Origin of the sequence: Sandaracinobacteroides hominis, from assembly GCF_016464365.1 — a bacterium.
Taxonomy (GTDB): Bacteria; Pseudomonadota; Alphaproteobacteria; order Sphingomonadales; family Sphingomonadaceae; genus Sandaracinobacteroides; species Sandaracinobacteroides hominis.
Genome location: NZ_JADCUC010000005.1, coordinates 1 through 57,671, shown reverse-complemented (window position 1 = coordinate 57,671; position 57,671 = coordinate 1). Strand labels below are relative to the sequence as shown.

The 57,671-nt window shown below is 65.7% G+C and carries 46 protein-coding genes (1 of these 46 running past the window's edge); 18 read left to right on the top strand and 28 right to left on the bottom strand.

Annotated features, from left to right (window positions below):
- The 6 genes from IM784_RS11515 to IM784_RS11490 all read right to left on the bottom strand — a co-directional run.
- A protein-coding gene (locus IM784_RS11515; protein WP_199555491.1) for a hypothetical protein crosses the window boundary here: on the bottom strand, positions 1–388 show its 5' portion. It extends 122 nt beyond the left edge of the window; only the first 388 of its 510 coding nucleotides appear in the window; the start codon lies at positions 386–388; the stop codon falls past the left edge of the window.
- A 29-nt stretch (positions 389–417) separates the two neighbouring features.
- On the bottom strand, positions 418–1,515 hold the full coding sequence (locus tag IM784_RS11510) for a hypothetical protein (protein ID WP_199555490.1): 1,098 nt from the start codon (positions 1,513–1,515) through the stop codon (positions 418–420).
- 132 nt (positions 1,516–1,647) lie between these two features.
- Entirely contained in the window at positions 1,648–3,117 is a 1,470-nt protein-coding gene (locus tag IM784_RS11505) for an AMP nucleosidase (RefSeq protein ID WP_199555489.1), read from the bottom strand.
- Between the two features lie 82 nt (positions 3,118–3,199).
- Positions 3,200–3,535, bottom strand: coding sequence for a 2Fe-2S iron-sulfur cluster-binding protein (locus IM784_RS11500; protein ID WP_199555488.1), 336 nt, complete (start codon positions 3,533–3,535; stop codon positions 3,200–3,202).
- Complete coding sequence (locus IM784_RS11495) at positions 3,532–4,638, bottom strand: cysteine desulfurase family protein (RefSeq protein ID WP_199555487.1); 1,107 nt, start codon at positions 4,636–4,638, stop codon at positions 3,532–3,534. Before IM784_RS11495 ends, IM784_RS11500 begins: the two co-directional genes overlap by 4 nt.
- Complete coding sequence (locus tag IM784_RS11490) at positions 4,628–5,704, bottom strand: cysteine desulfurase family protein (RefSeq protein ID WP_199555486.1); 1,077 nt, start codon at positions 5,702–5,704, stop codon at positions 4,628–4,630. Before IM784_RS11490 ends, IM784_RS11495 begins: the two co-directional genes overlap by 11 nt.
- Positions 5,705–5,858: 154 nt before the next feature.
- On the opposite strand from IM784_RS11490, the gene IM784_RS11485 reads away from it, so the two are divergent.
- Together IM784_RS11485 and IM784_RS11480 are read left to right on the top strand one after the other, a co-directional pair.
- The gene (locus tag IM784_RS11485; protein WP_199555485.1) at positions 5,859–6,506 is read left to right on the top strand and encodes an alpha/beta hydrolase; all 648 of its coding nucleotides are present in this window, start codon (positions 5,859–5,861) and stop codon (positions 6,504–6,506) included.
- 113 nt (positions 6,507–6,619) lie between these two features.
- Positions 6,620–6,931 (top strand): UrcA family protein, encoded by a 312-nt coding sequence (locus IM784_RS11480; RefSeq protein ID WP_199555484.1) that lies wholly within the window; start codon positions 6,620–6,622, stop codon positions 6,929–6,931.
- A gap of 170 nt (positions 6,932–7,101) precedes the next feature.
- Here IM784_RS11480 and IM784_RS11475 read toward each other — a convergent pair whose 3' ends face one another.
- Together IM784_RS11475 and IM784_RS11470 are read right to left on the bottom strand one after the other, a co-directional pair.
- Positions 7,102–8,901: a tetratricopeptide repeat protein gene (locus tag IM784_RS11475; RefSeq protein WP_199555483.1), complete on the bottom strand. Its 1,800-nt coding sequence runs from the start codon at positions 8,899–8,901 to the stop codon at positions 7,102–7,104.
- Between the two features lie 170 nt (positions 8,902–9,071).
- Entirely contained in the window at positions 9,072–10,169 is a 1,098-nt protein-coding gene (locus IM784_RS11470) for an anhydro-N-acetylmuramic acid kinase (protein WP_199555482.1), read from the bottom strand.
- 25 nt (positions 10,170–10,194) lie between these two features.
- On the opposite strand from IM784_RS11470, the gene tyrS reads away from it, so the two are divergent.
- A complete protein-coding gene (tyrS, locus tag IM784_RS11465) occupies positions 10,195–11,409 on the top strand; it encodes a tyrosine--tRNA ligase (RefSeq protein WP_199555481.1) in 1,215 nt (404 codons plus the stop codon).
- A gap of 22 nt (positions 11,410–11,431) precedes the next feature.
- On the opposite strand, the gene IM784_RS11460 is transcribed toward tyrS, so the two are convergent.
- Positions 11,432–11,944, bottom strand: a complete 513-nt coding sequence (locus IM784_RS11460; protein ID WP_199555480.1) for a tetratricopeptide repeat protein — start codon at positions 11,942–11,944, stop codon at positions 11,432–11,434.
- Positions 11,945–12,061: 117 nt separating this feature from the next.
- Positions 12,062–14,134, bottom strand: a complete 2,073-nt coding sequence (gene recG, locus IM784_RS11455; protein ID WP_199555479.1) for an ATP-dependent DNA helicase RecG — start codon at positions 14,132–14,134, stop codon at positions 12,062–12,064.
- A 65-nt stretch (positions 14,135–14,199) separates the two neighbouring features.
- Between recG and IM784_RS11450 the strand changes: the two genes are divergently transcribed.
- From IM784_RS11450 to IM784_RS11440, 3 genes are read left to right on the top strand one after another with little or no spacing between them, the layout of a single operon-like run.
- Positions 14,200–14,487: an FAD assembly factor SdhE gene (locus IM784_RS11450; protein ID WP_199555478.1), complete on the top strand. Its 288-nt coding sequence runs from the start codon at positions 14,200–14,202 to the stop codon at positions 14,485–14,487.
- Complete coding sequence (gene mfd / locus IM784_RS11445; RefSeq protein WP_199555477.1) at positions 14,487–18,065, top strand: transcription-repair coupling factor; 3,579 nt, start codon at positions 14,487–14,489, stop codon at positions 18,063–18,065. The genes IM784_RS11450 and mfd overlap by 1 nt, the downstream gene beginning before the upstream one ends.
- A 47-nt stretch (positions 18,066–18,112) precedes the next feature.
- Positions 18,113–18,817 (top strand): hypothetical protein, encoded by a 705-nt coding sequence (locus IM784_RS11440; protein WP_199555476.1) that lies wholly within the window; start codon positions 18,113–18,115, stop codon positions 18,815–18,817.
- A 215-nt stretch (positions 18,818–19,032) separates the two neighbouring features.
- On the opposite strand, the gene IM784_RS11435 is transcribed toward IM784_RS11440, so the two are convergent.
- Positions 19,033–20,097: a patatin-like phospholipase family protein gene (locus IM784_RS11435; RefSeq protein ID WP_199555475.1), complete on the bottom strand. Its 1,065-nt coding sequence runs from the start codon at positions 20,095–20,097 to the stop codon at positions 19,033–19,035.
- Positions 20,098–20,147: 50 nt separating this feature from the next.
- Entirely contained in the window at positions 20,148–20,600 is a 453-nt protein-coding gene (locus IM784_RS11430; protein ID WP_199555474.1) for an Lrp/AsnC family transcriptional regulator, read from the bottom strand.
- A 90-nt stretch (positions 20,601–20,690) separates the two neighbouring features.
- On the opposite strand from IM784_RS11430, the gene IM784_RS11425 reads away from it, so the two are divergent.
- From IM784_RS11425 to IM784_RS11410, 4 genes are all read left to right on the top strand, one after another.
- A complete protein-coding gene (locus IM784_RS11425; RefSeq protein WP_199555473.1) occupies positions 20,691–21,704 on the top strand; it encodes an arginine N-succinyltransferase in 1,014 nt (337 codons plus the stop codon).
- Positions 21,691–23,112 carry a succinylglutamate-semialdehyde dehydrogenase gene (gene astD, locus IM784_RS11420; RefSeq protein ID WP_199555472.1) on the top strand — a complete coding sequence of 474 codons (1,422 nt, stop codon included), beginning with the start codon at positions 21,691–21,693 and terminating at the stop codon, positions 23,110–23,112. Before IM784_RS11425 ends, astD begins: the two co-directional genes overlap by 14 nt.
- Positions 23,105–24,394 (top strand): N-succinylarginine dihydrolase, encoded by a 1,290-nt coding sequence (locus IM784_RS11415; protein WP_199555471.1) that lies wholly within the window; start codon positions 23,105–23,107, stop codon positions 24,392–24,394. The genes astD and IM784_RS11415 overlap by 8 nt, the downstream gene beginning before the upstream one ends.
- A 93-nt stretch (positions 24,395–24,487) precedes the next feature.
- Entirely contained in the window at positions 24,488–25,222 is a 735-nt protein-coding gene (locus IM784_RS11410) for a class I SAM-dependent methyltransferase (protein ID WP_199555470.1), read from the top strand.
- Positions 25,223–25,251: 29 nt separating this feature from the next.
- On the opposite strand, the gene IM784_RS11405 is transcribed toward IM784_RS11410, so the two are convergent.
- Positions 25,252–26,271 (bottom strand): 2-hydroxyacid dehydrogenase, encoded by a 1,020-nt coding sequence (locus IM784_RS11405; RefSeq protein ID WP_199555690.1) that lies wholly within the window; start codon positions 26,269–26,271, stop codon positions 25,252–25,254.
- Positions 26,272–26,350: 79 nt separating this feature from the next.
- Between IM784_RS11405 and IM784_RS11400 the strand changes: the two genes are divergently transcribed.
- From IM784_RS11400 to IM784_RS11385, 4 genes are all read left to right on the top strand, one after another.
- Complete coding sequence (locus IM784_RS11400; protein WP_199555469.1) at positions 26,351–27,607, top strand: OprO/OprP family phosphate-selective porin; 1,257 nt, start codon at positions 26,351–26,353, stop codon at positions 27,605–27,607.
- 61 nt (positions 27,608–27,668) lie between these two features.
- Positions 27,669–29,498 carry a DUF885 domain-containing protein gene (locus IM784_RS11395; protein ID WP_199555468.1) on the top strand — a complete coding sequence of 610 codons (1,830 nt, stop codon included), beginning with the start codon at positions 27,669–27,671 and terminating at the stop codon, positions 29,496–29,498.
- 295 nt (positions 29,499–29,793) lie between these two features.
- Complete coding sequence (locus IM784_RS11390) at positions 29,794–31,671, top strand: hypothetical protein (RefSeq protein ID WP_199555467.1); 1,878 nt, start codon at positions 29,794–29,796, stop codon at positions 31,669–31,671.
- Positions 31,672–31,826: 155 nt separating this feature from the next.
- The gene (locus tag IM784_RS11385) at positions 31,827–32,450 is read left to right on the top strand and encodes a superoxide dismutase (protein ID WP_199555466.1); all 624 of its coding nucleotides are present in this window, start codon (positions 31,827–31,829) and stop codon (positions 32,448–32,450) included.
- Between the two features lie 57 nt (positions 32,451–32,507).
- Here the strand turns inward: IM784_RS11385 and IM784_RS11380 are convergent, their stop codons facing one another.
- Positions 32,508–35,336, bottom strand: coding sequence for a TonB-dependent receptor plug domain-containing protein (locus tag IM784_RS11380; protein ID WP_235977109.1), 2,829 nt, complete (start codon positions 35,334–35,336; stop codon positions 32,508–32,510).
- Between the two features lie 160 nt (positions 35,337–35,496).
- Between IM784_RS11380 and IM784_RS11375 the strand changes: the two genes are divergently transcribed.
- Positions 35,497–37,443 (top strand): isoaspartyl peptidase/L-asparaginase, encoded by a 1,947-nt coding sequence (locus IM784_RS11375; protein ID WP_235977107.1) that lies wholly within the window; start codon positions 35,497–35,499, stop codon positions 37,441–37,443.
- Complete coding sequence (locus IM784_RS11370; RefSeq protein ID WP_235977103.1) at positions 37,443–37,883, top strand: Lrp/AsnC family transcriptional regulator; 441 nt, start codon at positions 37,443–37,445, stop codon at positions 37,881–37,883. The genes IM784_RS11375 and IM784_RS11370 overlap by 1 nt, the downstream gene beginning before the upstream one ends.
- A 44-nt stretch (positions 37,884–37,927) precedes the next feature.
- On the opposite strand, the gene IM784_RS11365 is transcribed toward IM784_RS11370, so the two are convergent.
- The 5 genes from IM784_RS11365 to IM784_RS11345 all read right to left on the bottom strand — a co-directional run bounded on the left by IM784_RS11365 (position 37,928) and on the right by IM784_RS11345 (position 45,142).
- Entirely contained in the window at positions 37,928–39,337 is a 1,410-nt protein-coding gene (locus IM784_RS11365; protein ID WP_199555465.1) for an efflux transporter outer membrane subunit, read from the bottom strand.
- A gap of 12 nt (positions 39,338–39,349) precedes the next feature.
- Entirely contained in the window at positions 39,350–42,511 is a 3,162-nt protein-coding gene (locus IM784_RS11360; protein WP_199555464.1) for an efflux RND transporter permease subunit, read from the bottom strand.
- A gap of 28 nt (positions 42,512–42,539) precedes the next feature.
- Positions 42,540–43,802, bottom strand: a complete 1,263-nt coding sequence (locus IM784_RS11355) for an efflux RND transporter periplasmic adaptor subunit (RefSeq protein WP_199555463.1) — start codon at positions 43,800–43,802, stop codon at positions 42,540–42,542.
- Between the two features lie 12 nt (positions 43,803–43,814).
- Positions 43,815–44,159, bottom strand: coding sequence for a hypothetical protein (locus tag IM784_RS11350; RefSeq protein WP_199555462.1), 345 nt, complete (start codon positions 44,157–44,159; stop codon positions 43,815–43,817).
- Between the two features lie 371 nt (positions 44,160–44,530).
- The gene (locus tag IM784_RS11345; RefSeq protein WP_199555461.1) at positions 44,531–45,142 is read right to left on the bottom strand and encodes a TetR/AcrR family transcriptional regulator; all 612 of its coding nucleotides are present in this window, start codon (positions 45,140–45,142) and stop codon (positions 44,531–44,533) included.
- A 366-nt stretch (positions 45,143–45,508) separates the two neighbouring features.
- On the opposite strand from IM784_RS11345, the gene IM784_RS11340 reads away from it, so the two are divergent.
- Positions 45,509–49,747 carry an autotransporter domain-containing protein gene (locus tag IM784_RS11340; protein ID WP_207791748.1) on the top strand — a complete coding sequence of 1,413 codons (4,239 nt, stop codon included), beginning with the start codon at positions 45,509–45,511 and terminating at the stop codon, positions 49,745–49,747.
- A gap of 49 nt (positions 49,748–49,796) precedes the next feature.
- Here the strand turns inward: IM784_RS11340 and ada are convergent, their stop codons facing one another.
- The 3 genes from ada to IM784_RS11325 form a co-directional block, all read right to left on the bottom strand.
- Positions 49,797–50,876, bottom strand: a complete 1,080-nt coding sequence (gene ada / locus IM784_RS11335; RefSeq protein ID WP_199555459.1) for a bifunctional DNA-binding transcriptional regulator/O6-methylguanine-DNA methyltransferase Ada — start codon at positions 50,874–50,876, stop codon at positions 49,797–49,799.
- A gap of 96 nt (positions 50,877–50,972) precedes the next feature.
- The gene (locus IM784_RS11330) at positions 50,973–51,587 is read right to left on the bottom strand and encodes a 2-hydroxychromene-2-carboxylate isomerase (RefSeq protein ID WP_199555458.1); all 615 of its coding nucleotides are present in this window, start codon (positions 51,585–51,587) and stop codon (positions 50,973–50,975) included.
- Positions 51,584–52,282 (bottom strand): glutathione binding-like protein, encoded by a 699-nt coding sequence (locus IM784_RS11325; RefSeq protein ID WP_199555457.1) that lies wholly within the window; start codon positions 52,280–52,282, stop codon positions 51,584–51,586. The genes IM784_RS11330 and IM784_RS11325 overlap by 4 nt, the downstream gene beginning before the upstream one ends.
- A gap of 171 nt (positions 52,283–52,453) precedes the next feature.
- Here IM784_RS11325 and IM784_RS11320 point away from each other — a divergent pair, with 171 nt between their 5' ends.
- A complete protein-coding gene (locus tag IM784_RS11320; RefSeq protein ID WP_199555456.1) occupies positions 52,454–53,527 on the top strand; it encodes an LLM class flavin-dependent oxidoreductase in 1,074 nt (357 codons plus the stop codon).
- Between the two features lie 291 nt (positions 53,528–53,818).
- Here the strand turns inward: IM784_RS11320 and IM784_RS11315 are convergent.
- From IM784_RS11315 to IM784_RS17645, 6 genes are all read right to left on the bottom strand, one after another.
- Positions 53,819–54,968 (bottom strand): IS3 family transposase gene (locus tag IM784_RS11315; protein WP_408015293.1). Its coding sequence is split into 2 segments (ribosomal slippage): positions 53,819–54,716 and positions 54,715–54,968, totalling 1,152 coding nucleotides; the frame shifts between segments, so codons are not numbered across the junction.
- Between the two features lie 142 nt (positions 54,969–55,110).
- Positions 55,111–55,719 (bottom strand): JAB domain-containing protein, encoded by a 609-nt coding sequence (locus IM784_RS11310; RefSeq protein WP_199555454.1) that lies wholly within the window; start codon positions 55,717–55,719, stop codon positions 55,111–55,113.
- A gap of 74 nt (positions 55,720–55,793) precedes the next feature.
- Entirely contained in the window at positions 55,794–56,201 is a 408-nt protein-coding gene (locus IM784_RS11305) for a hypothetical protein (protein WP_199555453.1), read from the bottom strand.
- A 28-nt stretch (positions 56,202–56,229) separates the two neighbouring features.
- Complete coding sequence (locus IM784_RS11300) at positions 56,230–56,583, bottom strand: hypothetical protein (RefSeq protein ID WP_199555452.1); 354 nt, start codon at positions 56,581–56,583, stop codon at positions 56,230–56,232.
- A gap of 40 nt (positions 56,584–56,623) precedes the next feature.
- The gene (locus IM784_RS11295; protein ID WP_199555451.1) at positions 56,624–57,289 is read right to left on the bottom strand and encodes a helix-turn-helix transcriptional regulator; all 666 of its coding nucleotides are present in this window, start codon (positions 57,287–57,289) and stop codon (positions 56,624–56,626) included.
- A 67-nt stretch (positions 57,290–57,356) separates the two neighbouring features.
- On the bottom strand, positions 57,357–57,671 hold a 315-nt coding region (locus IM784_RS17645; RefSeq protein WP_207791747.1), incomplete at its 5' end, for a hypothetical protein.

The window sequence follows — 57,671 nt, the reverse complement described above, 5'->3', positions numbered from 1 at the left end:
AACGTAATATTCCTAGCGCTCGCTGGTAATTATCAATCTGCCGGTCTTCCAATATACCCTTAAGCTGCGCAGACGCAGCAGCGTGAGTCGTGATAGCCTGCCTAACTTCATTTCTGTTTTGGGCAGAAAGCTTTCCGTCAAGTAGCGCATCTACATAATTACTCAGGACGGCGTCCATCTTTGTTCCCGTGTCATTGAAATTTGCAAGGGAAACATAGTATTGCTGCTTTATCGCAGCCGTATTATTTAGATTAGCTGTAACGAAAAAAGTCACAATAGCCGCAAAAATTGCAGACGCAATTGCCGGCGCCCAGATGGTCAAAAGCGCATGGCGCATACCATTCGGCGCTGTAGGAGGCATACCTCCAGCGGGTTGAGCGACCTCCATAGCGAATCTAATCTAAGCTAGGCTCCTCACTATTTCAACCGAGCGTTCGTTCGAAGGGAGGCGTCCGCCTTTGCTCGAGCCCCGAGCTTACATACCTCCTCGAGCCGGGGGTAAGCTAACGCCTGAATATAAGATTCGGTCTCCCTTGAAATCTGGAACGCGCAATCCGTCGGCGCATCACCAATCTGCCGGAGGTTTATCTGTATCTGGCTGCTTGCAACATCACCAGGAGAGCATGAACTGAGTGTCAGCATCGCCATTAAAACTATCGGGAATCGACCATGATATCGTATAGAAAATGCACCGGGCGAATTTATGTTAACAGTTAGTTCTGATGATGTAACATCAGGTAGCTTCATTAGGCCCATTGCCGCAAACGACCCCGGCAGCGTTTGCACACAATCCGTTTCCAAAGCGTGGCGAAGTGCTTCAAACCCATTCAGCCAAACTGAAATAACTGCACTGTCTTCAGCAGTAAATTTATCTTTTGTGGTGCTAAAATCTGCATTGTGAAGATCATTGTATATATAGTCGCCGAGAGACCACTTATACACCTCTGGATACAAATCTTTTCCAAGTAAAAATACCGCCGTCTGTGTATGCAACACCTTAATCAAACTCTCCGAAAGCCTTCTTTTTTCAACTCCATTGTGCCATTTAACGGATCTGCCCACAAAATTTCTCGATGTTCCTGCGTCTACCGCCTCAACTGAGCGAGCAGATCCCGGATTTGTTGTAAATTCCCCAATCAATATTTGTCTAGTATACCCCTCCACGGGGACTATAACAAAATCTCCCTTTTTTGCCTCTAGCAATAATTGCTTTAAGAAAGTAATGTTTCTACGATCTGTTTTATTTATTCCTTGAGAACTTGAAGGCTTATTACCCCTAGACCTACTCTCAAGTTCTCTATCCCACCTATCTGCCGAAACTATTTCTAACGCACTCTGCCAATTCCATTGATCTGGCCGGGTACCCAAAACGTCTAGTCCACGAATATCCAAGAATATTGCACGAGAATCCTGTATTGTTTCGAAGAAACGATACGTTTTTCCTGGCGAACATTTGAAAACCCTATGGTCGCTCGGAACGACATAGGCATTTATATCAATCTCAATGGTAGGCACGTTACCCTCCTATGGAGGCGACGCTATTCTTGTCCTACTCTCATTGTCAAACGTGTACTTGTATAAAGTTACTGTCTTCAGCAGCTTGCCTCAATGAACGGATGGCAGGCAGAATCTCCGACCAAAAATCTCTCACCTAAACGGCGGCTCATCAAAAGCCCGCAATTTCCGCGAGTGCACCTTCCCACCCTCAGACCGCAGGATCTCCACAGCAGAAATCCCGATCTGCAGATGCTCGGAAATCGCCCCCTCGTAAAACCGGTTGGCCTGTCCGGGGAGCTTGATCTCCCCGTGCAGCGGCTTGTCCGACACGCACAGCAACGTCCCGTAAGGCACCCGGAACCGATACCCCTGCGCGGCGATCGTCGCGCTTTCCATATCCACAGCCACCGCGCGGCTTTGGTTGAACCTTCTTGCCGAGAGGCCGAACCTTAGTTCCCAGTTGCGGTCGTCCGTGGTGACTACCGTGCCGGTGCGGAGCCTTGGTTTCAGGGCTTCGTGGTCCAGGCCCGTCACCGTTCTGGCGGCTTGATCGAGGGCCAGCTGCACTTCGGCGATGGCGGGGATGGGGATTTCGGGCGGCAGCATGTCGTCGAGGACATGGTCGTCGCGCAGATAGGCGTGGGCCAGCACATAGTCGCCGATGGACTGGCTGGGGCGCAGGCCCCCGCAGTGGCCTATCATCAGCCAGGCTTGCGGGCGGAGGACTGCCAGATGGTCGGTGATGGTTTTCGCGTTGCTGGGGCCTACGCCGATGTTGACGAGGGTTACCCCCTGCCCGCCTTCGGCCATCAGGTGCCAGGCCGGCATCTGGTGCTTGCGCCAGCTGCCGTCGCCCTGGGCGTTTTCGAGGCTGGCGTTCTGGTGATCGAGGAGGGCGCCGCCGGAGCAGCTGAGGTGGGTGTAGCGGCTGCCTTCGCGTTTCAGCTCGGTGACGGCCCAGCGGATGAACTCGTCCACGTAGCGGTGGTAGTTGGTGAAGAGGATGTGGTTCTGCGTGTGGTGCGCGGGGGCGCCGGTATAGTGCTTCAGGCGGGCCAGCGAGAAATCCGTGCGGGGGCCGTCGAACAGGGCCAGCGGGCGCGGCTCTACCGGGGATTGTTCCCAGAGGCCGTCGGGGAGTTCGTCGCCGATGTGCTTCAGATCCGTGGTGGGGAAGTGGCGGGCGAGTTCGCGGGCGGCCGTGGCATCAAGGGTGAGGCCTTCGGCGCCATCCAGCACATAGGGGAAGGGGATTTCGACGCGGCTGGGGCGGACGGAGAGCTGGGCGTTGTAGTCGCGCTGGAGCAGCTCGATCTGTTCGGTGAGGTAGCGGCGGAAATGGTTGGGGTGGGTGACGGTGACGGCGTAGCTGCCCGGCTGGTTCAGGCGGGCAAAGGCGCGGCCGATGCGCGGGACATCGGTGGTGGGGTGCCATTCGAGATGGAGCTCGGGATAGGCGAAAAGGCCCTGGGCGCGTTGTTTGGTGGTGGGGGGCGGGCCGCCTTCGAGGAAGGACCTGAGGGCGGTGCGCAGCGCCGTGACGGAGGCGGCGTGGATGGCGGCCAGTTCATCGACGAGTTGGGTGGCGGTGGGGGTGGTTTCTTTGGATGCTGTTGTCATCCCAGGGGCCTATGCCACGGGATTGTTGCGCTGTGAAGTTGGGGGCTGTGAAGTTGGGGGCTGCGAAGTTGGGGGCGGGACGTTAGCGGCCCTGCATGTTGGCGTGGTTGGGGGGCAGGCGCACTTCGAGCGTGGCGAGGTCTGCGGTGAGTTCGATCTGGCAGCTGAGGCGGCTGGTGGGGCCTGCATGGGGGGTGAAATCGAGCATGTCCTCCTCGTGCGCGGAGGGGGCGGGGAGCTTGGAGAGATCTGTGGGCGCAACGAGGACGTGGCAGGTGCTGCAGGCCATGGCGCCTTCGCAGGTGCCCTCTAGCGGCAGGCCGAGGGTTTGCGCGAGGGTAAGCAGGCGCTGGCCGGGGGGGGCGGTGGCTTCGGCAGCGAGCGTGCCATCGGGGTTCAGGAAGCGGACGTTGGTCATTTGAGGGCGGAGACTAGCTGGGCGAGCGCCTCGCGCAAGGTTTCCGCCGTTGTGGCGGTGCTCCAGCCGAGGCGGAGGGTCTGGCGGGCGGCGGTGGCGGGGAGGCCGAGGGCGGCGAGGACATGGCTGGGGCGGTTGCTGGCCGACGAGCAGGCGGCGCCGGAGGAGAGGGCGAGGCCGGGAAGCCGGGCGATGAGGCGGGAGCTGTCCTCGCCGGGGAAGGTGATGCTGAGGTTGCCGGGCCAGCGCTGCGGGGTGAGCGGGGCGGGGCCGTTGAGGCTGTGGGGGATGGGATGCAAGGCTTCGAGGGCGATGGCCATCAGCGCTTCGGCGTGGGCGCGGGTGGCTGCCGGGTCGGCGAGGCTGGCGGCGGCGCCGAAGCCTGCGGCAAGTGCGGGGGACTGGGTGCCGGAGCGGATGTCATGCTCCTGCAGGCCGCCGTCCATCTGGGGGGTTATCGGCGTGTGGGGGGCGAGCCAGAGGGCGCCTATGCCCTTGGGGCCGTGCATCTTGTGGGCGGAGAGGCTGATGAGGTCCGGGCCATCCGGGATCGGGATTTTGGCGAAGGCCTGGGCGGCGTCTGTGTGGAAGAGGGCGCCGTGGGCGTGGGCTTCGGCGGCGAGTTCCCCGATGGGCCAGATGCTGCCGATTTCGTTGTTGATTAGCATGGCGGAGACCAGCGCCACGTCTGGGCCCCCATCTTTTCCGGACAGCGCGGCTGTGTAGGCGGCGCGGTTTGGGAGGCCGTTGGGTTCTACCGGCAGGATGGTGACCGGGTTGGGCACGTGTCGGGCGGATTCGAGGACGCAGCTGTGTTCGGTGGCGAAGGTTATGAGGCGCTTGCCGGGGTGTTTTTCGAGGATGCCCTTGAGGGCGAGGTTGTTGGCTTCGGTGGCGCCGCTGGTGAAGAGGAGGCCGGAGGGATCGCGGCCGAGGAGGGCGGCGACCTGCACGCGGGCGGCTTCGAGGGCGGCTTTGGCGAGGCGGCCGCCGCGGTGGGGGCTGTGCGGGTTCCAGTGCGGTTGGCGCACCATGGCCGCCAGCGCTTCGGGCGCCAGCGGGGTGGTGGACTGGGCGTCGAGGTCGAGGATTTCAGGCGGCATTTGCGCGGGTGGCGATCGGGAGCCAGGCGGCGAGGAAGCGGTCTATGTCGGCTTCGGTGGTCAGCCAGCCGGTGGATAGGCGCAGCGACTGGGTGGCGGCTTCGGTGAGGCCCATGGCTGCGAGCGTGGGGGAGGCTTTCAGCGTGCCGGACGAGCAGGCGCTGCCCTGACTTACCGAGATGCCGGCCATGTCGATTGCCATCAGCTGGGTGCTGGCGGCTACGCGCGGCAGGTAGATGTTGGAGATGTTGGGGAGGCGTGGGCCGCCGGCGGCGTTGATTTGCGCGCCGTGGGCTGTGGCAGCGGATTCGAGGCGCGCTTGCAGGGTAGCGGCGCGGGTGGGGAAATCCTTGTCCCATGCGGTGAGGGCTGCGGCGAAACCGAGGACGCCGAGCAGGTTTTCGGTGCCGCCGCGCCAGCCCTGTTCCTGTCCGCCGCCCTTCTGGATGGGGCGGAAATCGTCCTTGCAGCGGACGATCAGGCAGCCGACGCCGGCGGGGCCGCCGAGCTTGTGCGAGCTGATGGCGATGAAGTCGGCGGGTGGGAGCGGGAGTTTGCCGGCGGATTGCACGCAATCCGATACCAGCCTTGCGCCTGCGGCGTGGACGGTTTCGGCTACGCCTGCGAGATCCTGCACGGCGCCGGTTTCGTTGTTGGCGTGCTGCAGGGCGACAAGGGCGCCTGCGGGGATTTCCGGGAGGATGGCCTGCCCGTTGCGGTCGACGGGGATGGTGGTGGCGTGGCGGGCGGCCTCCAGCACGGCGGGATGCTCGGTGGCGCCTGAGAGGATCTGGGTGGAGGTGGCGCCCTGCAGGGCGAGCGCCAGGGCTTCGGTGCCGCCGCTGGTGAAGATGATGGCGTCTGGCTGCACGCGGAAGAAGGCGGCGATCTGCTCGCGGGCGGTGTTGAGCGCATGGCGGGCGGCGCGGCCGGGGGCGTGGACGGAGGAGGGGTTGGCCCAGTCTCCGCTGGCGAGGCGCTGCGCGCCTTCGGCCATGGCGGCGGCGGCTGCCGGTTGCAGCGGAGCGGTGGCGGCCCAATCGAGGTACGTGCGCGCGCGGCTCATCTCAGAAAGCTTGCAATTTTCATGTCCGGTTCCTTATAGCCGCCCTCTCATTTTTCGCCACGTCCCGTAGCCATGTCCCGTAGCCACGTCCCGTAGCAATGTCCCGTAGCCGCGCCCGATTTTGCTGCGCTGCGCAACCAGTCAAGGAACGCCTGTGCCGGAAGTCATTTTCCCTGGACCCGAAGGTCGTCTGCAGGGCCGCTACCAGCCCGCCGGCAAGCCGCGCCCGCCCGTGGCAATCGTGCTGCACCCGCATCCGCAGGCCGGCGGCACCATGAACAACGCCATCACGCTGGCGCTGTACCAGATGTTCGTGAAGCGCGGCTTTGCGACGCTGCGCTTCAACTTCCGCGGCGTCGGACGTTCGGAGGGGAGCTTCGACAATGGTGTCGGCGAGCTGTCCGATGCCGCCTCTGCTCTCGACTGGCTGCAGGCGCTGAACCCGGAATCCTCGGGCACCTGGGTGGCCGGCTACAGCTTTGGGGCGTGGATCGGCATGCAGCTCTTGATGCGGCGGCCGGAAGTGAAGGGGTTCATCTCGATCGCGCCGCCGGCGAATCTGTATGACTTCGGATTTCTGGCGCCCTGCCCTTCGAGCGGCATCATCGTGCAGGGCACTTCCGACGAAGTTGTCACGGAACCGGCCGTGCAGAAGCTGGTCGACAAGCTGAAGACCCAGCGCCACATCACCATCGACTATGAGAAGATCGAAGGCGCAAATCATTTCTATACCAACGAGATGGACGAACTGATGGGCACCGTGGAGGGCTATCTGGACCGGAGATTGCTGTCGGGTAAATAGGCACCCGACTCGAGAGCGAGGGAATTATAACGCTGTTGGTTACAGTTTTATGACGCCCGATTGACACATTTGAGACATCGGCATAGCTTCCTCTTCAGAGGAGAGGATTTGCCATGTTCGTGAAGTCTGTCGTTGTTGTTGCCGCCGCCCTTCTGTCGCTGCCGGCCGTCGCTGAGCCGATGGTGGCGAGGCAGGTGAATTTCGGTGACCTGAACCTGGAAAGCGATGCCGGGCGCGCGACGCTGCAGAAGCGACTGAATCGCGCCGTTGCCAGCATCTGCGCCGTGAACCCGGTGGACGACAGCGCCGCCGTGCGCGAGGCACAGGATCGCTGCATCAGCGAGACGTCGGCCGGCCTGCAATCGCAGGTGGACGCCGCGGTGCGCGCCAGCCGCGCGAAGACCGCAAGGCTTGCCAGCAACTGACGCGCGGCAGGTTCGGACGTGAAATGGGCGGGTGCTTTCGGGCGCCCGCCCTTTCCATTTCAGCCGGCATTTGCCCGACGTCGCGCTTTCACATTTTTTTCCCGCCCGCGCGACGGAGGCTGTGACGCGACGGCTGCAGGAAGAGCCTGCACGCCACGCCGTCGACTTTTCTAGGGGCTGGCGGCCTGCAGCAATGCGGCCGCCTTTTCCGATTCCGGGGATTTCCAGGCGCCGCGCGTGACCGGGGCGAGCAGGCGGCGGGCGGCGTCTTCCAGCCCGCGCTGGACAAGGGCTTCGGCGAGTTCGAGCCTTGGGCCGGGGGCGGCGGGGACGATACGGACGACTTCGGCGAGGCCCAGGACCGCGACTTCGGGTGGCTGCGCGCCGGTTTCGCGGAAGCTGCGATAATAGGCGAGGAGCGGCGCCGGGTTCAGCGGATCGGTGCGGTTGGCGCGGGCGATGAGGGCGCGGGCGGCCTTGATGTCGGCGGGGTTGCCGGCCTGCTCCACCTGCCCCCAGCCCTTCCACGAGAGGGCGTTGGTGTTGCCGGGGCTGAGCACCAGGGCGCGGTCGGCGGCGGCGACGCATTCGGCGGGATTGCCGCTGCGGCATTCGGCTTCGGCGAGCAGCAGCTGGGCCTCCAGATTGTTGCCGTAGCGGTTGGCGTCGCGGCGGAGGCGGGCAAGCCAGCTGTCGCGCTCGGCGATGGCCCTTGCGCGGGCCTTTGCGGCCTTTGGGTCGCTGCTTTCCGGGGGGAGTTCGACGCGCGAGCCGAGCTCGAGACGGCCCTTCACGAAGGCGGCCTGGCCTTCGGTGAGCTGATGGACGGTCGGGGCGTCCACCTTGCCTGCCGGGTAGCTGATGCGATCGAAGGGCATGCGCCGGTTGTCCCAGGCGATGAGGTCCTTTTGCAGCTGGTCGAGGTCTCCGAAGGCTTGCGCGGCGTCGGCGGGGGAATCGCCGCGGGCGATGCGGCCGAGATAGACGGAGAGCTGCTTGCGCCGGGCTTCGTCGAAGCTGAGCATGTGGGTGAGGACCCAGGCGTGATAGGGCGTCCAGCGGCGGGCGGAGTTGCGGTCGGCGAGATAGTCGCCGGACAGGATTTTTGCGACCGGGTAGCGGGCATAGCGGGCGATCACCGTGCTGTAATCGCCGGGGGCGCGGCCATATTCGATGCGTTCGCCATGTTCGCCGGACTTGGCGACGAAGGTGGAGAAGAGTTCGCCGAAGCCATCGACATACCAGCGCGGATAGGCGGCCGGGAGGTAGGTCTGCAGGAAGTGCCGGGCATAGGCGGCATAGATGCGCGATTCTGCATCGACCAGGACCGAGATTTCGTTGACGCCGGCTGCCGTTGCGGGGGAGCCGCCGAACTGCATCGCCGTGGCACTGGCGGCGCCGGGATCGGGCATCGGGCCGGGCGAGCGGCTGTTGCCCGGCAGGGCGGAGCCGGTCTCAGACGTCATCCGGACGAGATCGGGGAGGACGCCGGCGAGCGCCGGGCCGCGTTGCAGGACGAGCTTCTGGTCGAGGCGGCTGAGCGCGGCGACCGGGCCGTCTTCCCGCGGATCATAATAGGCCTGGGCGGGAAACTCCGCCGGATAGGGGCCGGATTGGGCGCGGCGGCTTTGCAGGTCCATCGCATCGAATTCGGCGCCGTCGCCGACGAGGGTGATGCGCGGCTTCACGATGTCGGGGGAGGCATCGAGCCGATCGTAGAGAATGGAAAGGAGGAAGTGCAGCCGTTCGAGATTGTGGGCGATCCGGACGAGATCGGCCTGCTTGCCGTCGGAGAGGACGATTACATGCTCGGTCTCTGCCTCGCGCCAGTTGCTGAGGCGGTCGCGGGAGCTGCGGACGAGGATGTCCGCGTCGGAGGATTGCGCCTGCGCTGCCGCCGGCTGCACGAACGGCTGGGCGAACGGCTGGGCGAGGAGGGCGATTGCGAGGAACAGGCTGGTGGCGCGCATGCGGTTTTGTGCGCCGAGCCCCGGCAATTGACAAGAAGACCGATGCCGGGGTCAGGCCTTCCCGGGATTATCACCTCCTGGAGACTTGCCTGGCCTGGGCCGGGACATGGGCGTGACTCACGGCCGGAATTGCCGGCCGAAGCGGATGCGCTGGCCGTGGATTACACTCGTTAAGGCCTTACCAGCCTTCCGCCGGTGGCAGGTGCCGGGACTCCGGTGGTTTCGGGCCAGCTGAGCGGCAGGCCGCGGGCGCTGCGGACGGCGAGCCAGGCGAAGGCTTCCGCCTCCAGCGCGTCGCCATTCCAGCCGTGGGATTCGACGGCTACGGTGGGGGTGTTGGTGCGCTCGGCGATCATGCGCATCAGGGTGGGGTTGTGGCGGCCGCCGCCCGTGACGAGCAGGCTGTTCAGGCGGACGGGGAGATTGCGCAGCGCCAGCGCGATGGTTTCGGCGGTGAAGGCGGTGAGGGTGGCGGCGCCATCCGCCGGGCTGAGGCCACGGGCGGGCTGGATGGTGAAATCGGCGCGGTCCAGCGACTTCGGGCCTTCTGCATCGAAGAAGGCGAGATCGGCCATGGCGGCGACGATCTCGTGATGGACCTCGCCGCTTGCCGCGAGCGCGCCGCCGGCGTCGTAGCGCTGGCCGGTATGGGTGGTGAGCCAGTCGTCGATGAGGCCATTGCCCGGGCCTGTGTCGAAGCCGCCCCATTGACCGTCTGCGAACCAGGTGAGGTTGCCGACGCCGCCGATGTTGAGGACGCCGACCGGCCATTCGAGGCCGGAGGCGAGCGCGCGGTGGTAGCCCGGCGCGAGCGGGGCGCCTTCGCCGCCGGCGGCGACATCGGCGCTGCGGAAATCATGGACGACGGGGCGGCCGGTGCGGCGGGCCAGCAGCTTCGCGTCGCCGATCTGCCAGGTGAAGGGGTGCGGGTGCCTGGAGCTGGGCGGGCGGTGGGCGACCGTCTGCCCGTGGAAGCCGATGAGGGTGGCGGTTTCCTGCCCTGGAAGGGCGGCGATGGCCTCGGCATGGGCTTCGGTTAGGAGGCGTTCGGCCTCTGCGATGCGCGGGTGGGCGGTGGGGCGCTCGAAGGTGAGCGCGAGGGCCGCTGCCTCGCGGATGAGGCTGCGTTCGGCGTCGGTGTAGGGCCTGTCGGTGAAGGCAATGGGGCGGATGTGGGTCTCGCCGTCGGTCTCTATGAGGGCGGCGTCGACTGCATCGACCGAGGTGCCGGACATCAGGCCGATGACGATTTGCTTTTCAGATGGCATGGGAATCCCTAGAGCCGGGCGCATCATGGCTTACAAGTCCGAATATCTGAGCACGCTGGACCGGCGTGGATACATTCACCAGCTGACCGACGCGGAGGCGATCGACGCGCGGGCGATGAAGCCCGGGTTGACCGCCTATGTGGGCTTCGACCTGACCGGGCCTTCGCTGCATGTGGGGCATCTGCTGTCGATCATGATGCTGCGGCGCCTGCAGCAGTTTGGCGGCAAGCCGATTGCGCTGATGGGCGGCGGCACGACCAAGGTGGGCGACCCCAGCGGCAAGGACACCGCGCGGCAGCTGCTGGACGAGGCGACGATTGCGGCGAACAAGGCCAGCATCAAGCGGGTGTTCGAGCGCTTCCTGACCTTTGGCGACGGGCCGGGCGATGCGCTGATGCTGGACAATGCCGAGTGGCTGGACAAGCTGAACTATATCGAGTTCCTGCGCGACTATGGCCGGCATTTTTCCGTGAACCGGATGCTGAGCATGGATTCGGTGAAGCTGCGTCTGGACCGGGAGCAGCCGCTTTCCTTCATTGAATTCAACTATATGGTTCTGCAGAGCTATGACTTTGTCGAGCTGAACCGGCGTCATGCTTGCGTGATGCAGATGGGCGGATCGGACCAGTGGGGCAATATCACCATGGGCACCGATCTGGGCCGGCGTGTGGCTGGCGCCGAGCTGTTCGGGCTGACCACGCCGCTGATCACCAATGCCGACGGCTCCAAGATGGGGAAGACGGCGAGCGGGGCCGTCTGGCTGAACTCCGACGCGCTGGCGGATTGGGATTACTGGCAGTTCTGGCGGAACGTGGATGACCGCGATGTCGGGCGGTTCCTGCGGCTGTTCACCGACATGCCGGACGAGGAGATTGCCCGGCTGGAGGCGTTGCAGGGGGCGGAAATCAACGACGCGAAGGTGGCGCTGGCGAATGCGGCGACTGCCTTGTGCCGGGGGATCGAGGCGGCGGCTGCCTGCGAGGCGACGGCCCGGGCTACCTTTGCCGAGGGTGGCGCCGGTGAAGGGCTGCCGCAGCTGGTGGTTTCGGGGACTTTGGCGTTGGCGGATGCGCTGGTGGCGTCCGGGCTGGCGGCTTCGAAGGGCGAGGCGCGGCGGAAGCTCTCGGAGAATGCGGTGCGGGTGAATGGGGCGGTTGTGGCCGATCCGAACCTGCTGGTAGGGGCGCCCGCGAAGCTGAGCCTGGGGAAGAAGAAGCACGCCCTGCTGGTAGCTGGGTAGGCGGCGTTCAGGGGTTCACGTCCTAGCGGGCGGTGCCGATCATGGCGTAGCGTTCCGGGCCGAGGCGGCTGGCCAGCTGGGCGGCGCCGGGCTGGCCCTGGACTGCAGCGGCCTTGGCCAGCGCGCGGGCGCGGCCCTTGTCCTGCGGGACACCCTTGCCCTTGGCGAAGGCGTCGGCAAGGGCCAGTTGCGCCGGGGCATAGCCGCGATTGGAGGCGCGCAGGAACCAGGCGGCAGCGATGGCATCGTCCTTGGGGCCGCCCTGGCCGTTGGCGGCCATGGTGCCGAGCAGGGTTTCGGCGGCGGCGATGTCGCGCTGGGCGAGCAGGCGGAAGCTGCGCCGGGCCTCTGCATGGTCGCCGCGACGGAAGGCGGCGAGCGCAGTCTGCATCAGCGCCGAGGTAGGCATTTCGGCGGCCTTTTCTGCCGATTCCGCAAAGCGTGAAGGCGCCGCCGTGGGCGCGGCGAGCAGAACTCCCCCACCCAGCAGCAGTGCTGCCACGATGGCTGCCCGTCCGAAAATTACGCTGTTCATCGTTAATTTCCCTAGCCTTTCGGGCCCGCCATGCCAAGCCAAATGGGCCGAAACGTGCGGGGAAGCGGGCCTTTGGCGGCGGAACGCGGTGCCGGTGTGGCCGTTGGGACGCAGCTGTCAGCCGCCCCTGAGCGTGGCGACGGCCGCGTCCTTTTCGAACAGGTAGAGGAGGTTTCGCGCTGCCTCGCCGCGGGGGCCTTCGAGGCCGCCGTCGCGGGCGATGAGAAGACGGGCGTCGGCGTCTGCGGCGGGAAGAAGGCGTTCGACCTGTTCGGGGGTGGCGACGGCGAAGCCCTGTTCACCGGACTGGCGGGTGCCGAGCAGTTCACCGCTGCCGCGCAGTTTCAGGTCGGCCTCGGCTATGGCGAAGCCGTCGTCGGTGGCGCGCATCATCTGCAGGCGTTCGCGGGCGGTGGCGGAAAGCGTTTCGCCGCGCAGCAGGAGGCAGACGGATTTTGCCGTGCCGCGCCCAACCCTGCCCCGGAGCTGGTGGAGCTGGGCGAGGCCGAAGCGTTCGGCGGATTCGATCAGCATCAGGCCGGCGTTGGGGACGTCGACACCGACTTCGATGACGGTGGTGGCGACCAGGATCTTTGCTTCGCCGGACTGGAAGCGGGCCATTTCGGCATCGCGGGCGTCGCCCTTCAGCTTGCCGTGGACGAGAGCGACGGTGGAGCCGAAGCGCTGCCTGAGCATCGCGGCGCGGACGGTGGCGGGGGTTGCGGCGTCCGGGTCGGTCGCGATTTCTTCTTCGGCGCCGGCGTCCAGCAGGGGGCAGACCCAATAGGCCTGGGCACCGGTGGCGATGTGGCGGGCGAGGCCGTCGAGAACCTCGTCGAGGCGGGTCAGCGGGACGATGCGGGTGTCTATCGGCTGGCGGCCGGGGGGGCGTTCGGCGAGTTTCGAAACGTCCATTTCGCCGAAGTTCGCGAGCGCCAGCGTGCGGGGGATGGGGGTGGCCGTCATCACCAGCAGATGCGGCGGGCGTTCGGACTTGTCGGAGAGCATCAGCCGCTGGGCGACGCCGAAGCGGTGCTGTTCGTCGATGATGGCGAGCGCGAGATTGGCATAGACGACATCGGCGGAAAAGACGGCGTGGGTGCCGACGAGGATGTCGATCTGGCCGGACGCCAGGCGGGCGAGGATGGCCTCGCGCGCCCTGCCCTTTTCGCGGCCGGAGAGGAAGGCGATGTTGACCGGCAATGGGCCGAGGAGCTTTTCGAGGGTGGCGAAATGCTGGCGGGCGAGGAGGTCGGTGGGGGCGAGGAGGCAGCCCTGGGCGCCGCCTTCCACCGCGATGAGCAGGGCGAGCAGCGCTACGAGAGTCTTGCCGGCGCCTACGTCGCCCTGAAGCAGGCGGAGCATGGCGTGGGGGGCCGCCATGTCTCCGGCGATTTCGGCGATGGCCTGCCGTTGAGCGCCGGTGAGCTGCCATGGCAGGCTGGCAACCAGCGCGTCGCTGAGGCGGCCGGTGCCGGTGAGCGGCTGGCCGCGGGCGCGGCGGCGGCGGGCGCGGACGAGGGCCCAGGCGAGCTGCGAGGCGAAGAGTTCGTCATAGGCGATGCGGTCGCGCGCCTTTGCAGAGTCCGGGACGGTGTGGATCGTGGCGAAGGCCTCGGCGATGGGCGGCCACTGGTGTTTCGACTGGAGCGAGGGTTCGATCCATTCGGGCAGCTGCGGCACGCGGGCGATCGCCTCGGTGGCCAGCGTGGCGAGGCGGCGCGACGTGAAGCCTTCGGTGAGGGCATAGACGGGTTCGGTGGTGGCGGCTTCGCCCTTCACCAGTTCGGGGTGGATGATCTGGAAGCGGCCGTTCCACAGCTCGAGCCGGCCGGCGACGGTGAGGCGCGCGCCGATGGGGAAGCGGCTGGCAAGGCCGGGACCTTTGGCGCCGAAGAAGGCGAGGAGGAGCCCTATTCCCGAGGCGTCGTCTGCGAGGATGCGGAAGGGGCCTCGGCCTCGGCTGGGTTCATGCGAGACGATTTGCACGGGGATGGCGATGCGGTCGCCTTCGCGGGCTTCGGCCAGTGATTCGAGTTTTTGCGTGTGCCGCCAGCCGATGGGGAAGTGGAGGAGGATGTCCTTCACGCGGCTGATGTCGAGGCGTTCGAGCGCGCGGACCGCTGCCGGGCCGACGCCGGGGAGGGATGCCGCAGCGGCAAACAGGGGGTTGAGCCGGTCCGGGCGCATCGCCTATGCGCTAACGGAACCTGTGCCGGCCCGCAATTCTGCGTGTCGGTCGTTTGCTGTTGGAGATGCGGGTGCCGGATAAGGGTGCTGTTGGTGAGGCAGAGCGGAAGGCCGCCCATTGGCGGGCGCATCATCGCGGCACGCGCGAGGCCGACCGCATGGTGGGCGGCTTTGCCGATCGCTGGCTGGCGACGATGGACGCGGCGGAGTTCGGCTGGTTCTGCGAGATTCTGGAAGAGCAGGATGTGGACATCATGGCCTGGGCCTTTGGTGTGCAGGAGCCGCCGGAGCGGCTGCGAGGGCCGATGATGGATCGGCTGGTGGCGCTGGATTATGTGCGGGTGGACCGCTGATGCTGCCTATCGATGCGATTGCGAAGGCTGGGCGGCCGCTGCGGCTGACGGGGGTGCCGGCCGGGTTGCTGCCGTGGTTGATGGCCGGGCTGGCGCGGGCTGGTGGGCTGGACGGCCGGCGGGCGGTGCTGGTTGCGGCGGATGAAGCCGCCGGGCGGGCTGTTGTGGAGGCGGCGCCTTTCTTTGCGCCGGATGTGACGACGCTGTGGCTGCCGGCGTGGGATTGCCTGCCCTATGATCGGGCGAGCCCTGCGCAGAAGGTTTTGGCGGATCGGCTGGCGGCGATGGCCGTGCTGGCGCGGGCGCCCGAGGGGGCCGAGCTGCTGGTGACGACGGTTGCGGCGGTGGCGCAGCGGATGTTGCCGAAGGCGGTGGTGGCGGAGGCTTCGCTGGAGCTGAAGCGGGGGAGCCGGATCGGGCGCGATCAGCTGATCGCGACCTTGCAGAAGGCCGGGTATACGCGCGTGGAGAGCGTGGGGGACGCCGGGGATTTTGCCGTGCGGGGGGGCCTTGTCGATCTGGTGCCGCCGGGGGCTGGGACTGGTTTCCGGCTGGATTTCTTTGGCGACGAAGTCGACGGCATCCGCACCATCGATCCGCTGACGCAGCTGACGACGGGAAAGTCGGACGGGTTTTCGCTGCTGCCGGTGTCCGAGCTGTTGCTGGACGAGGCGCGTATCCGGCGCTTCCGGCAGGGGTGGCTAGAGCTGTTTGGGAGCGGGGCCACTGCCGATCCGCTGTATCAGGCGGCGAGCGAGGGGCGGCGGGTGCCGGGGCTGGAGCATTTCCTGCCGCTGTTCGAGCCGGAGCTGGTGGGCTTTGGCGACTGGATCGGCGCGGACGATATCGTGGTGCTGGATGGCGGTGCTGCGGGCGCGGCGGATGCCCGCTTTGAGGCGATTGCCGATTATCATGCGAACCGGGTGGAGGCCCTGCGCGCGCCCGTGAAGGGGAAGGCGCGGCTGGGGGCTGCGGTCTACCGGCCTTTGGCGACGGATGCGCTGTATCTTTCGCGCGGGGATTATGATGCGTTTGCCGGGCGGGCGCATGCGACGACGGTTTTGCCGGACGATACGGGTTTCGAGCTGGGCGGGCTGGCGGCGCCGGAGTTTACCGCGGCGCGGGTGGCGCAGGCGGCGGGCGGCGAGCCGGTCTACAAGGCGATTGCGGCGCGGCTGGCCGACGTGCGGGCTGGTGGGCGGCGGCCTGTGCTGGCGGCCTATTCCGAAGGCTCGCGCGAGCGGCTGGCCGGATTGCTGGCGGAGCATGGGGCGAAGGATCTGACGCCTTCGGAGGGGTGGCAGAAGGCTTTGGGCGTGGCGGCGGCGAGCAAGGTGCCGCTGGTGGTGCTGCCGCTCGATTCAGGCTTCCGGCTGGATGATATCGAGCTGTGGACCGAGCAGGATATGCTGGGCGACCGGCTGGTGCGGCGACGCTCCGCGCGCAAGGCCGATGCCTTCCTGAAGGATCTGCAGACGCTGGAAGCCGGCGAGCTGGTGGTGCACCAGGAGCATGGCATCGGGCGCTATCTGGGGCTGGCGCCGATCAAGGTTTCGGGCGCCGACCATGACATGGTGACGCTGGAATATGCCGGCGGCGACAAGCTCTATGTGCCGGTCGAGAATCTCGACGTGCTGTCTCGCTATGGCAGCGAGAATGAGGGCGTGACGCTGGACAGGCTGGGCGGCACCGGCTGGCAGCAGCGCAAGGCGCGGATGAAGGAGCGCATCCGCGAGATTGCCCACGAGCTGCTGAAGGTGGCGGCAAAGCGGGCGACGCGGCCGGCCGACGCCTATGAGGTGGACCAGCAGGGCTATGCGGCGTTCCTCGACAAGTTTCCCTGGGCGGAGACCGACGACCAGCTGCGGGCGACCGGCGATGTGCTGGAGGATCTGGCGGCGGGGCGGCCGATGGACCGGCTGGTGTGCGGCGATGTGGGTTTCGGCAAGACCGAGGTGGCCTTGCGCGCGGCCTATGTGGCGGCGGCGGCCGGCGCGCAGGTGGCGGTGGTGTGCCCGACGACCCTGCTGGCGCGGCAGCATGCGGCGACGTTCCGGGAGCGGTTTGCGGGGACCGGGCTGGAGGTGCGGGCGCTCTCCCGGCTGGTGGCGGCGGGCGAGGCGAAGGCGACGCGCGAGGGGCTGGCGGATGGTTCCGTCGACATCGTGGTGGGGACGCACGCGGTGCTGGCGAAGGGGGTGGAGTTCAAGCGGCTGGGGCTGGTGATCGTCGACGAGGAACAGCGGTTCGGCGTGACGCACAAGGAGCGGCTGAAGGCTCTGAGAGCTGATGTGCATGTGCTGACGCTGACGGCTACGCCTATCCCGCGGACGTTGCAGATGGCTTTGTCGGGCATTCGCGAGCTGTCGGTCATTGCGACGCCGCCGGTGGACCGGCTTGCAGTTCGCACCACCGTTTCGCCGTTCGATCCGGTGGTGGTGCGCGAAGCGCTGTTGCGCGAGCATCATCGCGGCGGGCAGAGCTTTATCGTGGTGCCGCGCATCACCGACATCCCCGATATCGAGCAGTATCTGCGCGAGCAGGTGCCGGAGGTGCGCAGCGTGACCGCACATGGGCAGATGGCGGCCGGCGAGATCGAGGAACGGATGATGGCCTTCACCGAGCAGCGCTTCGACGTGCTGCTGGCGACGACGATCATCGAGAGCGGGCTGGATATTCCGAACGCCAATACTTTGGTGGTGCACCGGGCCGACATGTTCGGGCTGGCGCAGCTGTATCAGCTGCGGGGGCGTGTGGGGCGGGCGAAGCGGCGCGCCTATGCGCTGCTGACGACGAGCGCCGACGGGACGTTGACGGCGGCGGCGGAGAAGCGGCTGCATGTGCTGGCGAGCCTGGATTCGCTGGGGGCAGGGTTTGAGCTGGCTTCGCACGATCTGGACCAGCGCGGGGCCGGGAACCTGCTGGGCGATGAGCAATCCGGGCATATCCGCGAGGTGGGTTTCGAACTCTATCAGTCGATGCTGGAGGATGCGATTCTGGCCGCCAAGGCCGAGGCGCGCGGGCTGAAGGCGCCGGAAGATCCGACCTCGCCGACGATTTCGGTGGATGCGCCGGTGATGATCCCGGAGGAATATGTGCCGGATCTGGCGCTCAGGATGGCGCTGTATCGGCGGGCGGCGGACCTTTCAGACAAGGCCGGGATCGAGAGCCTGGCGGCGGAGATGATCGACCGCTTCGGGCCGTTGCCCGAGCCTGCGGCAAACCTGCTGAAGATCGTCGAGGCGCGCAACGCAGCCAAGCGCGCGCATGTGCAGAAGATCGAAGTGGGGCCCAAGGGGGCGCTGGTGACCTTTGTGAACGACACGTTCCCGAATCCGGTGGGGTTGGTGGAATGGATCAACCGGCTGAAGGGGGCGGCGAAGCTGCGGCCGGACCAGAAGCTGTTTCTGGCGCGGGACTTCGGCAATGGCGCGGCGCGGCTGGCAGGCGCGGTGGCGCTGGCGCGGGGGTTGGCGCAGGCGGCCTTGCGGAGTGCGGAGGCGGTGGAACCCGTGCCGGTGAAGGCGGTGGTGCAGCGGCCTGCGGTGCCTGGGGTGTTCAAGTCGAAGCGGCGGTAGGGTTGAGTGCCTTGACTACAGAGATGTTCCGGCGGAACCTCTAGGTCATGTGGTTTCGTAACTCTGAAGAAGCGTGCGCCAGATCGGACGCCTTGTTCGACGACGGCGACGATGCGAGCGATTTTATCGTCGAGATCGAGGCTGCGTTCGGCCTGAAGATTCCAGCGGGCTGGGAAAGCTGCTCCACGCTTGGTGATGTGCATGCGCTTGTGGTTGCCAGCGCCCCCGATACTTGGGCGGACGGTAGAACATGTGCGACGATGATGAGTTTTACTCGGCTGCGGTCGGCATTGGGCCATCATGCAGCCGATGTTCGCATTGGCCCGCAGACGCCATTGAACGTTTTCAGCCATGTGCCGGTTCGTGGACTTTGTTCGGAGATTGCACAGGCCGGACTAAGGAAACCACCGGTAGTCGTGGGAGTTGTTGGCTGCACCGGGTTGGCCATAATGGCGCTTTCACTGCTGGCTGGCGCTATTGCTTCAAACTGGTGGATTGGCCTTTGCGGACTTGTTGGCGGTTTCGCTCTATTCCGGCTTGCGCCGCTGTCGTTCGGGCGCGGGCTTGTCACTTTTGGTGATCTTGCGCGCGCCTGTGCCGCTGGAAGTGCGGGTACGCTGGCTGACGAGGGCGCGCGGAGCGGGCCGAAGGAAATCTGGGATACGATTGCAGACATGGCGTTGCGACGGGCGACGTTTCCAAGGGATGAGGTTTCCCCATCGACACTATTGTTGGCGCCGGGTGCGCGATGAACGGGACATCTGAAGATAGTACTGTGGAGGCACAAATAGCGTTGGCGAGAAAGATCATGGAGCGGCGTCGTGCGGCGTTGCGGGAATTGGCTGGGCGGTTGGCGAAGCTATAGTTCGGTTTCTGCAATTCAGGTTTTGCTTCGACTGTCGATGGGCCCCGGATCAAGTCCGGGGCGACGTGGATTGTTGTAACTGGGTGCCCCCGAGAAGCTGGCTCAGTCCTTTTTCAGCAGCTCTGACGGGTCCGGGGTTTCTTCGCTTTCCTGGGTCAGCTGGTTGACCATGCGGCGATAGTTGAAGCTGCTGCGTTTGCCGAGCTTGTCGCTATGGTCTTCCAGCCATTGGCTGGCGGCTTCGCGGCCCATGTCGCGGAGCTGGAGGAGGAAGCCGCGGTCTGCGACGAGCTTGGTGGAGGCCGGCATGGCGCCCAGTGTCTGATCGCCGTGGATCATGTGCAGGTGGGTCTTGCGGAATTTTTCCGGCGAAAGGTCGCCTGTGTCTATCAGCCGGTTGCGTTCGGCGATGAAGCGCAGCTCGGTGATGAGGCTGGCGTTGAAGCTGATTTCGCTGAGGCGGTCGATGATCTCGTTTGCCTTGCGGGGGATTTCGTGGCGGACGATCGGGTTCAGCTGGACGATCAGGATGTCGTCGGTTCTGGTGGCGCGCAGCATCGGTTCCAGCGCCGGGTTGGCGATGTAGCCGCCGTCCCAATAGCCTTCGCCGTCGATCATCGGCGTCTGGAACAGGCTGGGAAGGCAGGCCGACGCCAGCACCATTTCCACCGTCAGTTCATGTTCGCGCCAGCATCTGAGGCCGCCGGTCGCCACATGGGTGGTGTTGATGAAGAGCTTGATCTGGCGCTGGCGGCGGACCTTGTCGAAATCGATGAGGTCGGTGAGGGCCTGCCGGAGCGGGTTGTAGTCGGACGTCGAGAAATCATAGGGGCTGAACATCCGCGTATAGGCCATCGAAGCCTCGAACACATAGGGCTCGACGAACTTGTACCAGGGGAGCGCGCGGAACGGCTGGGCGCGGTCTGCGGCGTCGGCGATGCCGAGCCAGAACTGCTCCAGCTGCTGGCGGGCCCGGTCCCGCCCGCCTTCCAGCAGGCCTTCGGCCATGACGATGGCGTTCATGGCGCCGGCCGATGTGCCGGAAATGGCGGTGAAATCGAGATCGGCGACTTCGAGCAGGCGATCGAGGACGCCCCAGGTGAAGGCGCCATGCGCGCCGCCGCCCTGAAGCGCGAGATTTACCGGCCGTTGCGTTGCGGTCGCCATCGGATGCCCCTTCCGTTGCTGTTGTGCACCTGCAGCATGGCGGATTTCTGTTACAGCGGGAAGCCGTTGAAGAGCTTGGAGTGGTGCATGGCGACAGAGCTGGTGACGCGTTCGATCTGCCAGGGGCCTGAGGTCCATTGCGCGGTGAGATCGCGCCATTCGGCCATGTCGGTGACGAGAAGTTTCACCATATAGTCGCTTTTTCCCGAGATTTCAGCGGCTTCCAGCACGCGCGGGTCTTCGGCGAAGAGGGCTTCGATGGCGCGGAAATCCTCCGGCAGGTGGCGCTTCAGCGTGACTTCACCATAGATGAGGAGGCTGGTGCGGAGCTTTTCGATGGCGATGTCGGCCCGGTAGCCGCGGATGATGCCGTCTGCCTCCAGGCGGCGGACACGGGCCAGGCAGGCGGAGGGGGAGAGGCTGACCGCCTCTGCCAGCGCGGCGTTGGTGATTCGGCCATCCTGCTGGAGTTGCACGAGAATTTTCCGGTCGATGCGGTCCATGCTGTTTTCTGCCCTCCACGCCGCAGGATCTGCGGTTTTGCCAGCAGACTTCGGTTACCCCGGCGTCGACCGTTCGGGCAAGCTGCCTGCATGGCAGATGTGAAGCTTTCGGAATGGTGGGTGCGGCCGGCGGGGATGGGCGACCTCGACGGGTTGGTGGAGCTTGCCGGGATGACGGGGGGCGGATTCACCAACCTGCCCAACGACCGGGGGGCGCTGGAGGAGCGGCTGTGCTGGTCGGAGCGGAGCTATGCGGCGGTGCTGCAGGAGCCGGAGGACGAGAAATATATGCTGGTGCTGGAGCACCGGCCCAGCGGGCGGATCGGCGGGACTGCCAGCCTTTTTTCGCGGGTGGGGGTGCGCTGGCCCTTCTATTCCTACAAGCTGACGACGCTTTCGATGCAATCGCAGGAATTGGGGCGGACGTTTCGGACCGGCGTGCTGCACCTGGTGAATGATTTCGAAGGGGCGAGCGAGGTGGGCGGGCTGTTCCTGCATCCCGAGCTGCGCACCGGCGGGCTGGGGCGGTTGCTGGCGCGGAGCCGTTACCTGTTCCTGGGGCTGCATCGGCCGCGCTTCGGCGACCGGGTGCTGTCAGAGCTGCGCGGGCGGATCCGGGCGGATGGCAGCTCGCCCTTCTGGGACGGGATTGCCGGCAAGTTCTTCGGCATGGGCTTCCACGAAGCGGATGCCTTCAATTCCGTGCACGGCAACCAGTTCATCGCCGACCTGATGCCGAAATATCCGGTCTACGTCGCGCTGTTGCCGCCCGAGGCGCAGGAGACCCTGGGCCAGCCGCACGAGGCGGGGGTGGCGGCGCAGAAGATGCTGGAAAGGGAAGGCTTCGGCTTCAACGGCTATGTCGACATCTTTGACGGCGGGCCGACGCTGGATGTGCGGGTGGCCGATGTGAAGACGGTGCGGGAGGCGGTTTCGGCGCGGGTATCCGATGGGGCCGTGGGCGGCGAGCGGCTGATTGCCGGCGGCCTGCTGAAGGATTTTCGCGCGGCGGCCCTGGCGGCCGGCGTCGAGGACGGGGTGTTGCGGCTGACGGCGGGTTCGCCGTTCGCAGTTGGAGATGAGGTGCTGCATGCCGACTTCTGACAGGCTGGAGAGCCGGCGGCCCTATGACGGGTCGCTGCTGTGGCAGGGGGCGGTTGCCACGGAGGCCGAAGTGGCGGCAGCCGTGGCGCGGGCGCGGATGGCCCAGCGGGGCTGGGGTGCGGCTTCGCTGGATGACCGTTTGCAGGTGGTGCGGGCGTTCAGGGCGGTGGTGGAGGCGGAGGCGGAGGCCTTTGCGCGGCTGATCGCCGAGGAGACGGGGAAGCCTTTCTGGGAGGCGAAGACCGAGGTGGGGAGTGTGGCCGCCAAGGTGGAGATTTCGATCCAGGCGCATGCCGAGCGGACCGGCAGCCGGGAGGCGGTTTTCAAGTCCGATCCAAAGGGGGCGACGCAGGCTTTGCGGCACAAGCCGCATGGGGTGCTGGCGGTGTTGGGGCCGTATAATTTCCCGGCGCATCTGCCCAACGGGCATATCGTGCCGGCGCTGATTGCCGGCAATGCAATCGTGTTCAAGCCGAGCGAGCAGACGCCCGCGGTGGGGGCCTTCATGGCCGGGCTTTGGGCGAAGGCCGGGTTGCCGGACGGCGTGCTGGAAGTGGTGCAGGGCTTTGCGGCGACCGGGCGGGCCCTGGCTGGTGCGGATGTGGACGGGCTGTTGTTTACGGGCTCGGCTCCCACCGGGGCGGCGCTGGCGCGGCAATATGCGGAGACGCCGGGGCGGATTCTGGCGCTGGAGATGGGCGGAAACAATCCGCTGCTGGTGTGGGACGCGGCCGATGTGGAGGCGGTGGCACTGATCGTGGCGCAGTCTGCCTTTCTGTCGGCCGGGCAGCGATGCACCTGCGCGCGGCGGCTGATCGTGGAGGATGGCCAGCACGCCGCGCTGCTGGACGCTGTGGTGGCGCTGGCGGATCGGCTGCGGATCGACGAGCCCTTTGCCGAACCGCAGCCGTTCATGGGCTGCGTGATTTCGGATCGGGCGGCAGACGGGTTGCTGACGGCTTCGCAGGCGATCGGCGGGAAGACCATCCGGCCCCTGCTGCGGCTGCGGGAAGGGCTGCCGTTCCTGACGCCGGGGATTGTCGATGTGACCGGCGTGGACGTGCCCGATACCGAGCTGTTCGGGCCGTTTCTGCAGATTGTGCGGGTCAAGGATTTCGACGCGGCGATCGCGGCGGCGAACGATACGCGCTTTGGGCTGTCTGCGGCGTTGCTGGGCGGTGACCGGGCGCTTTATGAGCGGTTCTGGGCCGGGAGCCGGGCGGGCGTGGTGAATTGGAACCGGCCTACCAATGGGGCGGCTTCGAATGCGCCGTTCGGGGGCATCGGGCTTTCGGGGAACCACCGGCCGAGCGCCTATTATGCGGCGGATTATTGCGCCTGGCCTGTTGCCAGCGTGGAGGCGGAGGCGCCCTTCATCGCGACGCCTGTGGGGATCGCCGATGCCTGAGCTGAATCTCGATGGGCTGGTTGGACCGAGCCACAATTATGCCGGGCTGAGCCTGGGCAATCTGGCGGCGACGAAGAATGCCGGCGGCGTCAGTGCGCCGCGCAAGGCCGCCCTGCAGGGCCTGGCAAAGATGCGGCTGCTGGTATCCTTGGGCGTGCCGCAGGGGTTGCTGCTGCCGCAGCGGCGGCCGAATGCGCGCTGGCTGCGCGGGTTTGGATTTGAGGGCGACGATGCGGCGGTGCTGGCGGCCTGCTGGCGGGAGGACCCGGAACTGCTGGCGGCGGCCGTCTCCGCGAGCAGCATGTGGGTGGCGAATGCGGCGACCGTCAGCCCGGCGGCGGATTGCGCCGATGGCAAGACGCATTTCACCGTCGCCAATCTGGTTTCGATGCCGCACCGGTCGCAGGAATGGCCCGAGACCATGGCGCAGCTGCAGCTGGCCTTTGCGGATCCCGAACATTTCGCCGTGCACTGGCCGGTGGCGCCCGGGTTTGGCGACGAGGGCGCGGCGAACCATATGCGCTTTGCCGAAGCGCCTGACGCCCCCGGCGTGGAGGCGTTTGTCTTTGGCGCGAAGATGGGCGGGGCGTTTCCGGCGCGGCAGCATGTGCGGGCCTCGCAGGCGGTGGCGCGCAGCCATGGGGTGATGCGGGCGGCCTTCGTGCAGCAGGCGGACCGGGCCATCCAGGCGGGCGCCTTCCACAATGATGTGGTGGCGGTTTCCAACGGGCTGGTGCTGTTTGCGCATGAGGAGGCGTTCGAGGACCGGGCCGGGGCGCTGGAGCAGCTGCGGGCGCGGGTGCCGGGGCTGGTGCTGGTGGAGGCGCCTTCGGCCGACGTGCCGTTGGCGGATGCGATTTCCTCCTATGTGTTCAATGCGGCGCTGGTGACGGTCGGGGATGGCATGGCGCTGATCCTGCCGAAGGAGGCCGAGGAGACTCCGAGCGTGTGGCGCTGGTTGCAGCGGGTGCAGCAGGACCCGGACAATCCGATCCGCCACCTGCATGTGCTGGACCTGCGCGAGAGCATGAAGAACGGCGGCGGGCCGGCCTGTCTGCGGCTGCGGGTGCCGTTGAGCGATGCGGCGCTGGCGGCGGTGGACGCGCGGTTCCTGCTGGACGCGGCGAAGATCGATCGGCTGGAGCGGCTGGTGGAGCGCTGGTGGCCGGAAGCGATTGCGCCGGACGATCTGGGGAAGCCGGAGTTGTGGGCGGCTTGCGGAGCCGCGCATGACGCGTTGCTGGGGGAACTGGGCATATCGGCGGACGAGCTGGGCTATTGATGCGCCGGCCGGGATTGCGCCGGCCAGGATTGCACTGGTCGATGTCGGCGCGTTAAGCTGTTGCGGGGTATGTAGTTCCTGCATGGGGGCCTGATGACGTCACGCGAAGCGACCGGGTTCCTGCCTCTTGCCGATATGGGAGATGCCGCGCAGCTTGCCGACCGCGCCAAGGTGTGGGGCTGGGCGCTGATCCAGTGGCCGTGGCTGTTGCGCTCGCTGTCGGGCGGGCGGAAGGCCGACAAGGCGCGGTTGCTGGCGCGGCTGCAGCTGGCTGAGGATGCGCTGCCGAACCTGGGGAGCTGGAAGGCGGATTGCTTTCTGCTGCATGCCATCGTCGATGCCATCGAGGCGTTGCGGCCCCGGCATGTGGTGGAGCTGGGCTGCGGCGCGAGCTCGCTGGTGGCGGGGCGGGCGCTGGCGCTGAACGGTGGCGGGCTGCTGACAAGTTTCGACCAGCATGCGGGCTTTGTGGAAGCGACCCAGGGCTGGCTGGAGGGGCACGGGATTTCCGCCGATCTGCGCCCTGCCCCGCTGGGCGAGCCGCCGCTGAACTGGCCGGGGCGCTGGTATCGTCTGGGGGCGCTGCCGGAGAGGATCGAGTTGCTGATCGTCGATGGGCCGCCATGGACCGAGCATCCCTTCGTGCGCGGTGCAGCGGAGTGCCTGTTCGAGCGGCTGGCGGTGGGCGGCCAGGTGCTGCTGGACGATGCGGCGCGGCCGGGCGAGCGGGTGGTGGTGGCGCGCTGGGCAAAGCGCTGGCCCGGGATGCGGTTTGAGCGGCCGCGCGGCGGCACCAAGGGGCTCGTGGTGGGGACGCGGGTTTTCTAGGACGTGAACCCAGAGGGAAGGCGTTCGGTTTAGCTGCGCGGCCGGAGGACTGCCTCCGCGATGACGGCGTTTGTCAGGGGTTTGCCGGCTTCGGCGTCTGTCAGGCTTTGCAGGGTGGTTTCGGCGATGCTGGTGAGGGCTTCTTCGGTGAGGAAGGCCTGATGGCCGGTGATGAGGACGTTGGGGAAGGTGAGGAGGCGCTGGAAATCATCGTCCTCGATGATCTCGCTGGAGAGATCCTCGAAGAAGAGGTCGGCCTCCTGTTCGTAGACGTCGAGCGCCACGCCGCCGAGCTTGCGGGACTTCAGGCCGGCTATGAGGGCGCGCGTGTCTGTCAGCGCGCCGCGGCTGGTGTTGACGAGGATCAGGCCGTCGCGGGCGTTGGCGAGGCTGTCGCGGTTGATGAGGTGGTGGGTTTCGGGCGTGAGCGGGCAGTGGAGGGTTATGATCTCGCTGGCGCCGATGAGGTCGGCGAGCGGAACGTAGCGGACGCCCAGTTGCTTCAGCTCTTCGTCTTCGGCGATGTCGCTGGCAAGCACGTTGCAGCCGAAGCCGGCGCAGAGCGAGCGGGCGACCAACGCCCCGATCCTGCCGGTGCCGACGACGCCGACGGTGCGGCCGTGGAGGTTGCGGCCGATCAGCCCTTCCAGCGCGAAATTGTTTTCGCGGACGCGGGCCCAGGCGCGGGGAATGCGGCGATCGAGTGCCAGAAGCAGGCCGATGCTGAACTCGGCGACGGCGTGCGGGGAATAGGCGGGGACACGGACGACGGCGATGCCAAGCCGTTCGGCGACTGCGAGATCGACATTGTTGAAACCGGCGCAGCGGAGCGCGACGATGCGGGTGCCGCCCTGCGCCAGTGCCTCCAGGGTGGGAGCATCGAGCAGGTCGTTCACGAAGACGCAAACCGCCTGATAGCCGGCGGCAAGCGGAGCGGTGTGGCGATCGAGGCGCGGTTCGAGGAAATGCAGGCTGTGCCGGTGGGCGGAATTGGCGGCGTCCAGAAAGCGCTGGTCGTAGGGCTTGGTGGAATAGACTGCGACTTTCATGGGGGCGAGGATTGCACCGGCGGCCGTGCAGTTCCACTTCAAACTTGCCGCAGCGGCAAAGGCTTGGGAAAAGCGGCGCATGAGGCGGGCGTTTCTTGCAATGGTGCTGGCAGGCGCGAGCCCGGCTGCGGCAGAGTCGTGGAAGTTGCCGATTGCGCCGAAGCTGACGATCCCCGCAGACGAGCCGGCGCCGAAGCTGCCCGATTATGCCATCCCCGACATCCGGGCGGGGAAGCTGTTCATTCCACGCATCCAGACTTCTGTGGCGACGGCAAAGCCCGGTGTGGAGCTGATCTTCGACGGCACGGTGATGGATCAGGACGAGATCAGCCGGGAACAGCTGGGCGATCAGGCCGACAAGCTGGAGATTCGCAGCGCCCGGCTGCAGCTGAGCGGCGAAGTGGGGCTGCACCGCTTGCTGAGCTACAGCATGAAGATCGACTACAATGGCTTTGACGCGGCCGAGGAAGATGATTTTTCGATCAACGAGTTCAATGTCTCTTTTGCGATACCGGCCTGGCGAACGAAAATCTCGATGGGGCAGATGCGCGAGGATTTCGGCTATGAGGCGGTCGCCAGCATGTCGATCATGCCGCAGAGCGAGCGGATGATGTCTCCCTTCATCTCGCCGGTGAATACAGGCGTGAAGGTGATGCACCTGCTTGGCCCGGAAAACCGGATGCTGCTGACATATGGGCTGTTCAAGGACGAATGGGGCGAGGGCAAGGGGCATGAGGCGGTGTCGGCGCGCTTTACCGGGCTGGCGATCGACCAGCCGGAGCGGCACCGATACCTGCATCTGGGCGTGGCGGTCCGCTCTTCGGTGATCAACGGGGAGATGCGCTACAAGGGGAAGCCCGGGATCAATGCCGCCGGGAACTATGTCGATACCGGCGATTTTCCGGCGAGCGATACACGGCACGTCGGCTTCGAGATGCTGTATTCGCAAGGGCCGTTCACGCTGATGGCCGAGCATATCAGCGCGCGTGTGGATGCGCCCGACGTCGGCAACCCGACCTTCCACGGCTGGTATGTGCTGGGGAGCTGGGTGATTTCGGGCGAGGCGCGCAGCTATGACAAGACCAAGGGTGTGGCGAACCGCATCGTGCCGCTGCAGCGCTGGGGCGCACCCGAGCTGGTGGCGCGCTATGCGCATGTGGAGCTGAACGGCGGCTCCATCAACGGCGGGCGGTTCGAGCGGGTCGAGGCGGGCGTGAACTGGTGGGCGACCAACCACTGGAAGTTCGGGCTGCTGGCCGGGCATGTGTGGCTGGACCGTTTTGGCGAGACGGGGCAGACGAGCTCTTTGCTGACGCGGGTGCAGTGGACGTATTGACGAGGCTGGCATTTGTTTCCGGCGGCCTTAAGGCTGGGGGAAACAACCAGAGGTTTGCCCGATGACTCCTGTTTTCCGTATCGGTTTTGCTGCTGCCCTTGCCACGATGTCGCCGCTGGGGGTGCCGGCCTTTGCCGCGCCTGACGCCACCGCTGCTGCCGTCACCGAGGACGCACGGCTGACGGCCTTTCTGGATGCGGAGTTTGCCCAGGAGCTGACGATGCGCCCGCAGCTGGCGACGCGGCTGGGGATGAAGGAAGGCGCCGACCGCTTTGACGACAACAGCGATGCCGGCGCGCTGAAGATGCTGGAGTGGCGGCGCGGCAGCGTGGCGCGGATGAAGGCGCAGTTCGACCGCGCGAAGCTGTCGGCCGAGGGCCAAGTGAACTACGATATCTGGGCGCTGGAGCTGGATCGCGCCGAGCTTGCCTACAAGTTCCGCCGCTATCGGCCGCCCTTCTATTCGACGCTCTATTCCGTGCATGCGCAACTGCCGGATTTCCTGATCAACACGCATTCGGTGGCCGATGCGACCGACCTCAAAACCTATGCCGCCCGGCTGCGTGCCATTCCCGGAGTGCTGGATATCGCCCTGGCGCAAATGCGCGAATCCGGCACGATGGGGGTTCATACGCCGAAGTTCCAGATCGAGCGGATAATTGCCGGCAGCCGCGACATCATTGGCGGCGCTCCCTTCAGCGAAGGCAAGCCATCGGCGCTGTGGGCCGATGCGCAGGCAAAGGCTGCAAAGCTGGTGGCCTCGGGGAAGGTGACGCAGGCCGAGGCGGATGCCTTGCTGGCCGATGTCCGCACCTCGCTGCTGTCGATCAGGCCGGCCTATGAGCGGGTGATCGCCTGGGCGGAGTCCGAGCGCGCCACGGCGCCGGTGGGCAAGGCCGGGGCCGTTACCCTGCCGAACGGGCTGGATTATTATGCGGCTGCGCTGAAGCTGAACACGACCACGGATCTTACCGCCGAACAGATCCATGCCATCGGCCTGAAGGAAGTTTCGCGGATCGAGGCGGAGCAGGATGCGCTGGCCCGGCAGGCGGGGCTGAAGGACCGGCAGGCCTATTATGCCGCGCGCGAGAAGCAGTTCCCGCCGGTGCCGTGGAACGATGTGAACCGGGCCGAATATCTGAAGGCTTCGAACGATTTCATTGCGAAGACCCGGACCTTGCTGCCGAACTGGTTCGGCGCGCTTCCGGCCTACAAGATGGAAGTGATCCGCGAGCCTTCGTTCAGCGAAGTGCCGGGTGGCGCCGCGCATGCGGCCCCCCCCAGCCCCGACGGCACCCGCCCCGGCCGGACCTGGGTGCATCTGGCCGGAGTCACCGACGATCCCGCCGCCATGTATACCCTGATGTGCCACGAGGCGATGCCGGGGCATGTGACGCAGGGCGACATCCAGGTGCGGCAATCCGGCGGGCCGAAGTTCCGCAAATCCTATGGCTATGTCGCCTTCAGCGAAGGCTGGGCGCTGTATGCCGAGGCGCTTTGCAAGGAGATGGGCGCCTATCCGGACATTGCCGCCGACTTCTTCCGGCTGGACGCAGAGCTGTTCCGGGCGGCGCGGCTGGTCGTGGATACCGGCATCCACGCCAAGGGCTGGAGCGAGGATCAGGCGATTGCCTACATGATCGAGACCGGCCAGCAGCCGACCGACAAGGCGCGTTCGGAAGTGCGGCGCTATATCACGCTGCCGGGGCAGGCGACGGGCTACAAGATCGGAATGCTGAAGATCGAGGACCTGCGCGCCAGGGCCGAGCGCGAGCTGGGGCCGAAGTTCGACATCAAGGGCTTCCACGACCTGCTGATCGCCTCGGGATCGCAGCCGCTGTCAATTCTGGAGCGGCGGGTGGACGACTGGATCGCGGCGAGGAAGGCCTAAAGGTCGAGCAGCAGGCTTTCGCTTTACCATCCGGTGCAGCGTGGCGTGGTTGATGTGGCGGCCGAAGCATTCGTGCGGGCCGTGGCCGACCTGCGGGAACAGCGGGAGGAGCCGCCCGAGAAGGCGCGCGTCGGTTCGGTAGAAGCTGTCGCCTTCGTCCATGCGGACCCCCGTTCCCCCGGGCGAAGCTGGGGAGTTCGCTGCGCGAAGCCAATCGAATGGCCGGCGGCGTTTTCATCCACGCGAGGCTTGTGGCACAAGTGGTGGGCAGGGATTGGCTGTGGGGGCGTGGCGGATGGCGGCAGAGACGGAAGGCGCGGCGAAGATCGAGGGGATGCCGGCACGCAAGGTGACGCTGGCGCTGCACAAGCAGGTGAGCTGGTTCGACGTGCGGCAGCTGACGGCAACGGCGGGGCAGACCATCGCCTCGACGATTGTCGGCTCGATGACGGGGCGGCGCGAGCTGATGGCGGCGCTGGAGCCCGCGGGTGCGAGCTATGACAATCTGGCCGGGCTGGACGAGGTGTGGCTGGACTATGTCGCCGACTGCGGCGACGGCTGGAACGCCTCTGCCTCGGTGGCGTGGCTGGTGGGGCGCGATGGCGTTCGGCTGGCGGCCGATGGGTCGCCGACGCCGCAACCGGTGGGCAGGGATTGCCGGGTGGAGACCCGCCCCGACGAGGCCGAGGGGATGCTGGTGCTGCCCTATGGCGAGGCCCTGGTTCTGGGGGGCGACCAGATCTATCCGACGGCCTCGGCCGAAGGCTATCAGGAGCGGCTGGTGGGGCCGCTGGAGAGCGCGCGCTATTATCAGGAGGGCGGGCGCGAGGTGCTGGCCATTCCGGGCAACCATGACTGGTATGATGGGCTGACGAGCTTCATCCGGCTGTTTTGCCAGATGGCGCCGGCGCAGCGCTGGATGGGCGCCTGGCAGACGCGGCAGCGGCGGAGCTATTTCGCCGCCAAGCTGCCGCATGGCTGGTGGCTGTGGGGTGTCGACCTGGCGCTGGAGGATGATTTCGACCCGCAGCAGCAGGATTATTTCCGCGAGCAGGCGAAGAATCTGAAGCGCGGCGACCGGCTGATCCTGGTGGTTCCGACGCCGGTCTGGCTGGACAAGGTGAAGCCCGACCCGGACGACCGGAAGGAGTATGGCAAGCTGGGGATGGTGATGCAGATCGCCATGTCGCGTGGCGGGATTTCCATCCCGCTGATCCTGACCGGGGATTCGCATTTCTATTCGCACCATCGCGATACCAAGCGGGACTATATCGTCTGTGGCGGCGGCGGGGCGTTCACGCTGGGGACGACGCAGGTTCCGGAGAAGATCGAGCGGCGGGACAAGCGGCAATCGGAGCTGAAGGCGCTGTTCCCCGACCGGGCGGATTCGGCGAAGATGCGCTGGGGGGCGCTGGGTTTTCCGTGGGTGAACCGGGCCTTTTCGCTGACGCTGGGGGTGGTGCAGATGCTGGGCGTCTGGCTGCTGAGCGAGGTGCTGGTTTCGCGTTTCACCGGCGACAGTCCGTTCAGCCACCTGTTTGCCGACATCGTCGCGCAGACGCACGAGATCCTGCGCGCGCCATCCGTGGTGGTGTGGGCGCTGGCGCTGATCGGGGGCTTTGCCGGCTTTGGGGCGAGCGGGGCGCGGACCGGCGGCGGCAAGGCCGTGCCGGCGCTGGTGGGGGCGGTGCACGGGCTGCTCTATGTGCTGATGGCGCTGCTGGCGTTCGAGCTGTTCCAGTGGCTGAACCCCAGGGCGCCCTCGCTGTGGGGCTGGTGGGGGATCGTGGCGGGGCTGTTGCTGCTGCTGTCGGCCGTCAGCGGGCACCTGTTTGGCGCCTATCTGGCGGTCAGCCACTGGCTGCTGGGGATGCACAACCAGGAGACCTATAGCGCGCAGGGGATCGAGGACTGGAAGAGTTTCCTGAAGATTCATATCCGCAAGGACGGGGCGACCGTCTATCCGATCGGGCTCAGGCGCAGCGCCCGCAGCTGGGTGCCGGCGCCCGGCGTGAAGGAGCGGCGGAGCGTGCCCGGTTCGCTGGTGACACGACGGTCGTTCCAGTTGCCGCCGGGATGCAAGCGCATCCTGGACCCGGCAGAGCCGCTGGCGCCGCAGCTGATCGAGGCGCCGTTCGCGTGTGGGCAGGTGGAGGCTGCAAAAGGTGCTTGACCTCCACTGTGGTTGAGGTTGCAAGAGCGGCATGCCCCGATTGACGCGGGAACCTGTCCGGCCTGCGGCGGTTAACTGCTGGAAGTGCTTGCGCTGGACGGCTCTCTCGTGTCGTAGCCTCGGCGCGAGCCTGACACCCTGAAAGGATTCTCCATATGGCCTTTGAACTTCCCCCCCTGCCCTATTCCAAGGATGCTTTCGGCGACCTGATTTCTGCCGAAACCTTCGATTTTCACCATGGCAAGCACCACAACGCCTATGTGGTGAAGGCGAACGAGCTGGTGGCGGCCAACCCGGATTTTCAGGGCAAGTCGCTGCTGGAGCTGATCGAACTGACCGCCAAGGGCGGGCCGAAGGGCCTGTTCAACCAGGTGGGGCAGATCTGGAACCACAGCTTTTACTGGCTGTGCCTGTCTCCCGAGACGAAGGAGCCCACGGGTGAGCTGAAGAAGCTGATCGACGAGGCCTTTGGTTCGACCGACAAGCTGGTCGATGCACTGAAGGCCGAGGCCGTCGGGCATTTCGGCAGCGGCTGGGCTTCGCTGGACCTGGTGGACGGCAAGCTGAAGGTGAATTCCTATCACGACGCCGATACGCCGGTGGCGCATGGGGTGCAGCCGCTGCTGATCCTCGATGTGTGGGAGCACGCCTATTACATCGACTATCGCAACGCGCGGCCGACCTATGCCGAGGCGATCCTGCGCAAGGCGATCGACTGGGATTTCGTGGCGAAGAATCTGGACGGCAAGGGCGCGTCACGGGCCGACCAGAAGGGCTGAGGCCCGAGCCGAATGTGCAAGGGCCGGCCCGACTGCCGTCGGGCCGGCCTTTTCATTTCAGAGCTCGGAGCCTCCGAGCTTGTAGGTCAGCTGCAGGAAGAAGCTGCGGCCGACGCTGTCGAACCAGCTGATGTCGTAATAGGGATAGCTGGCGTAGGTCGGGTCCTTCACCGGCTTGGCGTTGAACAGGTTGTTGATGCTGAACGATGCCCTCAGGTGATCGGTGATGTCGTACTGGATTGTGGTGTTGAAGAGGTAGCTGGCATCGATGAAGGCGTCCTCGTCATAGTTGGGGAGTTCGCCCAGACGGGTGCCGCTGAGCGTCCATTTCAGCTTGTCGAGCGACCAGGTGACGGCGCCGGTCGTCTTGTCGCGCGGGATGTAATAACCGCTGTCATAGGCGAGCTTGTTGATCGAGGCGTCGCCCGGATACTGGCGGAAGCTGTGGTCGAGCACATGCGTGTGCGCGAGTGACAGGGCGAAATCGCCGTAATCGGTGGAGAAGCGGCCGTGCACCGCGATGTCGATGCCGCTGGTGCGCTCTTCGGCGACGTTGACCGGGTTGATCCTGACAGAGTCCAGCAGGCCTTCGTTGACGCCCGAGGGGAAGCGGATCACCCGCGCCAGCGCATCCTGGCAGGTGGGCGAGCTGACATCGACCGGGTTGCCCGAGGTGGTTTCGCCCAGCCGGCAGTCGGCTTCGGTGCGCAGCAGGCGGTCGATGCTGAGATCCTGCACCTGGTTCGAGAGCTTCACGCGGAAATAATCCACCGACACGTCGAACTGCGCGGACGGCGCCCAGACGATGCCGGCGTTGAGCGAGCGGCTGGTTTCCGGCTGCAGGTCCCTGTTGCCGTTGCGGTTGGCGACGATGCCTTCATCGGCATAGCTGCAGTCGCCGATATCCTCGTCCGGCTCCTCGCTGCGGCAGAGATAATAGTCGGTCGCCGACGGGTGGGTGTTGCCCGGCCCGGTGAAGACATAGTGGAGATCGGGCGCGCGGAATCCTGTGCCATAGGCGGCGCGCAGCAGCAGCGACGACATCGGACGGATTTCGGCGCCGGCGTTATAGGTGAAGCGGCCGATATTGTTGCCGGCAAAGCGGAAGCGGTCATAGCGGCCGGCGCCCGACAGTTCGAGCCAGGAGGTGACCGGCGCGCGCAGCTCGCCGCCGATCGCCCAATGGCTGCGGCTGCCGGAACCGTCGCTGTCCTTCAGGCCGTAATAATAGTCGGTCAGCGCCAGCGGATCGGGGTTGATCGCATAGCCCTGCTTGCCGATTTCGACGACGGCGGCAAAGCCCAGCGGCCCGGCTGGCAGGTTGAACAGCTCGGTGGTGTTGACCGTGGCAGAGAAATTGTCGGTCCAGCTGACCGGGTTATAGACGCTGTAGACGGCGATGCTGTTGTACTCGGCCTCTGTCAGCGGGGTGTAGAGCCGGTCGGGATTGGCGTTGAAGATCGGGTAGCCGCTGTCTTCGTCGATGCCCTGCTGCTGCCCCAGGAACAGCGCGTTCGCCTTTCCGGCGATGATCTGCGGGAACTTCACCTTGGCGCGATATTCGCTGTGGTTGAAGGAAACCTCATAGGCCCATTTGTCGGCGAAATTGCCCTTCACGCCGGGGGTGATGCTGAAGGTGGTCTGCCGGTTGCGGGTCATCACGTTGGAGAAGCCGCCGGATTCCTCGGGCGCGAACTGGCGCGACCAATCGTCGAGCACGCCGTCATAGCTGTTGTAGAAGCTGGAATCGCTGCTGCCGCTGAACGGCTGGAACGACCAGCTGAGCACGTCGGGCATCAGCTCGACGTTGCTGATGCCGAACTGCGCATCGACAAACAGCTGCGCGGCGTCGGAAATTTCATAGCCGGCAGACGCAAAGCTGTTGAAGCCCTCGCGGCGGGAGATGATGGTGCCATAGCCGATCGAGGTGTCGCTGCCGCAGAAGCGGCCGGGGCCGTAATCGTCCAGCTCTTCGTCGAACGGACCCCAGCCGGGGCGCGAGCCATAATAGGTGGAGCCGCGATTGAGGAAGGACAGCCGGTTGCAGGTCGCTTCGCCCGGATCGACATATTCCTGGATGTCCGGGTTGTAGCGGAGGAAGGTGCGGCGGGCGATCACCGTGTCGGTGGTGGGGTTGTCTGCGGTGCTGTCCTGGATCTTGCGCTGATAGCCCCAGATCGGCAGCTGCTTCAGATATTCGATGCCGCCCACGATGTGGAAACGGTCGCCCGACCAGCCGCTGGTGAGCGAGAGGCGGTGCGAGGTTCCGCCGCCCAGCTCGGTGAGGCCCAGGCGATAGTCGATGGTGGTGCCGTCGACCTTTTCCTTCAGCTTGAAGTTGATGACGCCGGCGATGGCATCCGAGCCGTAGATGGCGGACGAGCTGCCGCTGAGCACTTCGACGCTTTCGATCAGGCTGACCGGAATGTTGGAGATATCGGTGAAGTTGGAGCGGCCCTGGAAGGGCAGCGGGAAATCGGCGATGCGGCGGCCGTTCACCAGCACCAGCGTGTGATTGGGGCCGAGGCCGCGCAGATCGACCTGCTGCGCGCCGGGGGTGAAGCTGGCGCCGCTGAAGCTCTGCTGGCTCTGCGTCTCGCCAGTGTTCTGGGTGACGGCGCGCAGGATGTCGGGCACGCTGGCATAGCCGTTGTCGCGGATGGCTTCGGAATTGATGACGGTGACCGGGGCCGGGCCCTCCACCAGTGCGCGCGGAATGCGCGAGCCGGTGACGATGATGTCGGCGGCGTCTGCCGCCGGCTCTGTTGCGGAGGCAGCCGGGGGCGTCTGCGCCCAGGCCGCAGAAGCCATCAGGGCTGCCAGAACGGTTGCCAGACCTGCCTTTGCGGGCATCAGCGACGTGCAGGGGCGTTGTTCGGCGATCATGGGCGGTCACTCTTTTCCGGTTGGTTGCGGTTTTGCTTCATCTGCGGTTCAAGCGAAAAGCTCCGGATATTTCAATCGATATGATGATCGGGGCAATCATATTGTATTTCACTGCGGCCAGTATGTAACATACGGGTAGCAGATTGATGGGAGCGTTCGGATGATGGGGTTGCGTGTGCCGGCTGTTCTGATGTGGTTCGTAGCTGCCCTGACGCTGGGGCTGATGCCGGCAGCAGCCCAGGCAGAACCCCGGCAGAAGCCAGTCGAACAGTATATGATAGGCAAGCGCAGCGCGCCGACGCCCGGTCCGGTTTCGGGCGGGTTGCTGCTGCTGGGTGGCGGCGACCGCGACCATGACGCCATGCGCTGGTTCTTCGGCAAGGCGGGGAACGGCCATATCGTCATCCTGCGCGCCTCGCAGGGGGGGCAGATCGGCGAGGAATTCTATACCGGGCTGGGCGGCATCCAGTCGGCGGAGACCTTTGTGTTTCACGACCGGGCGCCGGCCAGCGACCCGAAGATCCTGGAGCGGCTGCGCAAGGCCGATGGCATCTTCATCGCCGGGGGCGACCAGCATCGCTATGTGCGTTTCTGGAAGGGTACGCCGCTTGCGGAGGTTCTGGATGCGCATGTGGCGGCGGGGAAGCCGCTGGCGGGCACCAGCGCCGGCCTCGCGATCCTGGGGGAGAAGGTCTACAGCGCCAGCGACGGTGGGCTGACCAGCGCCCAGGCGATGGCCGATCCTTTCGGCAAGTCGCAGAATATCGAGAGCGATTTCCTGCACATCGCCCTGCTGCGGGGGATGTTGACCGACACCCATTTCAAGGAACGCGGGCGGCTGGGCCGGCTGATGGCCTATCTGGCGAAAGAACAGGCAACGCTGCCGGATACCGCACCGTCGCTGTTCGGTCTGGGGATAGACGAAAGCGCGGCGCTGGCGGTCGAGCCGGACGGAAGCGGACGGATCCACGCGACCGCCCCCGGAGGCGGGGCCTGGCTGGTGGAGGGATCGGACCTGCGCGCCGACCGGGTCGGAAAAGGCGCGCCGCTGGATGCGCCGCGGGTGCGGGTGACAGGCATCGACGTCAATTCCGTGGTGCATCTGCCCGAGGGCAAGGTCGATCGCCCGGCCTTCGTGCACAGCTATGCGGTGCGCGGCGGCGAAGTGGTGCAGGTGCCTGCCTGGTCGCTGGCCGTGCATGGCGGTGCGGGCGTGATCGAGCGCGCCGACATGTCGCCGGAAAAGGCGCGCGCCTATCGCGCCGGGCTGGATGAAGCGCTGCGGGCCGGCGGCGCCGTGCTGGACAAGGGCGGAACTGCGCTGGACGCGACGCAGGCGGCGGTGCGCATCCTTGAGGACAATCCGCTGTTCAACGCCGGGCGCGGGTCGGTGTTCACCGCAGAGGGCCGCAACGAGCTGGATGCGGCGATCATGGACGGCAAGACGCAGAAGGCGGGTGCCGTCGCCGGGGTTACGCGCACACGGCATCCGATCGATCTTGCCCGCGCGGTGATGGATCTGAGCCCGCATGTGATGCTGGCGGGGGCCGGCGCCGACCAGTTTTCCGTGGAGAAGGGGCTGGAGCAGGTGGACCCGAGCTGGTTCCGCACCGAGGCGCGCTGGCAGCAGCTGCTGGCCTGGCGCCGAAAGCAGGCGGCGGCCGTCGACCCGACCCACCTGTTCGGAACGGTGGGCGCCGTGGCGCTCGACAGCGAGGGCAATCTGGCCGCTTCCACCTCCACCGGCGGGATGACGGGGAAGCGTTGGGGCCGGATCGGCGATTCCCCGATCATCGGCGCCGGCACCTATGCGAAGAATGGGCAGTGCGCGGTTTCGGCGACCGGTTCGGGCGAGTATTTCATCCGCGAAAGCGCCGCCCGGCAGGTCTGCGACCGGGTTGCCTGGAAAGGCGAGACGCTGGCGAACGCGGCGCAGGCGACGATCAAATCGGTGGGCGCCATCGGCGGCGACGGCGGGCTGATCGCCATGGGGCCGGATGGCCGGCCGGTGTTCGCGATCAACGACCTGGGCATGTATCGGGGCCGGATCACCGCCGGGAAACAGCCCGAGACGGCGATCTTTGCCGACGAGAAGTTCCCCGACTGATGCCGGTCTCCGACCTCGACGAAACGGACCGGCAATTGCTGGCGCTGCTGCGCGAGGATGCGCGGCAGCCGATTGCGCAGCTGGCCAAGGAGCTGGGGGTTTCGCGCGGGCAGCTCTATTCGCGGCTGGCGCGGCTGGAGGAAAAGGGGATCGTCGCGGGCTATACCGTGCGGCTGGGCGCTGCCTTCACCGCCAGCCGTATCCGCGCGCACATGATGATCAAGACGCTGCCGCGCTATCGCCGGGAGGTGGAACAGGCATTGGCGAAGCTGCGGCAGGTGCAGGCGATCCACGCGATAAGCGGTCAATATGACATGATCGCCATGCTGGAAGCCGGTGACAGCGCGCGGCTGAACGAGCTGATCGATGACATCGGCCTGCTGGAGGGCATCGAGCGGACGACGACCTCGGTGGTGCTGGCGACCAAGCTGGAGCGCTGACTCCGGGAAAATACCCGCCGTCTCCGGCCCCTCCCCGTCGCCGCTCAGCTCTGCCAGCCGCCACCGAGCGCGCGGAAAAGATCGACCTGCGCGGTGGCGATCCGTGATTCCGACAGCGCCAGCGCCGCCTCGGTCACGGCGAGCGAGCGTTCGGCGTCCAGCAGTTCGATGGAATCGATCTTTCCTTCGCGCAGCTGGACGCGGGCGATCCGCGCCGCGATCTCCGCCTGCGTGCGCGCATCGTTCAGCGCCGCCCGCCGATCGAGCGCATGGGCATAGGCCGAAAGCGCCGTTTCGGTTTCCTGCAGCGCATTCAGCACAACGCCGTCAAAAGTGGCGAGAGCGGCGGCTGAGGAAGCCTCGGCCTGCGCGATGCGGGCGCGGCCGGCCAGCTGGTTGGGGAACGACCAGTCGATCAGCGGCCCCAGCAGCCAGCGGAACGGCCCGCCGCTGAACAGGTCGGCGATGGATGGGCCGGTGGCGCCGATCGAACCGCCGAGGCTGATCTTCGGATAAAGATCGGCCGTCGCTACCCCGATCCGCGCGGTGGCGGCCGCGAGCCTGCGCTCGGCCTCGCGCACGTCGGGCCGGCGGGCGATCAGTGCCCGGCCATCGCCCACCGGGATCGCCTGATCCAGCCGCAGCACGGTTTCGCGGGCGGACGCGGCCGTTGGCAGGTCGGCGGGGGCACGCCCCGTCAGCGTGGCGAGGCGGAACAGCGCTGCATCACGCTCCGCCCGGATCGACGGCAGCTGCGCGCGCTGCTCATCGCGCAGGGAGGCGACGCGGGCGACGTCCAGCCGCGTGCCGCGCCCCGCCTCGAAGCGCTTCGTGGTCACCGTCAGCGTCCTGTCGATCAGGGCGACGCTGCGTTCCGCCACCTGCAGCCGCTCATAGGCGGCGCTGGCGTCGGCATAGGCGCGGGCGGTCTCGGCGGCGACTGCCACCCGCACCGCATCGCGGGCGGCCTGCGCTGCGGCGGCATCCTGTTGCGCGGCCTCGATGGACCGGCTGACCCGGCCGAAGAGATCGACTTCATAGGCGACCGACAGCCCGACATCGTAACTTTCGCCGGTCCGGCTGGCGCCTGCCGGCACCTGCGATTCCGCTGCCCGGCCATAGCTGGCGCCGGCGGTCAGCTGCGTCTGCGGCAGGCGCCCGCTTTTGCTTTCGCTCAGAAGGGCGCGGGCGCGGGCGAGGTTCGCCGTGGCAACGCGCAGGTCGGTGTTGTGGGCCAGCGCGTCTGCCACCAGCCCGTCCAGCACCGGGTCGCTATAGAGCCGCCACCATTCGCCCGCCGGCTCGGCCGCGGTGAAGGCGGCGTTGTCGGCGGCGATGAACGGGCCGCCGGCGACGGGCGCGATCGGCGCCGCCTTGTAGTCGGGGCCGGTGGCGCAGGCGGCGAGCGTGAGAAGGCTGGCCATCGCAAGGGCAATCGGCAACTTTCTGGTCATGGCTATAGCTCCTTATTCCGCCGGCAGGGCGGCAGCCTGGGCCGCGCCGGGCTTGCGCTTGCCGCCCAGCTGGCGGAGCGCGACGTAGAAGATGGGGGTGAAGACCAGCCCGAAGGCCGTGACGCCGATCATCCCGAAGAAGACGGCGGTGCCGAGCGCCTGCCGCAACTCCCAGCCGGGTCCGGAGGCGGTGGCCATCGGCAGCACGCCCAGGATGAAGGCGAGGCTGGTCATCAGGATCGGGCGAAGACGGGCGCGCGCGGCTTCCACCGCTGCCTCCAGTGCGGTGGCGCCGCGCTCTTCGGCCTGCTTGGCAAACTCCACGATCAGGATGGCGTTCTTTGCCGCCAGCGCCACCAGCACGATGAGGCCGATCTGCGTCAGGATATTATTGTCCATCCCGCGCAGGTTCACGCCCAGCATCGCCGCCAGCAGCGTCATCGGCACGATCAGGATGATCGCCAGCGGCAGCACCAGGCTTTCGAACTGCGCCGCCAGCACCAGGAAGACGAACAGCACCGACATGGCGAACACGAACGCCGCCACATTGCCTGCCTGCTTCTGCTCATAGGCGATGCCGGTCCACTCGCCGCTGAAGCCGGCCGGCAGCTTTTCGGCGAGCGCCTCCATCGTGGCGATGGATTGCCCCGAGCTGTGCCCGCTCGCGCTTTCGCCATCGATCTCGACCGCGGGGAAGAGATTGTAGCGGGTCACGCGATAGGGGCCGGTCTTGTCCGCGAAGGTCGCGACCGCGCCCAATGGCACCATGCCGCCGGAGTCGGAACGCGTCTTCAGCTGGGCGATGTCGGACGGGTCGTCGCGGAATGGCGCGTCGGCCTGTGCCATCACCCGGAAGGTGCGGCCCAGCAGGTTGAAGTCGTTCACATAGGCGGACCCCAGATAGACCTGCAGCGCCTCGAACACGCGCGCCGGTGGCACGCCCAGCATGTCGGCCTTGGCGCGGTCGACATCGGCAAAGATGCGCGGGCTGGCGGTGTTGTACAGCGTGAAGACGTTCGCGAGCCCCTTGTCCTGATGCGCCGCTCCGATCAGGCCGCCGGCGGCCTGTTCCAGCGCCTGCGGGCCGGCGCCGGCGCGGTCCTGCACCATCATCCGCCAGCCACCGCCGCTGCCGATGCCCTGAATGACCGGCGGCGGGATCACGAAGATCATCGCCTCGTCCATGTCGGCAAGCGCTGCGCGCATGTCGTTCTCGATATGGGTCGAGCTGCGGTCTGTGCCGGTGCGTTCGTCGAACGGCTTGAAGGTGACATAGGTGGCCGCCGTGTTCGAGGCCTGCGTGCCGGAGGCGCCGTCGAAGCCGGAGAACATCACCGCCGCTTCGGTGCCGGGGACGGCGAGGAGCTTCTTCACGGCCTTCTTCAGGACACGGTCGGTCTCTTCGATGGAGCTGCCGGGCGGCAGCTGCAGCACGGCGAGCGAATAGCCCTGGTCCTGCGCCGGGATGAAGCCGGTCGGCGTCGCCCAGAACAGCGCGCCGGTGGCCAGCACCAGCGCGGCATAGCAACCCAGCATCTTCTTCGGCGCGCCGGAGACGCGGCGGGTGAAGCCACCATACCAGCCGGAGAGCCGATCGAAGCGCGTGTTGAAGGCGGCCCCGGCGTTGAACACCATCCGCCGCCAGCCGCTCTCCGGCGCATGTTCGGCGCGCGGCTTCAGCAGGCGGGCGGCGAGCGCGGGCGACAGGGTGAGCGAGAGAATCAGCGAAATCACCGTGGCGGTCGCAATCGTCACCGCGAACTGGCGGTAGAATTCGCCCGAAATGCCGGTGAGGAAGGTGGTCGGCACGAACACCGCGCACAGCACCAGCACGATGGCGACCAGAGCGCCGGAAACCTCTTCCATCGAGCGGTGCGCCGCCTCGCGCGGGGGGAGGCCCTGTTCGATGTTGCGCTCGACATTCTCCACCACGACGATGGCGTCATCGACGACGATTCCGATCGCCAGCACCAGCCCGAACATCGACAGGCTGTTCAGCGAATAGCCCAGCGCCGACAGCATGGCGAAGGTGCCGATCAGCGAGACCGGAATGGCGATCACCGGGATCAGCGCTGCCCGCCAGCTCTGCAGGAACACCAGGATCACCAGCACCACCAGCACCACGGCTTCCAGCAGGGTATCCTGCACGGCGGCCATGGATTCGCTGATGAACTCGGTCGGGTTCCAGATGATCTTGTATTCCAGCCCCTGCGGGAAGCTCTTCGCGGCGGTTTCGAACTCGGCCTTGATCGCCTCCGCCGTCGCCAGCGCATTGCTGCCCGGCCGCTGGGTGAAGGCCATGATGAGCGAATCCTGGCCCGACAGATAGCCGTTCACGCCATAATCCTCCGCGCCCAGTTCCACCCGCGCCACATCGCGCAGCCGGATAAGCGCACCGGACGGATCGGTGCGCACCACGATGGAGCTGAACTCGTCGACGGTCTTGAAGCGCCCCTGCGTTTCCACAGCGAGCTGTTGGGCGACGCCGCGATCGAACGGCGGTGCCCCGACGGTGCCGGCGGCCACCTGCACGTTCTGCGAGCGCAGCGCCTGCACGATATCGCCGGCGGTCATCCCCAGCGCGGCGGCGCGACCGGGATCGATCCACACCCGCATCGCATAGTCGCGCGCGCCGAACATCTGCACGTCGCCGACGCCGTCGATGCGCTGGAACCGGTCCTTCAGCTGGGTCAGCGCATAGTTGGAGACATAGCCGCGATCGAGCGAGTTGTCGGGCGAGAGGATGTTTACCGCCATCAGGAACGAGGGCGAGGTCTTGCGCACCACCACGCCCTGCCGGCGCACCTCCTCTGGCAGGCTGGGCTCGGCCAGCGCGACCCGGTTCTGCACCAGCACCTGCGCGGTATCGAGATCGGTGCCGATGCGGAAGGTGACGGTGATCGCCAGCTTGCCGTCGCCGGTCGACTGCGACGACTGGTAGAGCATGTTGTCCACGCCGTTGATCTGCTGCTCGATCGGCGCGGCGACGGTGTCGGCAACCGTTTCGGCAGAAGCGCCGGGATAGTTGGCCGAAACCGTGACCGTGGGCGGCACGACATCGGGATATTGCGCGACCGGCAGCCCGAACCAGGCGATAAGGCCGACAATGGTGATGAGGATGGCGATCACGCCGGCAAAGATCGGCCGGCGGATGAAGAAATGGCTGATGCCCATGGCGGGTTCTTTCGGTTGCCTGTCCGGCCTAGTTGGCCAGCGTCGCCTGCGAGGCGGTGGGAATTTGCGGGGGTGCTGCTGCCGCGACCTGCACCGGCGGATCGATCCGTCCGGCGCGGGCGTTCACCTTGGCCCCGGGCTGGGCGAACTGCATGCCCTGGATCACCACCCGATCGTCGGGCTTCAGGCCGGCGCGGATGCTGCGCAGGCCGCCGACCATCGGGCCGGGTTCCACCGGGCGGGCGGCAACGGTTCCGTCTGCCGCCACCACGAACACCAGCTTGCGCGCCTGATCGGTGCGGACAGCGGCGTCGGGCACCAGCAGGGCCGGGGCGCTGCCGCCGCTCGTCAGCCGCATGTTGCCGAACATGCCGGGGGCGAGGAAATAGTCCGGATTGGCGATCACCGCCCGGCCGCGCATCGTGCCGTTGCGCGGATCGATGGCGTTGTCGGTGAAATCGACCTTGCCGCGCCAGCTATAGCCGGCCTCGTCCTGCAGGCGGATTTCCACCTGCTGCGACGCGTTGGCGTCACGCTCGCGCAGGCCCTTCAGATAAAGCGCCTCCGAGCCGTCGAAGCTGAAATAGATGGGATCGAGCGCCAGCAGGGTCGTCAGCAGGGACTCGTTTGCGCTCACCAGATTGCCGGTATCGACGCGGCGATCCGAAATCCGCCCGGTGTTGGGGGCGCGGATCCGCGTGAAATCCAGATCGAGTTGCCGCGAGCGGACGGCGGCCTCGGCCGCGGCCGCCTCGGCAGATTTCGCCGCGGCGCGCAGCGTGTCCACTTCCTCCTGGCTCACCGCTTCGTCGCTGACGAGGCGGGCGGCGCGGGCATATTCGCTGCGCGCCAGTGCCAATTGCGTCTGCGCGGAGGCTGCCCGGGCGCTGGCCTCTGCCAGCGCCGCCTGGAACGGCCGCTGGTCGATGGTGAACAGCAGCTGCCCCTTCTGCACGATGTCGCCATCGCGGAAGTGGACGGCGACCAGCTGGCCCGAGACGCGCGGGCGGATTTCTACCGCCTGGCTGGCCTCGAAGCGGCCGGTGTAATCGTCCCATTCCGTGATGGCGCGCTGCAGCGGCGTGCTGACCGTCACGTTCGGCGGCGGCGGGGCATCGGCCTGCGCTTCGCTGCCGCTCGCCAGCCAGCTGCCGGCGCCGGCGGCCGCGAGCAACAGGGCGGCGATCAGCCCTGCTCTGGCGCGGCGGGAGAAGCGCGGGGCGGGCTGCTGCAGAAGCTCGGGAACTTCCGCTTCGGCCGTCGATTCGAACTTGTTAAGCTGTTGATACATGGGGAAATCCGTTCAGATATTGGAGGAGGCGGATCGCAGCAGATGCACATGCACCTGGCTGAAGCCGGCGCCGACGAAATGGGCGATCTCGCGGTCGGGCAGATATTTGCCCATGTGATGGTCGACGACGACAAAGCGGCGCAGCGCCTCCAGCCGGGGGTCGGCCAGCCTTGGCGTGCGCTGCCGGCCCAGCAGGGCGTCGAGCTTGCTGGCGAGACGGCCGGGGGCCTCGATGCTGGAAAGCGGATCGCGGCGGGCAATGGCCACGACCGACCATTCGAGATCGGTGAAGCCCTGGGTGTCGGTGCGGGCGGCCATGCGGGCGTCGGCGGCATCCGAGAAATCTCTATAGGCCATGGGACGGCTCCCCTTTTCGGAACGGGTTGCTTCGGGCGTGCAGGCATGGCTCCGCCATCCCCGCAAATCGGGTTGTTCGGTTGGGGTCACGCAGGCCGGCAGGCGCCATCCGGAAAGGGGTGGCGGCGGCTGGCGCGGACGGGCGGTGCGTGGGTGCGGGCCGCAGATGCGATCCCGCGTCAGGCTATGAGGCTGATGTTTCCGGCGGCTGCAGCATGGCGGCTTCCCCTGTTCGGATCGCCGACTCCGTGCCGTCGATCATTTCATACTGATTGGTATAAATATCGTACTGCGCTGCGTCAAGGGCTTTCTATACCGCCCGGTATTTTTATTCAAGCACGGTTAACGCCGCGATTCCGGCACCCCGGAAGCTAGCGCGACGGCCAGACCAGCAGGGTCGTCTCCACCAGCCGCTCCAGCTCCTCGCGAGAGGCGCCGGCGCCAGCCTGCACGGCCATGCCCTGCAGCACGGCATAGAGATATCCGGTGATCGCTTCCGGATCGATATGCGCCGGCAGGTCGCCTTCGTCGCGGGCACGCTGCATGCGCTCCACCAGCTTCACGCGGCCCTTGGCGCCCCGCGCCAGTACTTCCTTGCGGATGGATTCGGCCTCGGCGCCGCAGGCGACCGAACTGATCACGCCCAGGCAACCGTGCGGCTCGCTCTTGCGGGTCTGGTTCTCCAGCGCGCCGCGCATGAAATGCTCGGCCACAGCGCGCGCCGACGGCTCGGCCAGCGCCTCGCCCACATAGGCCAGCTTCTCGGTCTCATAGAGGTCGAGCGCCTTGCGAAACAGCTCTTCCTTGTTGCCGAAGGCGGCGTAGAGACTGGGCCGGGTGATCCCCATGGCCTCGGTCAGGTCGCTCAGCGAAGCGCCCTCATAGCCCTTGCTCCAGAACACGTGCAGCGCAGCGGCCAGCGCTGCTTCCGTGCAGAACTCGCGCGGTCGCCCGCGCACGGCCGTTGGCAGATCAGTTTCCATAACGAACGGTATATATAGCGTCTGCGGGAAAAATCCACTCCCCTTGCCGCCCGCAACGCGCCCTGCCCCGGCCATCTGCCATCCGGAACCGCCGGGCCGCCAGCGCGGAATACGGCCCCCTGAGACGCGATAAGGACCACGAATTGACAAATTCGACCGTTGGTCTATAAACAGGACTGTAATTCTGCAACTCTGCGTTGCAGTGATTCGGGGGTCATGCACTTGGGGCATTTACGCTTTGAAATCCGATCTTTGCCGTGACCTGGATCGCGGATGCGCCGGCCTCGTGCATGGGCCGGCCGCGTCCGGGTGCGTCCACCTTTTCTCCAAAGGATTTTGTCGATGCGAGCTGTTGCAAGGCCAGGGATGCGGACAGGGCGGCCGGTTTCGGGACTGTCGGGCGGCACCATGCTGTCGCGCCCGCTGCCGGCCATGGCGCTTGCAATGGGGTTCGTGTTGCTGGCAGGCCCCGCGCACGCGGCGAATTTCAGTGTCTCCAGCGACGCGGATCTGCGCAACGCCATCAACAACGCGAGCGATGGCGACAGCATCACCTTCCAGAACAGCATCACGCTGGAGAGCAACCTGCCGGTCCTGGAAAAGGACCTGACGATCAACGGCCTCTATCACACCCTGTCGGGCGCCGGCCAATATCGCGGCCTGTTCGTGCAATCCGGCAATGTGGCGGTGAACACGCTCACCATCGAGAACAGCCTCGCGCAGGGCGGCAACGGCGGCAGCGGCCGGCCCGGCGGGGGCGGCGGCGGCGGGGCTGGGCTTGGCGGCGCGATCTTCATCGGCAGCGCGGCGCAGGTTTCCCTCAGCGATGTGTACCTGAAGGACAATGTCGCACGCGGCGGCAATGGCGGGCCCAGCGAAGGAGGTGGATGGGCCTTCACCAGCGGCGGCGGCGGCTATTTCCCAACCGGGGCCGATGGTGGCAACGCCAGTCTGGTCGCCAGCGGCGGCGGCGACGGCGCAGACAATGACTATGGGGGCAATGGCGGGTTCGGCGGCGGAGGCGGCGGCTCCGGCCAATGGGTGGGCGGCGTCGGCGGCCTTGGCGGCGGGGGCGGCGGCAGCAGCGGATCGACCGTGGCGGCTGGCGGCCTGCTGGGCGGCAAAGGTGGTGCGGGGGGCTTCAACAACGGCGAAAAGTTTGGCGGCGGCGGTGGCGGCGGCGCCGGTCTTGGCGGCGGGGTTTTCGTCGAAAGTGGCGGCTCGCTTGTCTTGAACGGGGCATTCAATTTCACGGCGAACAGCGCGGCCGGCGGCGCTGGCGGAACCGGCCATATTTCAGGCGCAGTGGGTGGCGCGGCCGGCGCCGGCCTGTTCCTCGCCGGCAACGGGAAACTGGTTGTCAACACAGGCGCAAACCAGATCGACCGTTTCCTCGACAGCATCGCCGACCAGACCGGCTCAGGCGGAACCGGTGCCAATGCCGGCAGCTGGTCGCTGGAGAAGTTCGGCAGCGGCACGCTGGTGCTGGAGGGGGCCAACAGCTATTCCGGGGGCAGCTTCATCAACGAGGGCGTGGTGGAGGGCAATACCGGCAGCATCCGGGGCAATATCCACAATAACGCGAAGGTGGTGTTCAAGCAGGATAGCGACGGCACCATCGCCGGCGACATTTCGGGCACCGGCTCGATCTTTCAACAGGGCTACGGCACGATCACCCTATCGGGAAACAACAGTTTTTCCGGTGACATATCGGTCGAAGACGGCACAATGCTGTTTGCGTCGGAGGCCAGCCTCAATCAGGGCCAAGGGGCCATCCACCTCACAAGGGGCCATGTTGGCTTCGCCATCCCGAACGATCAGACTGCAAACCGCAACATCGAGCTGACGATGTTCGGCACCATCCTTGTTCCCTGGGCCGGGGCGTTTCCGCCGGGAAACGGCCGGATCACCTGGAGCGGGACAATCAGCGGCTCGGGGACGCTCTTTGTCAAAGGCGGCGGTCACCTGCAGCTGACGGCCTTCAATAGCTACACCGGCGGCACCTCGATCGAGGATAGCGAGCTGATCTTCACGAACGAGTTCAATCTTGGCCTGGCAAATCCCGGCGATACGATCGAGATGGAAAACGCCACCCTCTCAACGACCGACGAGGCTGTCGCGGGGCTCTCCATCAATCGCTCGCTCCAGATAACCGGCAGGAACATCCTGTTCGTCGCGCGCAATCCGCTGGTCTGGGCAGGCGAAATCCTTGGCGATGGCACCTTGGTCAAGGACGGTGACGGTGTCCTCCAGCTGACCGCGACAAACAGCTATGCGGGCGGCACGGTTGTCGAGCGCGGCGTGCTTCAGATATCGTCCAACTTCCAGCTTGGGGCGCTCGGCACCAGCGTGACGCTGCTGAACAACGGCATGATCCACTCGACGGAAGACCTCAACATCGACCGTCCGATCCTGCTGTCGGAGGGCGGCGGCGGGTTCCTGATCGATTCGGGCAAGACCGTCGTGCTCAGCGGGACAATCGGGCTGAACTCAGCGCAGAACGCCCCGCTCACGCTCGTCGGCAACGGCACGCTTGTGCTCGACCTGCAGGCACAACCCCAATTCACGGGCCTCAACAATTTTAGCGGCACAGTCCAGGCTGACACGCGCAACCTGAACGGCAGCATCGCCTTCGATACCAATGCCCTCAACACCAACGCGCGCAGCGTCGTGTTCGACCAGGATTTCGACGGCACGTTCGCCGGCAGCATAACCGGCGTCGGCGACACCCTGGGCCTGGGCAGCATCACAAAAACCGGCGCCGGAAAGCTTACTCTGTCGGGCACGAGCAACTACAGTTCGCAGGTAGCCGGCCTGGCAGAGGTCACTGTTTTCGAAGGCACCCTGCAAGGCACCAGCAACAGCCTGAAAGGCGCGATCGCCAACAACGCCGCGCTGATCTTCGATCAGGATTTCGACGGCACCTATGCCGGCAGCATGAGCGGCGCCGGCACGCTGACCAAGAACGGATCGGGTAAACTCAACCTGACCGGCACCAGCAGCGTCGGCGGCGGCACCACCATCAACGCCGGCGGCTTGGCGGTGAACGGGCCGCTCACCAGCAACATCGTGCTGAACGCCGGCGGCACGCTGAGCGGCGTTGGCAATATCAAGGGCGACATCACCAACAATGGCGGCACCATCCGGCCGGGCAATTCGATCGGGCATCTGGTCATCGACGGCAATTTCACCCTGAACAGCGGATCGCTGGGGATGGAAATCGACGCCAGCGGCAACAGCGACCGGATCAGCGTGGTCGGCGCCGGGCACCGGGTGACGATCAACGCGGGAACGCTGGAGATCATCGCCGACCCCGGCCGATATGTGCCCAACACCCGCTATACGATCATCAGCACCGAGGCCGGCGGAAAGGTGCGTTTCGACCGGGTGTCAGGCGGCGTCGGCTTCCTGAAGCCGCAGGTGTCGCTGGACGCCAACAACATCTATGTGACGCTGGCGCTGGCTCCGGACGCCTTCCGCGCGGCCGGACTGACCGGCAACCAGCAGGCGGTCGGCGCCGCACTCGATACGCTTGCCGCCGGCGGCAATGTCGGCGGCATCGTGACGACCATGGCCAATCTGCAGGTTGCACAGGCGCCCGGAGCGCTGCAGATGTTGAGCGGGCAACCCTATGCCGCTCTGCCCACGGTGAATCTGCGCGCCAGCCAGCTGTTCACGAACATGGTCGGCCAGCAGATGTCGGTCGCACGCGGGGGCAATCCGGGCGGCAATCGCGCCGCGCTGGGTGAACCCGGTTCCGGCTTCTCCGTCTGGATCACCGGCATCGGCAGCAAGGGCAGTGTCGATGGCGACGGCAATGCCGCCGACCTTGACCATTCGCTGGGCGGCGCCGCCTTCGGGCTCGACTATCGCCTGAGCTCGGAATTCCTGCTCGGCGTTGCCGGCAGCTATGTCAGCGGCTCGCAGTCGGTCGATGGCTTTACCTCGGACACCGATGCCGAAACCTTCGGCATCGTCGCCTACGCATCCTATGGGCAGGGCGCGCTGCAGGTCGACGGGCTGGCCGGCTATGCCAGTGCCCGCAACAAGCTGGACCGCGATGTTGCCAGCGCCGGGCTTTCGAACGGGACGGCGATGGGCAGCAGCCGGGCCGACCAGTTCCTCGGCCGGATCGATGCCGGCTACCGGATGGCGCTTGGCGCTTCGGCGCGCAGCTCGATCACGCCCTTTGGCATGCTGGACGTCGTGGCGATGGACAGGGGCGGCTTCACCGAAACCGGCAGCGGCGAATATGCGCTCGTAGTGGAGGGCCAGTCCACAACCTCGGCGCGTACGACGCTGGGCGCCGATCTGGACATCGGCCTGAATGCCGGCAAATCCGTGCCGGTCGACCTTGGCCTGCGGCTGGGCTGGGCACATGAATTCGGCGACACGGGCAGGTATATGACGGCGGCCTTTGCATCGGCGCCGGACGCCGGCTTCACCGTCTATGGAGCGGAAATGCGGCGTGACAGCGCGCTGATCGGTCTGTCGCTGGCCGCCAGGCTCAGCCGGAACTGCTCGCTGTTCGCCAGCTATGAGGGCGAGCTCGGCAACGGCAGCCACAACAACCAGCTCTGGGGCGGCATCAGGCTAAGCTGGTGACGCCGCAGGCGCCGACAGGCAGCTTCGCTTGCCGCGACGCGATCCCCGATCACGTCGCCGCCTCCCGGGCGAGGAGCTTGCGCTTGCGCTCGACGCCCCAGGCATAGCCGGAGATCGCGCCATCGTTTCGGACGACGCGATGGCAGGGGATCGCGATCGCCAGCCTGTTCGCGGCGCAGGCGCCGGCGACCGCCCGCGTGGCGGCGGGTGCGCCGATGCGGGCAGCGACGTCGGAGTAGGACACGGTCTGCCCGGCGGGAATATCGCGCAGCGCCTGCCAGACGCGCTGCTGGAACGCGGTGCCGCGCACGTCGAGCGGCAGATCGAGCCCCATCTGCGGCGCCTCGACGAAGCCGACGACGCTGGCCACAACCGCCTCATATGCAGCATCGGCGCCGATCAGCGCCGCCTTCGGAAAACGGTCCTGAAGGTCTCGCGCCAGCGCGTCGGGATCGTCGCCCAGAAGGATGGCGGCGACACCTCTGGCGCTCGACGCGACGAGGATCGTGCCGAGCATCGTCTCGCCGAGGGCGAAGCGGATCTCTTCCTTCGCCCCACCGTCGCGAAAGCGCGAGGGGGTCATGCCGAGCATGGCGTTGGAGGCTTCGTAGAAGCGGCCGCTGGAGTTGAAGCCGGCATCATAGATCGCCTCGGTCACACTGGTCTCGCCCGCCAGTGCCTCGCGGACGCGCCTGGTGCGATAGGCGGCCCCATAGGCCCTGGGCGTGAGGCCCGTATGGGCCTTGAAGATCCGGTGGAAATGGCCGGGGCTGACCCCGAGCGCATCGGCGAGTTCCGTGAGCGATGGCACTGTCTCGCTGGTCTCGATCAGGCGGCAGGCGCGGGTCACCATCCCGGCCTGTGCGACCTCTGCGGCCGGCCCGTCGGGCTTGCACCGCTTGCAGGGCCGGAAACCGGTGCGGCGTGCACTTTCCAGCGTGTCGTGGATGGTGACGTTCCGGGGGTTGCAGCCGCGCGACGGGCACGACGGCCGGCAATAGATGCCCGTCGTATCGACCGTGTACCAGAAGAGGCCGTCGGCGCTCTTGTCGCGGGCGACGATGCGCGCCCATCGCGGATCGGCGAGGATCGCCGGTTTCCGGTCGGAATGCTTGTCCTGGCTGATCATGGGTTCGTCCTCCGCATCTTCGATCCAGAGCTATTCCAACGCGATATGGGCCGCACTCCGACTCTTGCTTTCAAATCAGGAGAAGGCGCTCCACTTCTACGATGGCGATGCGGAAATGCGCCTTTGCACCAGCGGCAGCTGGTCGTTGCCGAAATACATATATGTGCCGCCGACGAAGAAGGTGGGGGAGCCGAAGGCACCGCGGTCGATCGCCTCCTGCGTGTTGGCGCGCAGGCGGTCCTTGATTTCCGGGGTTTGCGCGCGTTCGGCGAGGGCTGCGCCGTCCAGGCCGGCCTCGTTGGCGATTGCGATCAGAACCGTCGGATCGTCGAGGTTGCGGGCGTCGGTGAAATAGGCGTTGAATGCCGCTTCAGCGAAGCGGAGCAGCGCCGCCTGATCCGGCTCCAGCGCGCAGCAGAAGCGCATGGCGTGGACCGACTTCACCGGATGGTATGGCGAGGGGAAGTGCATCGGCACGCCGGCAAGCGCCGCCCATTCCTTCAGCCAGACGAAGCTGAGGCGCATCTTCGGATTGTCCGCGTTCTGCCGCGCGGCATAGACGCTGTCGTTGACGGCGTTGAACACACCGCCGACCAGGAACGGGCGCCAGCTTACCGGCGCGCCGTTGGCGTCGGCCCATGTGCGGAAGTTGTGGAAGGCGATGCAGGTCCAGGGCGAGGAGAGATCGAAGAAGACTTCGGTGGCGATCATTGGACGTCGTCCTTTATGCCGAACAGCAGCTTGCGGGTTTCTGCATCTGCCTGCGGCTGGCGGTTGATACGGTCGCGGCCGACTTCCATGCCGCGGCGGAGCCCGGGGCGTTGCTTCACCTGCTCGTACCAGCGTTTCAGGTGGGGGAAGGCGGGCAGGTCGATTTCCTGCGCCCGATAGGTCTGGATCCACGGGAAGCAGGCCATGTCGGCGATGCTGTAGTCGGCGCCTGCGACATGTTCGTTTTGCGCCAGTTGCCGGTCGAGCACGCCGTAGAGGCGGAGCGTTTCGGTCCGGTAGCGCTCGGTTGCGTAGGCGATGCGGTCCGGGGCGTAGAGCTTGAAATGCCCGTGTTGCCCCAGCATCGGCCCCAGCCCGCCGACCTGCCAGAACAGCCATTCCAGCACCGCCTTGCGGTGGCGCACGTCGGTGGGGAGGAACTGGCCCGACTTTTCCGCCAGATAGACAAGGATGGCGCCGGTTTCGAAGACGGAGACGGCCTCGCCGCCATCGGCCGGGCCATGGTCGACGATGGCCGGAATGCGGTTGTTCGGGCTCACGGCCAGGAACTCCGGGGTGAATTGCTCGCCCCGGCCGATGTTGATCCATTTCACCCGATACGGGAGGCCGCACTCCTCCAGCATCACGGTGATTTTCCAGCCATTGGGCGTCGGCGCTGTCAGCAGCTCGATCATGCGGGCATCTCCATTGCCGGGCGAAAGCCGGCCCCATCAAGCAGAGCGATGCACGCGCGTTCAACTGGCTTTTCAGACACGGTCCCGGCATTCGGCCCGCCCATTCCGGCAACGCTGGACACGCTCGCAATGGTATGCAGTGTTGCAAACATCGATCGGAGAGAACCTGCCATGAGTGCCACCAATCCCACCTGCGAAGTCAGCTGGTTTTCCGCGCTGTGCGACGACGACTATGAGTTTCTGGGCGTTCCCGACCCGCTGCTCAGATCCAGCTGGGAGCATTGCCGCGATATCGTGATGCAGGCCGACAGCCTGGGGTTCGACAATATCCTGCTGCCGTCCGGCTATGCGCTGGGCATCGATACCACGGCGTTCGCCGCCGCCATCGCCACGCTGGTGAAACGCATCCGCCTGCTGATGGCGGTCCGCATCGGCGAGAGCTGGCCGCCGCAGCTGGCCCGCCAGATCGCCACCATCGATCGCATCCTGGGCGGCCGGCTGACCATCAACATCATCTCCTCCGACCTCCCCGGCGAAACGCTGGAATCCGCCCCGCGCTATCGGCGCACGGTGGAGGCCATGCACATCCTGAAGACCCTGCTGAACGGCCAGCCGCTCGACCATGACGGCGAGTTCTGGAAGCTGAAGGTGGAGCCGTCCGGAGTCTCCATGGTGTCGGGCAAGGCGCCGCCGCTCTATTTCGGCGGGCTTTCCCCCGACGCCCGCGATGCTGCCGCGCGCGGCTGCGACGTGTTCCTGATGTGGCCCGACCGCGAAGACGTGGTGAAGGACATCATCGCCGACATGACGGCCCGCGCCGCGAAATATGGCCGCACGCTGAAGTTCGGCTATCGCGCCCATGTCGTCGTCCGCGAAACCGAGGCCGAAGCCCGCACCGCCGCAGACCGGCTGCTTTCAAAGCTGGATGCAGCGCAGGGTGCGGCGATCAAGGCCAAGTCGCTGGATTCGAAATCGGCCGGCGTGAATGCGCAGCTTGCCCTGCGCGAAACCGCAGCCGCGGACGGCTACGCCGAAGCGCATCTGTGGACCGGCATCGGCCGTGCGCGCTCCGGCTGCGGTGCGGCAATCGTCGGCGACCCGGATCAGGTGCTGGCGAAGCTCGAACGCTATCGCGCGATGGGGATCCAGGCGTTCATCTTCTCCGGCTATCCACATGCGGCAGAGGCGGACCTCTTTGCCCGCCATGTCCTGCCGCGCCTGCCGCATGGACCACTGATGCCCTGAACCGGGGCGGGCGGGGGCAGCGCCTCCGCTCGCTCAGCTCACCATTTCCGCGCGGATGGTAGCCCGCGCCATCCAGAACAGCGGAGTTCCCCGCGCATGGAACGCCAGCGCCGTTGGTTCCAGCTTCCACCCGACCGCACCACCTGTCCGGAACACGGGCAATGACTGTCGAAACCAGCCAAGAGTGGATTCACGTCACTATGGAATGGTTAGCCCGCGAAAATCGCGCCCAGCTGAGAACCAACCAAAAATGACGCAAAAACGCTGACATGCACCCCTGATTGGTACCGTTCAGAAGTAGAGTCCTTTGCTTTGGTGGCTGATGGTTGATGTGATGGCAACGGGGTTGGGGGCATGCCCCCAACCCCGTTGTCCGGCGATCTCGGCGGGGGTGCGTCCGCCCAGTTTCGAGTGCGGCCTGACCGTGTTGTAGTCATGCTTCCAGGCAGCCAGGATCGATCTGGCGTGGGCCAGCGATGTGAACAGCGTCTCGTTGAGGCATTCGTCGCGCAGCCGGCCGTTGAACGATTCCACGAAGGCGTTCTGCGTCGGCTTGCCCGGCGCGATGTAATGCCATTCGACCTGGCGTTCCTGTGACCAGCGCAGGATCGAGGTCGAGGTGAGCTCGGTGCCATTGTCGCTGACCACCGTCAGCGGCTTGCCGCGTGCGGCAAGCACACCATCCAGCTCCCGCGCGACCCGGGCACCTGACAACGACGTGTCGGCCACCAGCGCCAAGCATTCCCGCGTAAAGTCGTCGACCACGCGCAGGATGCGGAAGCGCCGTCCACACGCAAAGGCATCAGATACGAAGTCGAGGCTCCAGCGCTGGTTCGGCCCCTGCGGCATCGTCATCGGCGCTCTGGTGCCCAGCGCCCGCTTGCGGCCGCCGCGGCGGCGCACCTTCAACCCTTCCTCCCGATAGATCCGCAGCAGCTTCTTGTGGTTCGGCGCCAGCCCTTCTCGAGCCAATAGATAGCCCAGGCGCCGATAGCCGAACCGCCGCCGTTCGCCGGCCAGCTCGCGCAGCCTGACGCGCAGGCCCGCATCATCAGGACGGGTCGGTTCATAGCGAACCACCCGCCTGGCAACACCGATCAGACTGCACGCCCGCCGCTCGCTCAGCCCGAACTGCTCCCGGGCATGGGCAACCGCATTCCGCTTCGCGTCGGGCGTCACCATTTTTTGCAGAGATGTCTTTCAACACCGCGATGTCCAGCATCGCCTCCGCAAGCAGCTTCTTCAGCTTGGCGTTCTCATCTTCCAGCGACCGCAGCCGCTTGGCCTCAGAAACCTCCAGGCCGCCGTACTTGGCCTTCCATTTGTAGAACGTAGCCAAACTGATCCCGTGCCGTCGGCAGACCTCGGCGGTCGCCATCCCCGCCTCCTGCTCCTTCACGATCGCGATGATCTGCTCGTCTGAAAACCTGCTTCGCTTCATTCGTCCGTCTCCTCGGGAAACGGACTCTACTCAAAAATGGCGCCAATTCAGGGGTGCATGTCAGATACCTTCGCATTGCCGTCCATATCCGCCTGCGGCCACATTGCATCGGTCTCGGTAATTTGCGTGCAGAACCCGGCCGCTAGTTCATCAAGCCCTCTGCTCGCAGGCTGCAATGGCCCGTTCTGCTGATAACTATGTGATCCAACACCAGCACCCCGACTGTCTTGCAGCCGTCGGCGATATAGCGTGTGAACCGAACGTCTTCCGGTGAGGGGGTGGGGACACCGGAGGGATGATTGTGAGAGATTATGATGGCGGTAGCGCCCACCTCGACGGCCTTGAGCACGATTTCCCTCGTATTGCACGTGACGCCATCGACTGTTCCGGTGGCAATTATCTCATCGTGAACCAGGTGCAGGTGGGGGCCGAGAAAAAGAACTCGGAGAACTTCGGTTGGTCGGTGCGCCATGTCTGCATGGAGATAGTCCAGGACAGCTTCCGTGTTTTGCATAATTGGGCGGTCCTCCGAGGATCGCCGCAAGGTCAGGGTCATTGCGTTGGCAACGAGTTGCAATACGTTAATTTGATCTTGCGAGGCTCCATAGAATTTTAGCCGAGTGGGATGGAGGGAAAATGCCGCTGCAAGGCTTCCGGCGCGCTCCAGAATCTTTCTGGCCGCGTCCATCGGATCTGAGCTTTTGCCCATCGCACCGAAAAGGCCGGAAAGGACGCCGATGTCTTCCGGCAATACTGTTCGGCCGATGCTCTGATGAAGCGGCTTTGGGGATTTATCATCCACGCACATGAGGGATGAGGTTGAGCTCATTTCGATTTGACCCTCACTTCGAATGCTGAACCAATGCCGAGCGCTGCCAGAACGAGGTAGGCCCAGATAACTACCGCAATGCCGTAGGCCTCCGCATCTACCGGCCCGCCGACCAGGCGAGTGATGTGCACGACAATTCCGGTGAGTTGAAACGATGCGGCAGCCAGCGGCCAGTATCTATCTGATCGTATGGCGGCCACGATGAGCGCTGCGAGCAGAGCTATATCCACCAACAGGATGCCATACTCCACCTCACCGAACGTGCTTGTTTGAACAAGTGGCGTCGCGATCGACGCAATCAGGATTGTCGCAGCGATAAATCGCTCCCATCGGCCGCCAGCCACTGCTGCGGTCAGAAGCGCTATGGAGAGAGCCAGAAAGTAGAGGATGTGATCAATGTGCACTGGCTCTCTCCTCGGCTTCAGGCTCGGCTTACGCTGCTACCCGCTGTGCTGTCTCGACAGCTTTCACGATGGCGGCATGGCTCGGCTTGTCGACAAACCCGCCAAAATTGTGCGGCCTGAGACCAATTTTCTCCTGTGTCTCAGCGAGAGAACCATGGACCGAAATTGCGCGCCGGCGCGCCCTGCTGAGCATGCTCATCGTGGCCACCACCTGCTCGATCGCCTCTTGGCCGACAGCGGCCGAGACATTGGTTTCAAGGCGAGCCACAGGCATGAATGCTGCCAGCTCGGCAGCGTTGCGAAACGCCTCGTCGATCGCTTGTTCAGTAGCAAAGAGCTTGTTCGCCATTTGACGTGCAGTGCGCATCTTGTTGTCGGACATTGTTGTTTCCATTCCATTCAACATTTGGACCCAAAGGGGGTCAATGTTGCATGGCGGACAGGGCTTGAAGACCAGAGAGGACGCTGGTGAACGTCATTGCTGCCAGGAAAGTAAGAACGAGAATTATTCCTATTCGCTTGCTGGCAGTCATGTTGTTCTGTCGGCCCCAAAAAGATCCTTCGCTCTTATCCTCCAGCGGCACATTGCCTCCAAAGGTCAAGCCCTCCGAGCCGAATATTGACTGATCCTCGTGCGCATTATGTTCCAGCGAAACTCGTTGTTCATGCAGCACGATCGAATAGTCCACATTCGGGCCGGCATATGCCTGACGATCAATGTTGTCGTTGGTTGGTGAGAACTCTGGAATGTCCGATGCTTGGTATACCAACGTCTGGTAGGGCGACGCTTCCGCAGCGGCCCGCGGTTTGGCGCGTTCAGAAGCATCTCGGTCGTCGGTCTGGTATACCAAGCGTTGGTATCCCGAACCTTCCGTTGCAATCAGCATCTTTGCAGCCTCTGTTCGGCTAGGAACGCCGATCGTCTTCAGGGCCTGCTTGAGCCGTTGATCAACCGTGTGGGGAGATATGCCCAAAACGCGAGCAATCTCTTTCGATGTCAAATGCGTATATACCAGCCGGAGGCATTCCTTCTGACCTTCCGTGAGCCGCTTCACACCCCCTGCGTTCGCGGCGCAATCAATTTCCATTTCCCATGCAACTCCAACACCGATGCAACATTCCGATACCCGCTTGTTAACCTCGCATTGATAGATATCAAGCTTTTATAGCGAGTGTTGCACTTGTTAAAAGTCGCCAAACTTGATGAGGATTGATCGGAAAAATGTCACTATAACTGGCAGAAAATAATGAACTACTTAATAGTTCACATTTAACTATTTTTTTATGGCTTTGCATAATTGCAAGATTTGTTTGGTAGAGCTGGATATGTAATTCCAGAATGCTAGGCTCAGGACTCATTGACTGATCCGGAAGATGACGGTTGCGGCGATGCAGATGGCTGAGAAGAAGGTGTGCGCGCAGGGGGCGTATCTGGTGTGGATGCGCCTCCAGTCTGTGAGGCGGCCGAAC

Bases quoted from the DNA above. Each gene is read 5' to 3' on its own strand.
- IM784_RS11505 (WP_199555489.1), bottom strand. From the start codon at position 3,117: ATGACAACAGCATCCAAAGAAACCACCCCCACCGCCACCCAACTCGTC.
- IM784_RS11500 (WP_199555488.1), bottom strand. From the start codon at position 3,535: ATGACCAACGTCCGCTTCCTGAACCCCGATGGCACGCTCGCTGCCGAA.
- IM784_RS11495 (WP_199555487.1), bottom strand. From the start codon at position 4,638: ATGCCGCCTGAAATCCTCGACCTCGACGCCCAGTCCACCACCCCGCTG.
- IM784_RS11490 (WP_199555486.1), bottom strand. From the start codon at position 5,704: ATGAGCCGCGCGCGCACGTACCTCGATTGGGCCGCCACCGCTCCGCTG.
- IM784_RS11480 (WP_199555484.1), top strand. From the start codon at position 6,620: ATGTTCGTGAAGTCTGTCGTTGTTGTTGCCGCCGCCCTTCTGTCGCTG.
- IM784_RS11475 (WP_199555483.1), bottom strand. From the start codon at position 8,901: ATGCGCGCCACCAGCCTGTTCCTCGCAATCGCCCTCCTCGCCCAGCCG.
- IM784_RS11470 (WP_199555482.1), bottom strand. From the start codon at position 10,169: ATGCCATCTGAAAAGCAAATCGTCATCGGCCTGATGTCCGGCACCTCG.
- tyrS (WP_199555481.1), top strand. From the start codon at position 10,195: ATGGCTTACAAGTCCGAATATCTGAGCACGCTGGACCGGCGTGGATAC.
- IM784_RS11460 (WP_199555480.1), bottom strand. From the start codon at position 11,944: ATGAACAGCGTAATTTTCGGACGGGCAGCCATCGTGGCAGCACTGCTG.
- recG (WP_199555479.1), bottom strand. From the start codon at position 14,134: ATGCGCCCGGACCGGCTCAACCCCCTGTTTGCCGCTGCGGCATCCCTC.
- IM784_RS11450 (WP_199555478.1), top strand. From the start codon at position 14,200: ATGCGGGTGCCGGATAAGGGTGCTGTTGGTGAGGCAGAGCGGAAGGCC.
- mfd (WP_199555477.1), top strand. From the start codon at position 14,487: ATGCTGCCTATCGATGCGATTGCGAAGGCTGGGCGGCCGCTGCGGCTG.
- IM784_RS11440 (WP_199555476.1), top strand. From the start codon at position 18,113: ATGTGGTTTCGTAACTCTGAAGAAGCGTGCGCCAGATCGGACGCCTTG.
- IM784_RS11435 (WP_199555475.1), bottom strand. From the start codon at position 20,097: ATGGCGACCGCAACGCAACGGCCGGTAAATCTCGCGCTTCAGGGCGGC.
- IM784_RS11430 (WP_199555474.1), bottom strand. From the start codon at position 20,600: ATGGACCGCATCGACCGGAAAATTCTCGTGCAACTCCAGCAGGATGGC.
- IM784_RS11425 (WP_199555473.1), top strand. From the start codon at position 20,691: ATGGCAGATGTGAAGCTTTCGGAATGGTGGGTGCGGCCGGCGGGGATG.
- astD (WP_199555472.1), top strand. From the start codon at position 21,691: ATGCCGACTTCTGACAGGCTGGAGAGCCGGCGGCCCTATGACGGGTCG.
- IM784_RS11415 (WP_199555471.1), top strand. From the start codon at position 23,105: ATGCCTGAGCTGAATCTCGATGGGCTGGTTGGACCGAGCCACAATTAT.
- IM784_RS11410 (WP_199555470.1), top strand. From the start codon at position 24,488: ATGACGTCACGCGAAGCGACCGGGTTCCTGCCTCTTGCCGATATGGGA.
- IM784_RS11405 (WP_199555690.1), bottom strand. From the start codon at position 26,271: ATGAAAGTCGCAGTCTATTCCACCAAGCCCTACGACCAGCGCTTTCTG.
- IM784_RS11400 (WP_199555469.1), top strand. From the start codon at position 26,351: ATGAGGCGGGCGTTTCTTGCAATGGTGCTGGCAGGCGCGAGCCCGGCT.
- IM784_RS11395 (WP_199555468.1), top strand. From the start codon at position 27,669: ATGACTCCTGTTTTCCGTATCGGTTTTGCTGCTGCCCTTGCCACGATG.
- IM784_RS11390 (WP_199555467.1), top strand. From the start codon at position 29,794: ATGGCGGCAGAGACGGAAGGCGCGGCGAAGATCGAGGGGATGCCGGCA.
- IM784_RS11385 (WP_199555466.1), top strand. From the start codon at position 31,827: ATGGCCTTTGAACTTCCCCCCCTGCCCTATTCCAAGGATGCTTTCGGC.
- IM784_RS11380 (WP_235977109.1), bottom strand. From the start codon at position 35,336: ATGATCGCCGAACAACGCCCCTGCACGTCGCTGATGCCCGCAAAGGCA.
- IM784_RS11375 (WP_235977107.1), top strand. From the start codon at position 35,497: ATGATGGGGTTGCGTGTGCCGGCTGTTCTGATGTGGTTCGTAGCTGCC.
- IM784_RS11370 (WP_235977103.1), top strand. From the start codon at position 37,443: ATGCCGGTCTCCGACCTCGACGAAACGGACCGGCAATTGCTGGCGCTG.
- IM784_RS11365 (WP_199555465.1), bottom strand. From the start codon at position 39,337: ATGACCAGAAAGTTGCCGATTGCCCTTGCGATGGCCAGCCTTCTCACG.
- IM784_RS11360 (WP_199555464.1), bottom strand. From the start codon at position 42,511: ATGGGCATCAGCCATTTCTTCATCCGCCGGCCGATCTTTGCCGGCGTG.
- IM784_RS11355 (WP_199555463.1), bottom strand. From the start codon at position 43,802: ATGTATCAACAGCTTAACAAGTTCGAATCGACGGCCGAAGCGGAAGTT.
- IM784_RS11350 (WP_199555462.1), bottom strand. From the start codon at position 44,159: ATGGCCTATAGAGATTTCTCGGATGCCGCCGACGCCCGCATGGCCGCC.
- IM784_RS11345 (WP_199555461.1), bottom strand. From the start codon at position 45,142: ATGGAAACTGATCTGCCAACGGCCGTGCGCGGGCGACCGCGCGAGTTC.
- IM784_RS11340 (WP_207791748.1), top strand. From the start codon at position 45,509: ATGCGGACAGGGCGGCCGGTTTCGGGACTGTCGGGCGGCACCATGCTG.
- ada (WP_199555459.1), bottom strand. From the start codon at position 50,876: ATGATCAGCCAGGACAAGCATTCCGACCGGAAACCGGCGATCCTCGCC.
- IM784_RS11330 (WP_199555458.1), bottom strand. From the start codon at position 51,587: ATGATCGCCACCGAAGTCTTCTTCGATCTCTCCTCGCCCTGGACCTGC.
- IM784_RS11325 (WP_199555457.1), bottom strand. From the start codon at position 52,282: ATGATCGAGCTGCTGACAGCGCCGACGCCCAATGGCTGGAAAATCACC.
- IM784_RS11320 (WP_199555456.1), top strand. From the start codon at position 52,454: ATGAGTGCCACCAATCCCACCTGCGAAGTCAGCTGGTTTTCCGCGCTG.
- IM784_RS11300 (WP_199555452.1), bottom strand. From the start codon at position 56,583: ATGTCCGACAACAAGATGCGCACTGCACGTCAAATGGCGAACAAGCTC.
- IM784_RS11295 (WP_199555451.1), bottom strand. From the start codon at position 57,289: ATGGAAATTGATTGCGCCGCGAACGCAGGGGGTGTGAAGCGGCTCACG.